Here is a 56527-nt window from a genome sequence, read left to right on the forward strand (position 1 = left end):
ACATGAATCCGGTGTAGACCAGCTTGCGCATCTGCGTCTCCTCGTCACGGGCTGAGCTTCTGACGTCAGACTAGGTGGCGGCGGGGAGGACGTCTTGGACGGAAACGACATGGGGGCAGCCTGACGGTAAGGCCAGTCACCTGCCAGGAGAGCGTGTCGATCGATGCGATGTCGAAGTAGCTCATTGATCCACTACCTCACGCGTTGATTCGGTAGGCAGGCTCTCGAGCATCTCAGCATCGCATCTGACCAGGGATTTTGGTTCCGACCGCGCCTGGCGAGGCTCAACGTGACGCTCGTAGGATGCCTGCATGCCCAAGCCGTTACGGATGAGCCGCCGGGTGTGGATTGCCGCGTGGGTGGTGCTGTGTGTGGCCGGTGGCTCTGCCACCGTCGCGCTGAACGCCTCTCCGGCGCCTGAGTCGCAGCCCGAGAAGCCCGTCAGCCCCGAGTGCGCCGAGTACATCGCGGATGTCGAGGCGCAGTTGGCCGAGGCCAAGAGGGAAGGCGTCGTCGACGGCGTGCTGGCCTTCTCGCGAAGCCCGGTCGGCGCGGAGGACTGCCATGATGCGCTGCTCGACCACTTCGGCGGCGACCGCTGACCGCGGTACAGGGCCTCCTGTGACTGAGGGCTGTCCTGTGTCACGCCGCCGCCATCTGCTCGGTCTCGAAGTGGCGGCGGCCTCGTCCGTCATGGGCCTGCGACGCATCCGTCGGGGGACAGCGTCCTCAACTCACCGCGGCCCCTCAACCGGGCCCGCCCAGCATGATCTTCCACACCCGGGTCGCCACCTGCAGATTGAGCCGGTCCTCCACGTCCGTGAGGTCATGGCCGCTGATCTCGCGGATGCGCTGGAGACGGTAGCGAAGCGTGCTGCGGTGGATCGCGAGGGAATCGGCGGTCTCGGCGTAGTTGCCGCCGCAGTCGAAGTACCGGGACAGAGTCTCCACGAGCGCCGCGCGGTGCAGACCGTCGTAGTCGATGAGCTCTCCCAGCCATTCCCGGACGAACCCCTCCAGCTCCTGGTAGTCGTTGCCGGGTCCGAGGATGCGGTAGAGGCCCAGATCCTCGAAGAACGTCATGCCCTGCCTGCTTCGGGACCGCCGGCGTACCTCCAGGGCGCGCAGTGCCTCCTGGTAGCTGCCGGGGATACCGTCCGGGGTGGTGCAGCGGGCGCTCACCCCGATCGTCCCGTCAGTCGTTCCGGTCTTCCGGGCGAGCGCCTCGTACAAGGCATCGTCATCGGGCCTGCCCGTGGTGACCAGGACCACGTGGTCGGAACGCCGAGTCACCAATGACGGCATGCCCACGGCCGAAGCCGACTGGCCCACGATCCGCGCGAAAGCCTCGTCGGAGACGTGGCTCCTCCACCGCACGACGACCACGTACTGGACGCGGCGCAGGTCGTGTCCGAACGCCTCGGCCCGGGCGTAGGCGCTGGCCTCGTCCGTGCCGGCCAGGAGATCGTCGACCAGCTCGCGGTGCAGCCGCAGCTCCACCTCCGCCAGATGACGCACATGCGACAGCTCCAGGGCGAGGGACGTGGCGGCGTGCTCCAGGGCGAACACGGTGTAGTCGTCGGCCTCGTTCCGGGGATCGATCAGGGCCAGTGTTCCGAGGACCTCACCGCGGGGGCGGATCACGGAGATGAGCCGATCCTTGATCCGCACCGGTCCACCTCTGCGGGCCGCCTGCTGGAGCATCTCCTCGTGGCGTGCGGGGTTCGGGTCGGGATAGGGGTCGGGGCGGCCGGGGCCGGTCCAGGACCGCAGCCGGCCGAAGGGGTCCTCCACCAGCACCGGGAATCCGGTCAGCGCGTGCAGTGCGCTGGTGATGGCTTCCTCGCCGCCGCCCGATGCCGCGCCTTCGGCGAGCGCCTCGTGTACCGCTCGCTGATATCCCGCCCCGACCACGAGGGAGATCAGCCGCTGCTGGAGCGTCGCCCGTTCCCGACGCAGCTGATACAGCTGCAGGACGTCCTCCTGGCCGCGGCGGCGCGCGTGGGCGACCGACAGGGCCGCGGCGGTGAGCCGTACCAGCATGGCCAGCAGGAAGTGCTGGGCGTGGGTGGGCCGGGAACGAGACGTCACCACGAGGTATCCGTGCAGGCCACCGGGCCCGTGCAGGGCCAGGGCCCGGCCCCATGACCGGCCGGGAACGTCGACGGGGCCGTCCTCCCCGGCCAGCTCCCGCACCGTCCGGTCGACGGCCGGCGCATGGTCCGGCTCGGCTTGCGGGCCGGGGACCAGCCGGCCGTGCACCCTGAGGTAACCGGCCTCGGCCCTGTACGGTCCGACGGACGGCACATGGTCCAGGGCCAGGCGCAGGATCTCGTCCTCGTCCCCCGCGTCGAACAGGGCTCGGGAGACTGCCAGCAGTGCGTCTGGAGGATCGGCCGGCATCGGAAGACGCGGGCGGGACCCCCTTGCCGAGGCGGTCGGCAGCCGCCCGGCACGGCCCCCTGGAAGGCCGCTTTCCGGGACGGGACGGCCTCGGCGCAGGTCACGGGCCCAGCGGTCGGCCATGGGATCACTCCCTTTCCGAGCCTTCATAAAGGTGAGCGGCTCTCGCGTACCCCTCCGCGGCCTGCTTCACCCGATTTCTCCGCATTCACTCGTGCTCGCGGGGCGACCGCTCTCGCCGTTCTCTGACCTGTGGGGGGCAGGCGCGGAGCCGCTCGGTTCGCGAGGCTGGGGCGTGCTGGGGGCGGCCGGCCCCCGACGCCGGCGGACGAGGCCGTCGCCGACAAGGCCGTACGGCTGCGCGGCGGGCCGGTGACCACCGACACCGGCACACGTCCCGCCCCCACCTGAACGATCGGACCGCAGCTGTGGCGCATGGCGCCGCACCGGGAGGAGTTCCTCATGGCCAAGGCAGTGGGCATCGACCTGGGCACCACGAACTCGGTGATCGCCGTGTGGGAGGGCGGCGAGCCTTCCGTCGTGCCCAACAGCGAGGGCAACCGAACGACACCGTCCGTAGTGGCCTTCACGGACACCGGGGAACGGCTGGTGGGCCAGTTGGCCCGGCGCCAGGCGATCCTCAACCCCAAGGGCACCATCTACTCGGCGAAGCGGTTCATCGGGCGGCACTTCGACGAGATCTCGGACGAGGCCAGGGCGGTGGCGTACGACGTCGTGGAGGGCCCGGGCGGTGTCGCCCGCTTCAAGGTGCGCGACAAGCTCTACGCGCCCGAGGAGATCAGCGCCCAGGTGCTGCGCAAACTCGCCGACGACGCCTCCAAGCAGCTCGGGGAACGGGTCACGGAGGCGGTCATCACCGTGCCCGCCTACTTCAACGACGCCCAGCGCACCGCCACCAAGGACGCCGGGCGGATCGCGGGACTGGAGGTCCTGCGGATCATCAACGAGCCGACCGCGGCCGCCCTCGCGTACGGCATGGACAAGAAGGAGCACGAGACCGTCCTCGTCTTCGACCTGGGCGGCGGCACCTTCGACGTGAGCATCCTCGACGTCGGCGACGGCGTGGTCGAGGTGCGTTCGACGGCGGGCGACAGCCACCTGGGCGGTGACGACTTCGACCGGCGCCTGGTGGACTACCTCGCGGACGACTTCCAGAAGGAGAACGGGATCGATCTGCGCCAGGACCCGCAGGCCCTGCAGCGCCTGTTCGAGGCGGCGGAGAAGGCCAAGACCGAGCTCAGTTCGGTGACGCAGACGCAGGTCAGCCTGCCGTTCATCACCGCCGATGCCTCGGGGCCCAAGCATCTGACCGACTCGGTCATGCGGTCCACGTTCGAGCAGATCACCAGCGACCTGGTGGAGCGGTGCCTGGAACCGGTCAAGCAGGCCATGGCCGACGCCAAGGTCGGCGAGAGCGACATCGACGAGGTCATCCTCGTCGGCGGTTCCACCCGCATCCCCGCCGTCCAGGCCCTCGTGCGCCGGCTGACCGGCGGCAAGGAACCCAACATGAGCGTCAACCCCGACGAGGTCGTGGCCCTGGGTGCCGCGATCCAGGCCGGGGTGCTCAAGGGCGAGGTCAAGGACGTCCTGCTGCTCGACGTCACGCCCCTGTCGCTGGGTGTCGAGACACGCGGCGGCGTGATGACGAAGATCATCGAGCGGAACACCACCATCCCCGTGCGCCGCACCGAGACCTTCTCCACCGCCGAGGACAACCAGCCCGCCGTCGACATCGTCGTCCTCCAGGGCGAGCGCGAACGGGCCGCCGACAACCGGGTCCTCGGCCGCTTCCAGCTCACCGACATCCGCCCGGCGCCACGCGGCGAACCCCAGATCGAGGTCACTTTCGACGTCGACGCCAACGGCATCCTCAACGTCAAGGCCCGGGACCAGGACACCGGCAAGGAACAGGGCATCACCATCACCGAGAGCTCCAACCTCGACCGCGGCGAAGTCGAACGCATGGTCCAGGAGGCCGAGCGCAACCAGGGCGAGGACAAGGCCCTGCGCGAGGCCGTCGACGCCCGCAACGAGCTCGACGCCGTCGCATACCAGGTCGAAAAGCGCCTCGCCGAGCTCGGCGACGCCGCACCCGCGCACGAGAAGTCACGCGCCGAGATGCTGGTGTCGGATGCCCGGGCGGCGGTCAAGGAGGAGGCAGGCGTGGAGCGGGTGCGGCCCCTGACCTCCGAACTCCAGCAGGTGCTGGCAGGGTTGACGGCGCATCAGGCCGGCGCCGCCACGGGCGGTCCCGACCAGGACACCACCGGGGACGGTGCGACCGGTGGCAGCCCGGGCGGTGGCGGTGACGACGACGTCATCGACGCCGAGTTCGACAAGGACTGAGGAACCGCCATGCCGATCCACCCCAGGGAATCCGACCCGGCCGTGCCGGACCCGCCCGACCCGGCTCCGGAGGGCGCCGTACGCGCTCCCCGAGAGGATCTTCCGCGCTCGGGCTCGCAGACCGGGCCGGGGTCCGACACGGACGAGGCACCCGGCCCCGACGCCGCCGGCGGCCCCGCCCCTTCCGAGGACGAGTACACGGCCGAGCTCAAGGAACTCGAGGACCGCTGGCGGCGCGCGCTCGCCGACCTCGACAATCTCCGCAAGCGCCACACCAGGGAACTGGAGCGGGAGCGGACGGCCGAGCGGTCCCGCACGGCCGCCGCCTTCCTGCCCGTCCTGGACAACCTCGAACTCGCCCTGACCCATGCCGGATCCGACCCCGGCGCGATCGTGGAGGGCGTCCGGGCGGTCCGCGACCAGGGAGTGAACGTCCTCGAACTGCTCGGCTACCCGCGGCACGCGGAGACCGGCGTCCCGTTCGACCCGGCCCGGCACGAGGTGGTCGGCGTCGTCCAGGACCCCGACGCCCCACCGGGCACGGTCGTCGAGGTGCTCCGCCCGGGCTACGGCGACGGCGAACGCCAGCTCAGGCCCGCCGCGGTGACTGTCGCGAAGCGGGAGTGACCGGTCATGGCACAGGACTTCTACGAGGTACTGGGCGTGTCACGGACCGCGAGCCAGGATGAGATCCAGCAGGCGTACCGCAAACTCGCCCGCAAGTACCACCCCGACGTCAACAAGGACCCGGGGGCGGAGGAACGCTTCAAGGACCTCAACGAGGCGTACAGCGTCCTGTCGGACCCCAAGACCCGGGCCCGTTACGACCGCTTCGGCGAGGACTACCGGAGGGTCCCCGAGGACTGGGAGGAGCGGGTCGGTGCAGGCGCCGGACCCGGCGGCGGCTTCCGCGCTCGGAGGACCGCGGGTGCGGGCGGCCCCCGTGTCCGGTACACCGGCTTCGGCGACGACTTCGCAGGGGAGGGCATCGACATCGAGGACCTGTTCGGCTCGTTCTTCGGAGCGGGTGGCGCCCCCGGCGGTGTACCGGGGGCCGACCAGGAGGCCGAACTGCCGCTCACCGTCGAGGAGGCGTACCGGGGCGGCCGCCGCACCGTCACGCTCGCCGGCCCCACCGGGCAGCCGCGACGGTACGAGGTCGACGTACCTCCCGGCGTCACCGACGGGCAGCGCATCCGCCTGGCGGGCGAGGGCGGCCGGGGCAGTGGCGACGCCGCCGCGGGGGATCTGTATCTGCGGGTGCGTATCCAACCGCACCCTCGATTCCGGCTGGACGGCCGGGACGTGTACGTGCAGCTTCCGGTCACCCCCTGGGAGGCCGCGCTGGGCGCGACGGTTCCGGTGCCCACCCCGGGCGGCGGCACGGCCAAGGTCACGGTGCCCGCGGGCTCCTCCAGCGGCCGACGGCTGCGGCTGCGCGGCGAGGGCATGCCGAACCCGCGCGGTGCCGACGGCAACCTCTACGCCGAACTCCGCGTCATGGTGCCGCCCAAGCTCAGCGACCGGGAGCGCGAGCTGTTCGAGGAGCTCGCTGCCACCTCTTCGTACGACCCCAGGAGGACGTGATGAGCGAACGACCCTCATGGGCAGCCACCGGCGGTCGGGCCGCCCGGTCCGACGCGGGCGGGCGTCCCGTACGGACGAGCGCCGGCTCCACGGCCGTGCGGTACGCGATCGTCCCCCTGCCCAGGCTTTCCCTGGACACCGTGGCCCGCCGCGCCGGAGTCCACCCCGACCTGGTCCGCCGGTTCGTCGCGCTGGGTCTGGTCGACGCCGAGCGCGACGCTGCCGGGCGCCTGGTGTTCGACTCCGCAGCCCCGGCCGTCCTCGCCCGCGTCCAGCGGCTGCGCTCAGGGCTCTGCCTCAACTACGCATCCATCGGTCTGGTGCTCGACCTGCTGGACCGCATCAGCCTGCTCGAAGCCGCACTGCGCCGCACCGGTACGAGGAGTGACATTCCGCCATGGACATGAACCGTCTCACGCAGAAGTCCCAGGAAGCCCTTCAGGCCGCGCAGAGCGCGGCTGTGGGGATGGGGCAGACCGAGGTCGATGGTGAGCATCTGCTGCTCGCGCTGCTGGATCAGGAGGACGGTCTGATCCCGCGGTTGCTGCAAGGGGCGGGGGCCGATCCGCAGGAGTTGGGTGCGGCGGTGCGGGAGGAGCTGTCCCGGCGTCCGAAGGTGACCGGTCCGGGTGCTTCGCCGGGTCAGGTGTTCGTCACGCAGCGTCTGTCGCGGTTGCTGGACGCGGCCGAGCGGGAGGCCAAACGCCTCAAGGACGAGTACGTGTCGGTGGAGCATCTCCTGCTGGCGCTGGCGGAGGAGGGCTCGTCCACCGCCGCCGGGCGGCTGCTGAAGGAGTACGGCATCACCCGGGATTCGTTCCTGAGCGCGCTCACCCGGATCCGCGGCAACCAGCGGGTCACCTCGGCCAACCCCGAAGTGGCGTACGAGGCGCTGGAGAAGTACGGCCGTGACCTGGTGGCCGAGGCCAGGGACGGCAAACTCGACCCGGTGATCGGCCGGGACGCCGAGATCCGCCGCGTCACCCAGATCCTCAGCCGCAAGACGAAGAACAATCCGGTCCTCATCGGTGACCCGGGCGTCGGCAAGACCGCCATCGTCGAGGGCCTCGCCCAGCGCATCGTCCGCGGCGACGTGCCCGAAGGGCTGCGCGACAAGACCGTCTTCGCACTCGACATGGGCTCGCTGGTGGCCGGGGCCAAGTACCGGGGCGAGTTCGAGGAACGCCTCAAGGCCGTGCTGTCCGAGGTGAAGGCAGCTCAGGGCCACATCCTGCTCTTCGTCGACGAACTCCACACCGTCGTCGGCGCGGGCGCCGCGGAGGGGGCCATGGACGCGGGCAACATGCTCAAGCCGATGCTCGCCCGCGGTGAACTCCACATGATCGGCGCCACCACCCTCGACGAGTACCGCAAGTACATCGAGAAGGACGCCGCCCTGGAACGCCGCTTCCAGCAGGTCCTGGTCGACGAGCCGAGTGTGGAGGACACCATCTCCATCCTGCGTGGGCTGCGTGAACGCCTGGAGATCTTCCACGGCGTGAAGATCCAGGACACCGCGCTGGTGTCCGCAGCCACCCTCTCCCACCGCTACATCACCGACCGGTTCCTGCCCGACAAGGCCATCGACCTCGTCGACGAAGCCTGCGCCCGGCTGCGGACCGAGATCGACTCGATGCCCGCCGAACTGGACGAGATCACCCGCCGGGTCACCCGCCTGGAGATCGAGGAAGCCGCCCTCTCCAAGGAGACCGACCCCGCGAGCAAGACCCGCCTGGAGGAACTGCGCAAGGAACTCGCCGACCTGCGCGGCGAGGCCGACGCCAAGCACGCCCAGTGGGAGGCCGAACGGCAGGCCATCCGCCGGGTGCAGGAGCTGCGCCAGGAACTGGAGCAGGTCCGCCACGAGGCGGAGGAGGCAGAACGCGCCTACGACCTCAACCGCGCCGCCGAACTCCGCTACGGCCGCCTCCAGGACCTTGAGCGCCGGCTGAAGGCCGAGGAGGAGCAACTGGCCGCCAAGCAGGGGGAGAAGCGGCTGCTGCGCGAGGTCGTCACCGAGGAGGAGATCGCCGAGATCGTCGCCGCCTGGACCGGCGTTCCCGTCGCCCGTCTGCAGGAGGGCGAACGCGAGAAGCTGCTGCGCCTGGACGAGATCCTGCGCGAGCGCGTCATCGGCCAGGACGAGGCCGTCAAGCTCGTCGCCGACGCCATCATCCGCGCCCGTTCCGGCATCCGCGATCCGCGCCGCCCCATCGGCTCGTTCATCTTCCTCGGTCCCACCGGCGTCGGGAAGACCGAGCTGGCCAAGACCCTCGCAGCGGCGCTGTTCGACTCCGAGGAGAACATGGTGCGCCTCGACATGAGCGAGTACCAGGAGCGGCACACCGTCAGCCGGCTCATGGGCGCCCCGCCCGGATACGTCGGCTACGAGGAGGGCGGCCAGCTCACCGAGGCCGTGCGCCGCAAGCCGTACTCGGTCGTGCTGTTCGACGAGATCGAGAAGGCCCACACCGATGTCTTCAACACGCTGCTGCAGATCCTCGACGACGGCCGTATCACCGACGCCCAGGGCCGCACCGTCGACTTCCGCAACACCGTGATCATCATGACGTCCAACATCGGCTCCGAGCACCTCCTGGACGGCGTCACCACCGACGGTGAGATCAAGCCGGACGCCCGCGCCCTGGTGATGGGCGACCTGCGCGGGCACTTCCGCCCGGAGTTCCTCAACCGCGTCGACGACATCGTCCTGTTCAAGCCGCTCGGCGAGCGCCAGATCGAGCAGATCGTGGAGCTGCAGTTCAACGAGCTGCGAAGCCGCCTCGCCGAACGCCGCATCACCGTCGAACTCACCGAAGCCGCACGTGAGCTGATTGCCCACCAGGGCTACGACCCGGTCTACGGGGCCCGGCCGCTACGCCGCTACATCTCCCACGAGGTCGAGACCCTCGTCGGGCGCGCCCTGCTGCGCGGCGACGTACAGGACGGCGCCACGGTCCGCGTCGACGCTCAGCACGCAGAGTTGGTCGTCACCTATGACCAGCCCGAGGATGGGAAGGGAGCGCAGGCGGCATGAGCACGATGCAGGCCATCACCGTGACGTGCCCCAACTGCGGGCGCACCAACCGGATCCCGGTGTCCGCCGAGGGCCGACCCAAGTGCGGCAACTGCAAACAACCCTTGCCGTGGATGGTGGATGCGGGCGACGACGACTTCGCCGAGGTCGCCGAACAGGCAGACGTGCCCGTCGTCGTCGACCTGTGGGCCACCTGGTGCGGCCCCTGCCGCATGGTCAGCCCCGCACTGGAGAAAGTCGCCACCGAACTCGCCGGCCGCATCAAACTCGTCAAGGTCGACATCGACCAGAACCCGCGCCTGGCGCAGCGGTTCGAGGTCCAGGCGGTTCCGACGCTGCTGGTCCTCGACAAAGGACAGACCATCGCCCGGCAGGCGGGTGCCGCACCCGCCCCTGCCCTGCGGCGGTGGGTGGAGCAGTCGATCGCGGGCCGCGAATCGGCCGGGAAAGGGTGATCAGCCATGACCGTACGAACCGACCCCCACCTCGCGCTCGTCCGGCCGGTCCAGCCACTGACCCCCGAAGGGTGTCAGGAGTGTCTGCAGCTCGGCTCCCCCTGGGTCCACCTCAGGCTCTGCCTGACCTGCGGCCACGTCGGCTGCTGCGACTCCTCGCCGAACAAGCACGCACGCCGTCACGCCGCCGCCGACGGCCATCCGATCGCGGCGTCGTTCGAGCCCGGTGAGAGCTGGCGCTGGTGCTTCGTCCACGAGGCGTTCGTGTGATGCCCGGCGACGAGACGCGGCCGAACGCAGCGCAGGTGCCGGACGAGACGGAGGAGAGCGTCCCCTTCGAGACCGCCGACATCTACGGCGCCTATCCCCGCCTGCCGGAGGACCAGATCGACCGCCTGGCGCAGCGTGGCCGGCGGCGCGAAGTCGACGCCGGCGATGTGCTGATCCGGGAGGGGGAGCGGTGCGAGACGTTCTACGTCGTCCTCAGCGGCTCGGTCTCCATCGTCGAGGGCTACGGCACGCCCGACGAACGTCTGCTGCGGGTGCACGGCCCCGGCCGCTTCATCGGCGAGCTCGGCCTCCTGAACGGGCAGGTGGCCTTCTACACCGCCGTGATCAGGGACCCCGGTGAGGTCCTCGCCGTGTCCATGGATCAGCTGCGCGACCTGGTGGCCCGGGACTCCGTCCTCGGCGATCTGGTGCTGCGCGCCTGCCTCGGCCGGCGTGCTTTGCTCGTCGGGCAGGGCGCCGGTTTCCGCATCGTCGGTTCGCGCTACTCACCCGACACCCGGCGGCTGCGTGAGTTCGCCGCGCGCAACCGGCTGCCGTACCGCTGGATCGATCTGGAGACGGACGAGGAGGCCGAGGAGCTGCTGCGCCGCTTCGGCGTGGGCCCGGAAGAGACACCGCTCGTCATCTGGCGGGACGCCACTCTGCTGCGCAACCCCAGCAACGCGGAACTGGCCCGCCTCATCGGCCTGCCCTCGCTGCCTGCGGGAAACCATCACGGCGATCTCCTGATCGTCGGCTCCGGACCCGCCGGTCTCGCCGCCGCGGTGAACGCCGCCTCGGAGGGTCTCGGTACGACCCTGGTCGAGGCGATGGCCACCGGCGGTCAGGCCGGGACGTCGTCCCGCATCGAGAATCTGCTCGGCTTCCCCTCCGGCATCTCCGGCGCCGAACTCACCGACCGCGCCGTGCTCCAGGCCGACAAGTTCGGCGCCCGGATCAGCGTTCCGGCGGAGGCGGCCCGCCTCGAACCGCGGGACGGCCATTACGCCGTCGGGTTCGCCGACGGCAGCGAGATCAGCGCCCGCTCCGTCGTCCTGGCCACCGGCGCCCGCTACCGACGCCTCCACGTGCCCGGCATCGAACGCCTGGAGGGAACGAGCGTCCACTACTCGGCGACCGTCTACGAGGCCCGGCAGTGCCGCACCGACCCGGTGGCCGTCGTCGGCGGCGGCAACTCCGCGGGCCAGGCCGTACTCTTCCTGGCCGGGTACTCACCGCAGGTGTATCTGCTCGTCCGTGGGCCGAGCCTCGAGGCACACATGTCCCGCTACCTGATCGATCAGGTCGAGCGCCACCCGCGGGTGCGCGTGCTGCTGCACACCGAGGTGACCGAGACACTCGGCGACAAGGTGCTGGAGGCGGTCACCGTTGTCGACCACCGTACGGGCGAGCATCAGCAGCTCGCGGTGCGGTCCCTGTTCGTCTTCACCGGCGCCGAGCCCCACACCGAGTGGCTGTCCGACGTGCTCGCCCTCGACGCGCGCGGCTTCGTGCTCACCGGGGCCGAGGCGCAGGCCTGTTCCGTCCCCGGACTGTGGCAGAGCCAGGGCCGCGACTGCCTGACGTTGGAGACCAGCCTGCCTGGTGTCTTCGCCGTCGGCGACGTCCGCAGTGGCTCGGTGAAACGCGTGGCCTCCGCGGTCGGTGAAGGCGCGATGAGCATCCACTTCGTGCACCGCTACCTGGGCCACACGGCCGCGCCCGGCGGCACCGACAGCTCCCCGCGTACCCGTCAGAAGGAGTCCGCTTGGCTCGGATGACCCCGAAAAGAGACGAGATCACGAGAAGGAGAAGGAGGCGATGGGAATGACTACGCCCGTCCGGCACCAACGGGGTGCGGCCATGCAGGCCAGGCCAGTTGGCTGGGCACGCAATCCGCTGACGGAGTTCGACCAACTGCTCAGCGAGATGAGCGGACTGATCGAATCCACGGTGGGAGCCGCGGCGCCCGCAGTCGCGTGGACACCCCTGGCGGACGTCACGGAGTCCGACGACAGTTTCCGCATCGAGATCGAACTCCCCGGTGTCAAGAGCAAGGACATCGACATAGAAGCGAACGGCCAGGAGCTGGTGGTCACCGGAGAAATCAAGGAGAAGGAACGCAAAGGTGTTCTGCGACGGAGCACCCGCCGCACCGGATCCTTCGAATACCGGCTGCGGCTGCCCGGAGAGGTCGACACGGACAAGATCAACGCGCAGATGTCGGACGGGGTGCTCTCCATCACCGTCCCCAAGGCCGACGTGGCGAAGCCCCGGCACGTCGAGATCCGCGAGGCGAGTGAAAGCACCGGGAGCGACGGCTGACGTGCGGGCCGCGGTCTCGGGCACCCGTCCGGCACCGCGGCCGGGCCGAGCCGCGGCATCCGGGGTGAGCCACGAGGGACGTCCCTCATGACGGTGGAGAGCCGCTCTATGGCGGTGGAGACCCGCCGTCGGCCCCCTTGCGGCGCCTCAGGCGCCAGGTGCGCAGCAGCCGGAGGGGGAGCAGGCCCAGCGGCGCCCGCCGGCCCAGGTCCGCCGAGTCCTCGCGGTCGAATGCCTGTGCGTAACGCTCGGCGTCCTGGGGTGTCGGATACCGCTTGCTCCCCTGGGCACCGCACCCACGGGCGCAGCGCCAGCGCATCGTGTCGCCCTCATGAAGAAAGCGGAAACGGTGTCCGAGGAGGTGGCAGCGCAGCACAGAAGACCACCCTAGGCGGACCGGCCCACTCCGGCCTGTTCTGTCCCTCTCCCGGCAAAGTCACGGCGCTGAACGAGGAGGCATGGCATGACCACTGCCCAGCACGGTGTCGTCACCACAAAGGTTCCCGCCCGGCTCGACCGGCTGCCGTGGTCCCGATTCCACTGGCGGATCGTCATCGGTCTCGGAACCGTCTGGATCCTGGACGGACTCGAGGTGACGATCGTCGGGGCGGTCGCCGCCCGTATGACGGAACCGGGCAGCGGCATCAACCTGACCAGCGCCGACATAGGAACCGCCGCCGCCATCTACGTGGCAGGCGCATGCGCGGGCGCTCTCCTCTTCGGAAGGCTCACCGACCGCTTCGGGCGCAAGAAGCTGTTCATGCTGACGCTCGGCATCTACATCCTCGCCACCGTCGCGACCGCGTTCGCGCACGACGCCTGGTTTCTCTACCTCGCCCGCTTCATCACCGGCATGGGCATCGGCGGCGAGTACGCCGCGATCAACTCGGCCATCGACGAGCTGATCCCGGCCCGCAACCGCGGCCAGGTGGACCTGGCCATCAACGGCAGCTACTGGGTCGGCGCGGCGCTGGGCAGCCTGGTCGCCGTCCTGCTGCTCAACGAGAACCTGCTGGCGGACAACCTCGGCTGGCGGCTCGCCTTCGGCCTGGGCGGCATCCTGGGCCTCGGCATCATGCTGGTACGCCGCCATGTGCCCGAGAGCCCACGCTGGCTGTTCATCCACGGACGCGAAGACGAGGCCGAACGCATCGTCGACCGCATCGAGGCCGAGGTGCGCCAGGAGATCGGCCGCGAGCTGCCGGAACCGGGCGAGGCGGTGACCGTACGGCAGCGGGACGTCATCCCGTTCAAGGAGATCGCCGGCGTGGCGGTACGGCGGTACCCACGCCGCGCCGTCCTCGGTCTGGCGCTCTTCGTCGGACAGGCGTTCCTGTACAACGCGATCGTCTTCGACCTGGGCACGATCCTGAACGGCTTCTTCGACATCGGCTCCGGCTCGATCCCGTACTTCATGGCGCTCTTCGCCATCGCCAACTTCCTCGGACCACTCCTGCTCGGCCGGCTGTTCGACACCGTCGGGAGGAAGCCGATGATCGCGGGCACCTACTTCGGCTCGGCGGTCGTGGCAGCCGTCCTCGCCGTCCTGCTGGTCAACGGCTCCCTGACGACCTGGTCGTTCTTCCTGCTGGTCTCGCTGACCTTCTTCGTGGCCTCGGCGGGAGCCAGCTCGGCCTACCTGACGGTGAGCGAGGTCTTCCCCATGGAGACCCGGGCCCTGTCGATCTCGCTGTTCTTCGCGATCGGCACGGCCGTGGGCGGAATCACCGGCCCGCTGCTGTTCGGCCATCTGATCCACAGTGGCGACGCCGACCTGGTGGCCATCGGCTTCCTGGTCGGAGCGGCGGCCATGGCGCTGGGCGGGCTGGCCGAGGTCTTCTTCGGTGTCCGGGCCGAACAGCAGTCCCTGGAGAACATCGCCCGGCCGCTCACCGCCGAGGAGGCCGAGGCGGCCTGGCGCGACGAGCCCGCGCCCCAGGAGGCACGAGACAGCAGCCGGCCCGAGCACGTCCGGCAGGCCGCGGACGAGCGGGAGCGGCGGGTCGCCGACCGCAACGCCCGCCGCCGGGAGCGCGAGCGGTCCGGCGCCCGCCGCTACCGTCCCGGCACCGGAGCGGGCAGCAGGATGTACTCGCCGGGGATGGCCGGCACCGCGGGAACGGCAAGCCGCACGTCCGCCATGGCCGAACGACGCCTCGACGAAGAGATCGAGCAGATCGCCCACGCGCTCCGGGAATCCGGCCCGACGAGCCGCGACCAGCTCGAACAGGCCGTCGGCGGCCCTTCCTGGGGCCCTGGACGCTTCCGCCGCGCCCTGCGTGAGTCCGAGCGCGAGTCCCGCGCCAAGAGCCTCGCGGACGGCGGCTACGCACCGGGGGACGAGCCCGACCGTCCCGAGCGCACACAAGGCGGACCCCAGGACCAGCGGTGACCAGGCACCAGGAGGCAGCGATGAAATACGACGGATTCCTCGCCCACGTACGCGAGCGAGGCGAATACAGGGACCAGAACGAAGCCGCGGACGTCACCAGCGCCGTGCTGGAAGTGCTGGCCCAACGGATCAGCCCGGGCGAGGTCAAGGACCTGGCATCCCAGATGCCGGGCCCGCTGGGCCAGGTCCTGCACCAGGCCATGCCGCCGCGGGCACAGAGCTTCGGGATCGAGGAGTTCTACCGCCGGGTCGCCGAACGCACCGACGCCCGGCCCCGCACGGCGCAGTGGGACGCCAGCGCGGTCCTGACGACGGTCGCCGACGCGGTCACCGGCGGAGAGCTGAACCAGATCATCAGCCAACTCCCCTCAAGCTACGCGGTCCTGTTCGGCAAGGCCGACCTCGCGGACTGACCCGTGACGCACCCGGAACGAAAGGCCCACGCACATGGTTGACACAGGCTTCTCCTCGTTCGACACCATGGTGGACAAGGCCAATCGGCTCCTCAAGGACATCGAAGAGGCCTTCGGATGGCCCAAGGAACGGCGCAAGCAGTCCTACGCGGCGCTGCGGGCAGTGCTGCACCCGCTCCGGGACCGGCTCCCGGTCGAGACGGCCGTACAGTTCGGTGCCCAGATGCCGACCCTCATCAGGGGCATCTACTACGACGGTTGGAAACCGGCCGACTCGCCGGTGAAGATGAGCAATGAGGAGTTCTTCGCACGGGTCCGGAGTGAATTCCCCTACGCGGTCCAGGGTGGCACCGACCAGCTCGTGCGCACCGTCCTGAAAACCCTGGCGCTGCACGTGAGCGCCGGCGAATGGGAACATCTGAAATCCCGGGTGCCGAACTCGTTCGCCGCGCTCCTGCCGTGACGCGGTCACGGATCAGTGGGCTGCCACTCGAACAGCAGAATGGTGGCGTCGTCGCTGAGCCGGTTCTGCCGGTGATCGAGGATGGAATGGATGAGCAGGCGCAGCACTTCCGGGGCGTTCTGCCCCGCCGCGGTGGACCGGATGATGTAGTCGGTGAAGCGCTCCAGCCCGAACTCCTCGCCCGCCTCGTTGCGTGACTCGACGACGCCGTCCGAGTAGAGCAGGATGCGGTCCCCGGGTTCGAGACGGACCTCGTGCACCTGACGGGCGGTCCCGGCGAGACGCGCCGGCAGCCCCAGAGGAGGCTCGGAGGGCCTGGCCAACGCCTTGTGGAGCAGACGGTGGCGACGGATGAGCAACGCCGTCGTTCGGCAGCGCCGCAGCCTGAGCCCGTCCAGGGTGCCCATGGTGAACTCCACGACACCCAGCCGCTCCGCTCCGTCGGCCAAGGGCAGCCATACGTCCAGCTCGCCGGACGGGGTTTCCCCCACGCGCAGAGAGTTGGTGCGGTAGGTCCACCCAGCCAGCGACGTGTCGAGGTCCACGTCCGGCTCACCCTCGACCTCGACAAAGGGCACCAGCAGCCTTTGCTGGATGTCGACCAGATAGATCGCCGCCGTACCCAGGCCCACGGCCTCGGTGTACCGGTTCAGGACGACAGGCAGTTCCGCGGGCGACGCCAGCTGGGCCGCCCTGACGAGTTCCTCCAGCAGCAGCTCCCCCTGACCCGACGGACGGGTTGCTGTCCATGCATCCGACGATCCCCGCGGGACCGAGCCGCCACAATCCGAGCGCTCGGGCAACTGGCCGTAACGCTGCGGCACGGACCCGGCACATCGCACAGCCTGTCGCCCCTGCCGGAAACCGCGACCGCGCCCCTACAGCAGCAGGTCGAAGACGGCTCGGGCTTCGTCCCAGTGCTGCGTCTGGGGGTTCTTCAGGTCGGGGTGGAGGATCTTGAAGCTCTGGGCCAGGGCGAGGCTGAGTCCGCCGATGATCTCCGGATAGGCCGCCTCGGTGTCCTCGTCGGGTGTGCGGTCGAGAGCGGGGTGGGTGGCGAGCTGCTCGAGGATGGGCTTGAGTTCCAGTTCCTCGTCGATCGCCCGGAAGCGATGAATGCTCTCCTGCAGGCCCTTTGTGATCGGCAGGTCGCAGGTCCGGATGATGTCGCGCCCGTTGGCCTTGGCCGTGGCCTGGGCGACGGTCAGCAGGTCGTAGAGCTTGGTGTCGACGAAGTCGCTGTAACGCTTGAGATCGTTCTTGTCGACGTCCAGCCCAGCGGCCGTACGGAAGAACCTCTCGAACCTGGCGATGGACATCACGGTCATGACGGCAACCTCCGCCTCCGGGCGCCGGGCGGCTCCCAGCCCCCTGTCTCCCAGCCAGCGTGGCCGATGGAGCGCGCGAAGGCTTGCGCCTGCCGGGCCCAACGAGCGACCCCCGATTGCCCTGCCAGGTCTATGAGCCCGACTGCCCGGGCACCGGGGCCGGTGAACAGGGGGTCTTCCATGAGGCACTGCCGGCGAGGGCGATGCCGGATGGGTGGTGCCGACAGGTCGGGGCCGAGGGGAGGCCGTCGACACCAGCCAGGGCCCGTCACTGCAGGGGGCGGACCTCCACAAGCCGATCCCGGCCGAGGAGGATGATCGGGTGTGAACATGCCGCGTCTACCACAGTGCAGCGTGGGCCGTGACTGGCGCGGAGATGGAGCCACTGGGGGGTAGGGGCAGGGGCGCGCGTCGTGACGCCCGCGTGCCGTTTCGGCGCCCGGCGCCGCGACGGCAGACCCGGTGCCACAGCGGCCAGGCGGGGACCGCGGCGGAGGTGAGGGACAGAAGGTGAGGGACATGGCGCACACCCGCGACATTGCGTTCGTGGTCTTCGACGGCGTGAAGATGCTCGACGTGGCAGGCCCGGCGGAGGTCTTCGCCGAGGCGAACCAGTTCGGCGCCGCGTACGCGATCCACTACGTCTCGCCCTCCGGCAAACCGGTCCGCGCGTCGACGGGAATGCAGGTACCCGTCGACGGCCGGGCCGAGGACGTCCCCGACCCCGACACGGCCGTTGTCGCCGGGGGAGACGTCCTGGTCAGCCGGGCCATCGAGGCCGACCTGGTCAACACCGTCAAGGATTTGCACGCGCGCAGTCGCCGTACGGCCTCCGTCTGCACGGGGTCGTTCATCCTGGCCGCGGCCGGCCTGCTGGCGGGCCGTAGGGCGACCACCCACTGGAGACACGCAGGGCTGCTGGCCCGTGCCTTCCCGGACGTCAGGGTGGAAAGCGACGCGCTGTTCGTCGAGGACGCGGCGGTGTACACCTCCGCCGGCGTCTCGGCCGGAATGGATCTCGCCCTCGCTCTGGTCGAAGAGGACCACGGCGCCGACCTCACCCGCGAGGTGGCTCGGCAACTTGTGATGTTCATGCAGCGGCCCGGTGGCCAGTCCCAGTTCTCGGCGCCCCTGGATCGCAGGCCACCGCGTACCTCGCCGCTGAGGGCCGTCGTCGACCTGATCTCCGCCCAGCCGGCGCTCGATCACAGTGCCGCGGGCCTGGCCGCGCGCGTCGGCGTCAGCACGCGCCAACTGGGCAGGCTCTTCGCGGCCGAACTCCGTACCACCCCCGCCAAGTACGTGGAACTCGTGCGCCTCGACCACGCCAAGGCCCTGCTCGACCGGGGCCACACCGTCGCGGAGACCGCCCGCGTCGCCGGATTCGGCAGCGCCGAGACCATGCGCCGCTCCTTCGTGGCCCGGCTCGGCGTCTCACCGAGCCAGTACCGCGACCGGTTCGCGACCACTGAACAGGGCAAGGACGCCCCGCGATAGCGAGCGGACGGCGATGTCCGGATCTGTGTGATGGCCGTCGTCATGCGCGGTGGAGGAGAGATTCCCGGCAGCGGATGCTGAAGTCCTGTTCCCTACGACCCAGGAGGACCGATGCCCGAGACCATCGCGGGGATCTCCATTCCCGACACCGATCTCGTTCGCCAGGCCACTTCGCTCGTCCGCGAGTCGGCCGACGAGACCCTCTTCCATCACTCGCGCAGGGTGTTCCTGTGGGGCATGCTGAAATCAGCCGCCCGGGGCATCGAAGTCGACCCCGAACTCGCCTACGTGGGCGGCCTCTTCCACGACCTCGGCCTCACCCCCGGATACGCCACCACCGACCGCCGCTTCGAACTGGACGGCGCCGAGGCCGCGCGCCGCTTCCTCCTCGACCACGGACGCTCCGAGGAGGAGGCCCGCAATGTCTGGCTGGCGATCGCCCTGCACACCACGCCGGAGGTCCCGCTGCACCTCGCTCCGGAAGTGGGCGTGGTGACGCTCGGAGTGGAGACGGACGTCCTCGGTCTCGACCTGCACGAGATCACCGAGACCCAGCGTGCCGAGGTTGTGGCGGCACACCCGCGCCCGGACTTCAAGAACCGGATCCTCAAGGCGTTCCACGAGGGCATGGTCCACCGCCCCGACACCACCTTCGGGACGATGAACGACGACGTCCTGGCGCACTTCGACCCCTCCTTCCGCAGGAGGGACTTCGTCGAGATCATCCGGAACAACCCCTGGCCCGAGTGAACCGCGGACGACTCCCGCGCCGCAACGAAGACGGTGGCTCGTGGAGAAGCCGGCCCATTCAACAGAGAGGTCAGTCCCGAGCGGCGCATGCACGCGAAGGGTTTCGGGCCCCACGGCCCGCTGCCGACAGGCGAGGGCCTCACGATCTCAGCGCATCTTTCCGATCTTCCATGCCCGCGCCCGCTCTCCACGGTTTTCCGGGTGGATACGGTCGGCCAGGCAGTGCCGGTGGGAGATGATGGTGTGACTTCCTGGGCCGTCGTTGCTCCGCGAGTCCAGGACGAGGGCGTCTCCACCTGGGCCCAGCGTGAGCGGTTCACCACAGAAGTCGCACCTCCAGACCAGCGACTCCAGGTCGGCAGGCCGGATGGTGAGCCGCACTGATACGGGCGGATGCCAGCGGCTGATTTGCTCGATCACCGCATCGATCCGCGAACCGACGGGTGGGAAGAGCGCGAGTAGTTCATCATGGCTGCTCGTCGTCCAGGAGAACTGCTGAATCATGTCGATAGAGGCCGACAGACCGGCGTTCTCGTAACCAACGATCTCAACGAGCACACCCCACGGGTGGTGGCTGAGGACCCTGGCCTGCACCTTCTGGCCAGGCATGAGCGCCAGACTCTCCGTCTCGAACCTTTCCATGGACCGCTCCCTCATCCCTTACTCCTTGGCAAGCCACCCCCAGTCCGCCGATGCGTACGTGTCGTCCATGTCGGCGCCGATCACCACGCCCAAGGCCTGCAGAACGTCATCGTATTGGTGACAGGCGAACCGGACCGAACCGGAAGAACTCCGGGATGAGACCCTCGTAGGCGTCTCCTGCGGTCGGTATCCCGGCGTCGCCACCCTCTGTCTGTGGACGGCGAAGCCGTTCCCATCACGACGAAGCAGTTGGCCGGCCTCCAAGGAGACGGCGGGACACCGGCCACGAAGCGCTTGAGCGAACGCACACGGCACCGAACCATGAGGAGCCGGTCGGTGCCGTGGGCGGTCACTTACGGGTACGAGGTGTCGTGGACGCAGACCCCTTCCCGGGGGAGCATCACGGTCGCCTGTGGACACGAGCTCAGGCGGCTGACCGGGCCGACGGCCTCCGGCCAAGAGGCGTCACGGCGACACGGCTGGTACGGCCACATCGAGGCCGCGGGCGGCGACGAGCCGGGCGCTGCCGTCGGCCAGGCGGTACGAAAGACCCACCACACCGAGACGGCCCTCAGCCACTCGCTCGGCGAGGACACGGGAGCGTTCCAGCAGAAGGTCCACCGTGTTCTCGATGTGCTCGGCCAGGATCTCGTCGGCGCTTTCACGTCCGGCCGCCCGGGCCGAGAGCACGCTGGGAGTCACCCGCTCGACGACGTCACGAACGAAGCCGCCCGGCGTCTGCCCGTCCTCCAGGGCCGAGCAGGCCGCGGCGACGGCGCCGCACGAGTCGTGGCCGAGGACGACGACCAGCGGCGCGTCGAGTACGGCAGCCCCGAACTCGATCGATCCGAGCACCTCGGTCCCGGCGACATGGCCGGCGGTACGGACCACGAACAGGTCGCCCAGGCCACGGTCGAAGATGATCTCGGCCGCGAGGCGGGAGTCCGAGCAACCGAACAGCACGGCGAACGGACTCTGCGACGGTGCGGTCTCGGCGCGGCGGAGTGCGTCCTGGTTGGGGTGCTCCGGCGTGCCGGCGACGAAGCGCTGGTTGCCGGCCATGAGGAGCTCGAAGGCGGCATGAGGATTCGGGGTCTGGATCTTCTCAGGCATACCCGCAGCTTACGAAGCCGCTTGGGCGGCTGCACAGCCTGGCTCCGTCGACCGGTTCTCCGCCGGAGTCCGCGGGCTCGCCGCAGCCCGCCTCCCGCGGCCGTTCTTCGCCGGCGTCGCCAGGGGAAGGGGTGGCGCGGAGCGCGCGGCCGAGCCACCCGCCCACGACTGAAGCCGGTCGTGGGAGCCGCTCCACGACCCGCCGCCCGAGCCGGCGGCAAAACGCCGTCCCTGGACGTGAACGAGACCAGTCGGGTCAGGCTCAGCCACCCTCTGGGGCAACGGTGTGATCCATTGCCTTCTGGACGGCGGGCATCAGATCTGCGATCCGTTCGAATTGGTCGCGCCGCCCCCGCCCGCCCCCGGTGTGGTGTCGCCGACGCGTTCGGCCCGCTCTTCCGGCGCCGCGCCTCGCTCGCAGTGATGCGCGACCCTCCGACACGCTCGCCGTCATGGTGACCCTGGGCGACCTCGCCGGCCGGTTGCCTGCGACCACCGGCGGCATGAATCGCCGGCCACAGTGCCCTGGCATCACCGGGGCGCCCGGCCCTCAGCAACTACAGTGCTGTAGAAGTCTCTTCTGGATCTTGCTCGCGCGACGAGCGGTCGCGCTCTCTGCAGCGGCGGCCCGTCGCACACACGGAGGAGAAGAAGCAGCAGAATGCCGCAGCACCAAGATCAAGAGGCCGAGGCCAATGCCCCGTCCGGACGGCGACGAGTCGCCCTGTACTGCCGCGGTGTCACCGAGGCACGCTGGTTCGCGCTCACCGTCTTGGCCGTGATCCTCGGCAACGCCGTCCTGCTGGGGCTGGAGACGTACTCCGGTCTCGCCCGGGAGTGGCACGGGTGGTTACGGCTGGCCGAGCACGCCTGCCTGGCCGCCTTCACGGTCGAGATCGTGCTGCGCATGGCCGCGTACGCGGACAGGCCCCGCGGCTTTTGGAAGGACCCCTGGAACATCTTCGACCTCGCGGTCGTCCTGTGTGCCTTCGCACCCGTCGTCCGTGAGAAGACCACCGTGCTGCGTCTGCTCAGGCTGGCCAGGGTCCTGCGGACTGCCCGCTTCCTGCCCCAGTTGCGCATCGTGCTCGTCGCCGTGGGCCGCAGCCTCCCCGGCACCTTGAGCTTCCTGCTCGTCGGCGCGCTGCTGCTGTACATGTACGCGATGGTCGGCTGGGTCTTCTTCGGCCGGCACGACCCCGAGCACTACGGCTCCGTCGGTCGCGCAGTGCTCACCCTTTTCCTGCTGATGACCCTGGACGGGATCGGGGACGCCGTGCGCGCAGGCCTGGAGATCTCCCGCTGGAGCCTCCTGTACTACGCCTCCTACGTCCTGCTCGCCTCGTTCGTCCTGGTCAACGTCCTCATCGGTGTCGTTCTCACCTCTCTCGAGGAGGCCAAGGGCATGGATGAGGAGGGCGAGCCGCCACGAGCACGACGCCCGACACCGCGACCGCAGGACGAAGAAATCCTGCTCCATCGCATCGAGGTGGCCCGCCGCGCACTTGACGATCTCGAGCGGGACATCGCTCGGCCCACCGACTCCGCGCCGCTCCGAGTCGGCCAAAGGGAAGGCCACTTGCCCAGCCTGGAGGGGCGGACGTGATGTCGACTGTGCTCCCTGGGTTCAGCAAAGCCAGGAAGGCGGCGTCCCACGGCCGGTTGGCCGATGCCGGGCCTGGGAATGGGCGTGCCGCTCGGCGGACCTCGGGGAGCCCGTATCAAGCGCAGCCGGCCCGGCGGGCGTAGCGCGGGCCTGGGGGAGGGGAGTCGGGGCTGTTCTCGAGATTCGCGAGAGCGACTCCCCTCGGGCGATGGCGCACCCGGCGGTCTCTTGCTTCCGCGTGCCTGACCTATTGACGTATCGCGCGACGGACCGAAGAATTCACGCCATTGTCTGACAACGTTGTCTGATCGAGAGGTGCCGCACGTGCTGCCGAGATCCCCGATGGACCGCCGCCGCTTCATCCAACTCCTCGGCGCCACAAGTGCGCTGGTCTCCCTGCCTCTCGCCATCGGCAGCGGCACGGCTCAGGCCCACGGACATCAGCGAGGCCACACGGCATCGGACCCGGTGGCGGACATCTATCACCGGGTCCTGCTGAACCATACGCGTTGGACGGAAACCCAGTGGGACGCGGCCCGCGGCTACTACACGGACAAGGACTTCGGCTTCGCCGTCGTGTTGGGTCATGCGGTTCTGCTCACCCGCGGCAGCTACGACGAGGTCCGAGCGGGGACGGAGAAGCGGGTCCTCAAGGCTCGGACAATAGCGACGATCAAGCACTTCGCCGCGTCGAACAGACTGACGGGCGGCACCCAATGGGGCCGGAGACTGTTCTTCGACACCACGTTCCAGCTGTACTTCGTTCTCGCCGCGCGGCTGCTGTGGGACGACCTCGACGAGACCACTCGCTCCCGTGTCGACACCATCGCCCGTGAACAGGCCGCGTACACCACCGCGTTGGGCACGGGAAACGACCCGGCCTCGGGCAGCTGGACCCCTCGGGGCCTGCTCGGTGGCCACGAAGGAGACACCAAACTCGAGGAGATGGGTGTCTACGCACAGTCCCTGGCCCCGGGGCTGGCCTGGGCCGCGGACGACCCACGGCACCGTGACTGGGCCACAGCCTTCGGTGCGTGGTCGCGCAACGAGGCCGGACTGCCCCAGGCGGACCTGGCGAACCCGGCGCTCGTGGACGGGGTTCCCGTCTCCGACAACACCGCCCGCAACCTGTACGACACCTTCATCGTCGAGAACCACGGCTCGTTCGGACCCCACTACCAGGAGGAACTGTGGCGCACATCGGGCCGTAATGCCGCCCACTTCATCGCCGCGGGCCGGCCGCTGCCCGAGGTGCTCACCAGCCAGCCGAACGCCGACCAGCTGTGGAGCACCCTCCTCGGCGTGATGAGCGACGCCGGTGAGCCGCTGATGCCCATGGTCAACGACCGGGAGCACCTCTACGGCCGTGACGTCATCCCGCTCGCCTTCCTCGCCCAGGTGGTGGGGGACAGTGCCGCCGCCCGGGCGGAAGTCGCCCTGGCGGAGCGACTGGAGGCGTACCAGAGCTACCCGCCGGAATTCCGGATCGCGAAGTTCTCGGGTGAACCGAAGTACGAGCCGGAGGCCCGCGCGGAAGTCGCCATCAGCTACCTCCTGCACCTGTGGGCGAAAGAACAGGGCCGTACGGTTCGCCCCCTCTCCGCGGACGAGCTGTTCGAACACGCCGCGGGCGTCGCCGACTTCGGCCCTGGACCCGGCCTGGTGTCGCACCAGACGCCCGCGGCATGGGCAGGTGCCGTGACCAAGCCCGGATTCGTGAAGTTCGCCTGGCAACCCGGCCACGACGACTGGCTCTTCAAGCTCAGCGGGTCCACGCCGATGTTCCTGCCGACGACTTCCCTCAAGGCCACGCGGCGCCAGGTGCGGACCTACCGCAGCAGCCGGGACGGATTCGACGGCAGCGCCACGATGCTCCAGGTCGGGTCCGGGTACGCCGGTTTCACCACGCTTCCCACCGGTGCCGTCGTGTACGCGACTTCAGGCGTCGCCGCGGGGGAGGGACGTCTGGAGATCCACAATCTGACCATGCCGGGCGTGCCCGGCCTGACCGGGGCGCGGACCTACCGCTTCGCCGAGGGAAGCGCCACCGTGGCCTCGGCCGACTCCCGTCCACCCACGTCGGCCGCCCGGGTCGACGAGGTGACGTTCGCGCGCACCGAGGTGCGGCATCTGCGCATGCTCGGTGTGCGGCCCGACCCCACCTACGGATATTCGCTCTTCGCGTTCGAAGTGCGTGACGGTGCGGACGGCGCCGATCTGGCCCGGACCGGCACGGCCACCGCCTCCTCCTACGACACCGGCAAGGAGCCGGCGCTGGCGGTGGACGGCAGCATGACGACCCGGTGGGCGGTGTCACGGGGCGACCGCCCCCGCGCGGACAGCTGGCTGGCTGTCGACCTCGGGGCTCCGCACGCGGTGGACCGGGTCACCCTGCGCTGGGAGGCCGCCGCAGGGCGCGCCTACACGCTGCAGGGGTCGGCGGACGGACTTCAGTGGGAGGACCTCGCCTCCTGGCCGGTGCCCGACGTCACCAGCCGGGGCGGATGGCTGGACGTCGACGGCCGCGCGGGCCTGGTGGTGCGAGGCGCCGCCTCCGCCCTGACGGTCCACCAGGACGAGATCATCCTGGCCGACGGCCCGGCCGCACCCCTCCTCGTCGAGGGACTCGCCGGCGCCTCGCCCCGTACCCTGCGCGAGCGCGCCACGGCGCCCACGCCACGAACGGACTCCGAAGCCGTCCGCGCGGCCCTCACCGACGATCACCTCAGCCTGTTCAACCTGTCGGACGAGCCCGTCACCACGCGCGTCGACGTACCGCAGACCGGGACCCCGAGGCTGCTGTTCGAGGGACACCAGACCCTCACCGAGGGCGGCACCGCCTACGACGCCGAGATCGACGCGGCCGAAGCCCGGCTGCTGCCACCACGACTGACCGTCCGCCCGCTCGACGGCCGCCCTCTGCCTGTGGGCCTGCGGGCGCGTGTCGTCGACGGCGCGACGGTCGAACTGACGGGGCCCGCCTGCCGTGTGCAGGTGACCGCCCAAGGGCGCAGCGAGGTGGCGGTGGTCCGCGCGGGCCGCACCACGACGGTCACGGTGAAGCGGGCCACCGCCTACCCTCTGCGCGATCTGGCACTGGGTCGCACGGTGTTCCCGACCAGCCCGTTGCCGCCAGACATGTCGGACCCGTCCGCCGCCGTCGACGGCGATCCGGCGACGGCATGGACGCCCGGCCCGAACGGCCGCCTGGTCGTCGACCTCGGCGCACCGCTCCGTGTCCGCGAAATGCGCACGGAATGGACCGGCGGCCGCGTACCCGGACTACGCGCCGAGTTCAGCAGTGACGGCCTCACCTACACCCCGGCCGGTCAGCTCACGGGCCGTGGTCGCGACCGACACCTCAGCACGGACATCACCGCACGCTACGTGGCCCTGGCGACCGACGCGGGACACGAGGGCGGGGCTCGCCTGATCCATCTGTCCCTGCAGTGACGCCAGGCGCGCTCCAGGCCGGACGGTTCACCCACGGCGCCGTGGCCCTCCATTCCCCGACACCCTGCTGCCGGCCGGGAGGGCCGGAGACGCCGACGGTCACGATGGGGCCACAATGCCCGTGGTCGGGCCTATGGCCGGCCCGACCACAACCCTCACCGCGGGCTCGCGGGGCTGCGCCGCGCCCTTCCTGTCGCACCCCGTTGAGCGCCGTCCGCGGGTGCGCAACAGGACACCAACAGGCACCGAGGGGGCTGCCGGACACCGAGGCCGTAGGCCGTACTTCGCACCACAGCACTCGACGCGACTGCGCGCACGTCTCTATCCGGTGCGCAGTCACGAACCGCCTGTCCCGCTAGGATCGTCATCCGCGTGGGGCCGGGGGGGAACATATGTCGCAGGTGGCAGCCGGCGGGCAGCCTATGGAGATCGCATCCAGGCGGGTGGGCAAGACAGTCTGCTGGGTGATCGTGCTGATCTTGTGGCTGGCCTTTTGTGCCGACTTGCTCAGTGGAGTCTGGCACTTGGAAGCCTGGCGCCGCGCCGCCTTCTGCACGCTCGCGGCGATGGGGGTCTACTGGGTATGGCGTTCCAGTCTGTGCGTCTATCTCAAGGCAAGCCCGACCGCGCTGACGGTGAGGAACCGCTTCTCAAGGTGGCACGTCCCATTCAGCGACATCGCCGATGTGACGTGGCTTGCTGGTGAGGGGCCTCGACTCAGGCTGCACAGCGGTCCTACGGTCCGACTGGACGCCTACGCCGGCTGGCCCGCCGGACACCTCGGTCGGCAGATGCTGACGGACCTGACCGACGCACGACGCAGCAGCCCGAGCGGCACCACAGAGGTCAGTAGCAAGCGACGAGCCAGCGGACTGGCCGAGTTGCTCCTCCTATCCGTCTGGGTGTGGTTCCAGGTCGTCGTTCAGATGGCTTCGTGAGGCAGGCAGGGCGCACCTCCTCCCTTTGCGCGGCGGCGAGGCCGCCCAGGAAACCCGAGAGGACCGTCACCGGCAGCCACGTGGGCGCGGGCTCAGCCATCGGGGCGCAGCAGGCCGCGCTCGTACGCCTTGGCCAGACGTCGAGGGACCAGGTGGGCCACGCCGTCGACGGTGACGGGGACCAGCTGGGGCGTCGCCGCCTTCCATCGGGCGCGGCGGTGGCGGGTGTTGGAACGGGACGTCTTCCGCTTGGGAACAGCCATGGGAGCTGACCTCCTCGGTGAGGGCGTGGGTGCGACCAGGACTCTACATGAAAATGGTAACCATGAGCAGAAGGGGTCTCCGTGGCTGTCCCGTGTGCATCCCTGGGGGCTGGTGTGCCGCGCGGGGGTGGCGGGTGTCGTGGTCGGGTGTGGTGAGGTCGTGGAAACGCCCGGTCGTGGCTCTGTCGAGCCGCGACCGGGCGCCTGCCTTCTGGGGTTGCTAGGCGGTCACCAGGACGACTTGGTGACTCCGGGAAGGAATCCGGCGTGCGCCTGCTCACGCATCCGGACGCGGGAGAGGCCGAACCTGCGCAGGTGGCCGCGGGGTCGGCCGTCCACGCTGTCGCGGTTGCGGACCCGGGTCGCGCTGGCGTCGCGCGGCTGACGGCGCAACTCCGCGACAGCCGCCGCGCGTTCGTCGTCCGGGGTGCTGGAGCGGCGGATGACCTCCTTGAGTTCGGCGCGTCGGGCGGCGTACCGCTCGACGATCTCCTTGCGCTTCTCGTTCTGTGCGATCTTGCTCTTCTTCGCCATCAGACCTTCCCTCCCCGGGCGCGGATGCGGGCGACCGCCGCCTCGACGCCGATGCTGTCGACGGTCTTGATCGCCTTGGCGCTCAGCGTCAGCCGGACGTACCTGCCCTCGCTCGCAAGCCAGTAGCGCTTGCTCTGGATGTTCGGGTCGAAGCGGCGCGAGGTGCGCCGGTGCGAGTGGGAGATCTTGTTGCCGAAGCCCGGCTTGGCACCGGTCAGTTGGCAGTGGGCGGACATTGGGTTACCTGCCTCTTCGTAGTCGGTCACGGATCCTGGTTTTAGAAATGAAAACCGTTGTCATATAATACCGGCATGGCACGCAGCGAACTCCGCCCCGTCATCAAGCTCCGCTCCACCGCCGGCACCGGCTTCACCTACGTCACCCGCAGGAACCGCCGCAACGACCCGGACCGGATGGTGCTGCGCAAGTACGACCCGATCGCCCGCAAGCACGTCGACTTCCGCGAGGAACGCTGACCACGTCCGGGGCCTCCACCCGATCTCCATGACCTCGAAGGACACCTCATGAAGTCCACAATCCACCCCGCCTACAACCCCGTCGTCTTCCGCGACCGGGCGGCGAACTACGCCTTCCTCACCCGCTCCACCATGACCAGTGACAAGACGATCGAGTGGGAGGACGGCAACACCTACCCGGTCGTCGACGTCGAGATCTCGAACATGAGCCACCCCTTCTACACGGGCACGGCGCGCGTCCTGGACACCGCAGGACGGGTCGAGCGGTTCGAGCGCCGTTACGGCCGGATCGGGGAGAAGTGATGGAGAGGCAGGCCCGGCTGCCCGTCGTGATCGTCGGCGGGCTGCACTCCGCGGCGCGAAAGGAGGCCGTGGATGGTCTGCTGCGCACCGTGCCCGGCAGCGCCGCACTCCACCACGACCTGTCCGCCGCGGCCGACGGCACCGTGCTCCGCCTGGTGCGGGACGCCTCGGGAGAGCTGTCCCGCGGCGTCACCCCGCTCATCAACGACTGCGCCTGCTGCGCTCTGCGCGAGGACCTGGTGCCCGAGCTGGAGCGGCTCGCCGACAGCGGCCTCACCCGGCTCGCCGTCGTCGAACTGTGGGACTCCGTCGAACCGAAGGCGATGGCCGAAGTCATCGCCGCACATGGCGCCGGCGCACTCGAACTCACCAACGTGATCACGGCCGTCGACCCGGCGCTCGTCCTGCCCTGCATCGGCAACGGCGACGACCTCGCCGAGGCGGGCCTCGCCGCAGCGGCCACCGACCAGCGCACGGTCGGCGACACCTGGGCCCGGCAGCTGGAATACGCCCCCGTCCTCGCCGTCGTCGACAGCGACCAGGCCGACGACGAGGACCGGGCACTGCTCACCCAGCTCCACCCGACTGCCCGTCAGGCGCCGGCTGGATCGGCAGAGCTCGCCCAACTGGCCTTCGCCGGCTTCGATGTCGAAGCCGCGGCCGCCGCACAGCACCCCGCCTGCGCCCTCCTCCCGCAGGACGCCGACGAGGCCGGCGTCGCCACCTTCGTCTGGCACCGCGCCCGGCCCTTCCACCCCGAACGTCTCTACCAGGCGCTCGAGGACCTGTGCTGCGCCGCCGCCCGCAGTCGCGGCCGGTTCTGGCTCGCCGACCGCCCCGACACCCTGCTCGCCTGGGACTGCGCCGGTGGCGCCCTGTGCGTGGAGAGCACCGGACCGTGGCTCGCCGCACTGCCGGACGCCGCCTGGGAGATGGTCCCGCCCGTGCGCCGAGCGGCCGCCGCGCTGGACTGGCACGACGAGCACGGCGATCGCTGCCAGCACCTGGTCTTCACCTCACCCGGCCTCGACCGGGACAACATCGAGCAGCTCCTGGACTCCTGCCTGCTCACCGACACGGAGTACGCCGCAGGCCGGGAGGTGTGGAAGCGCCTGCCACGCCCCTTCGACGCCCTTCTCGACGCTGTCTGACCGCCTCGGCACAGGCATTCACCCGCAAAGAACCGACCCGAAGTACCAAAGGAACCCTGATGGCCCGCCGTCACGACCCCCGCAAGCCGCTCAAGTCGTCTCCGAACCCCCTCGACGCGGCAGGAATCACCTACATCGACTACAAGGACACCGATCTGCTGCGGAAGTTCATCTCCGACCGCGGCAAGATCCGCAGCCGCCGCGTCACCCGTGTGACCGCCCAGCAGCAGCGGCAGATCGCCGCCGCCGTCAAGAACGCACGTGAGATGGCGCTGCTGCCCTACTCCAGCAGGTGACGCCGGGTGAGCGGAGCACGGCAGTGGCTCCGACGTCGACAGCGAGCATGGCCCGGGCGGTTCGTGTACGGCCCTTCCCGGCGACCGCTCGTAGCCCTTTCCGTAACGCGGTGATCCCTGCACGCCTTCGGGTCTCTCGCCCTGGACGAGGGCCTCCCCGCGCCCCCGGCCCCACCGTCGGGCCACCTGCCGGTTCCTCTTCCTCCCTAGGCCCAGGGGATCGCATCCCTCGGTGCGTGCCGTCGGTTTCGGCGCTGACACCGGCCGGCCGAGCTGTAACGCCGAGCGACGCGCGTCGTGACCGGGTGCCGCTCAGACGTTCGCCCCCTCCGCGGGCGAGCCGGAGCGGTGGAAGCGGGTCAGAGTCCGGCGGCCGAGGAACACCGCGCCCAGCCCCAGCGGAACGGCGACGACGGCGCCGACGATTCCGTTGCCGGTACCGGGGCCGCCACTGGCGGTGGCCAGGTGCAGCACCGCGAGGACCGTACCCACCGTGCCCACCGCGACGGCCGCCCACCCGCCGGTGCGTGCGCTGCTGGTACGGAACCGGCGGCCGACTCGCCCCAGAACCAGCCAGCCGATGGCCAGCCCCAGCGCCCCCGCCCCGAGGGCCAGGTTCGCCCCCGTCCGCCCGTCGCCGATGATCCCGCCCTCGGCGGCCGCGATCAGTACTGCTGAAGCGTTCATGACGCCCTCCTTCGTTCTTGTTCCTCACCGATGCGGCTCGATGTCCTGTCCCTGAGAGCGTGCTCGCCGTTTCCCCGTGGGTCGTCCGGCAGGTGCAGGCACTTTCCGCTGCCGCCGCCGCGGCATACGGCTACCGCAGCGGCGGCAGGCAGCGGTCGGCTACCGCACATGCAGTAGCCGATTGCTCCTTCACGAGCCGGACTCGCCCACGGCCACATCCCGTTACGGTGCACCCATGAACAAAGGACGGTTCGCTGTCCGGGCCGGCCTCACCGACTGGGCGACCGCCCTGGGCGTGGCGGCACTGCTGCTCGGTACCGGGCTGTCCGGGCCACACCCGTCCGGGGCACCTGAGCTGCTCGGCTCCGCGCTGCTGGCGGCCGGAGGTCTGGCGCTGGCGGGACGCCGCCGGGCGCCGCTGGCGGTCCTGGTCATCACCGGGCTGTGCGCGGTGGGCTACCTCGGGGCCGGGTTCGAGGCGCTCGCCGTCCCCTACCTGGTCGCTGTCTACGGCTCCGTACGCGCCGGGCACCGGGCCGTCACGCTGGCTGTCTCCGTAGGCCTGCTGGTCGCGCTCAACCTCACGGCCTGGGTCTTCCATGACGAGGGCCCGCGCGAGGCCGTGACACAGGCCCGGCACACCCTTGAGCTCGCCTGGCTCATCGCCGCCTTCGCCGCCGGAGAGGCGGTGCGACAGGCCGAACGGCGAGCGGACGAAGCCGAGCGCTCCCGCGAGGAGACCGCGCTGCGCCGGGCCGACGAGGAGCGGTTGCGCATTGCGCGGGAGCTCCACGACTCGCTCACTCACCAGATCTCGGTGATCAAGGTGCAGTCCGAGGTGGCCGTCCACGTGGCCCGGCGCCGGGGGGAGCAGGTGTCGGAGGCCCTGCTCGCGATACAGCAAGCAGGCCGGGAGGCGAGCCGGGAACTGCGAGCGACCCTCGAGGCACTTCGCGACGACGACACCACCCCGCCTCCCGGACTCGACCACCTCCCGGAGCTGGTGAAGAGGTTTCAGGGGACCGGGCTGGAGACGACGCTGACCGTCGAAGGGCACCCACGGGCGGTGCCGGACGCCGTGAGCCGCACCGCTTACCGGATCGTCCAGGAGTCGCTCACCAATGTCACCCGGCACGCCTCCGCCACCACGGCCTCGGTGCTCATCGACTACCGGCCGGACGGCCTCCGCGTCCACATCGACGACGACGGGAAGGACACCGTGCACTCGGCACCGACTCCCGGACTGGGGTTGCTCGGCATGCGCGAACGCGTCTCGGCCCTGGGCGGTCGCCTGCGCGCCGAGCCGCGCACCGCGGGCGGCTTCACCGTCCAGGCCGAACTCCCGACGGACGGAGCCTCGTGATCCGAGTCCTGCTGATTGATGATCAGCCGCTCATCCGCACCGGCTTCCGCGCGCTGCTCGACCTCGAGGACGACATCGAGGTGGTGGGCGAAGCGGCCGACGGAGACGAGGGCCTCGCGCTCCTCAGGGAACTACTGCCTGATGTCGCGCTCATCGACATCCAGATGCCCGTCATGGACGGCATCGAAGCGACTCGGCGCATTGCCGCGGACTCTGCCCTGGCCGGCGTACATGTCGTCATGCTGACCAACTACGGCATGGATGAGTACGTCTTCGAGGCGCTGCGGGCGGGTGCCGCCGGCTTCCTGGTCAAGGACATCCTGCCGGAGGACTTCCTGCACGCCGTACGCGTCGCGGCCCGCGGTGACGCGCTGCTCGCGCCTGCCCTCACCCGTAAGCTCATCGGCCGGTACCTCACCCAGCCGTCGCCCGTTCGCATCGGTGGAAGGCTGGAGGTTCTGACCGGTCGCGAACGCGAGGCGGTCGCCCTGGCCGCGCAGGGTCTGTCGAACAGCGAGATCGCCGACCACCTGGTCATCAGTCCGGCGACCGCCAAGACCCACATCAACCGGGCCATGACCAAGCTCCACGCCCGCGACCGTGCTCAACTCGTGGTCTTCGCCTATGAATCCGGCCTGGTGACTCCACGCGGCTCGTAACCGGTCCCCCGGGCTTACTGCGGCTTGGGCGGCCCAGGGGCATTCCTTGTCGATCAGCCCGTTGACGAACTCGACTGCGAACCGGTGCGACTCGGGTGATACGTCTGCGGGTTCGCCGGCATACCAGCGGAAGGTACCCAGCTCTCGTTCGGCGTGGTTCAGCCAGCGGGTCAAAAAGGATGCGCGGCACTGTCGATCCCCGCACGTCCCGTTCGACGTAGTGATGTGCGGCGACCGGCCGCACGAGGAGCCGACGGAAGGTGATGAGCAACCCGTGGACCAACTACTGAGAGTAATGAACTTCAACGTCTCGAGTGACGGCATCGGCGCTGGCGAGGGCCAGACTCTTGAACGGCCCTTCGGTCATGTCCGCCCCGACCAGCTGTTCGCCTGGGCCGGAGCCACGGCGAGCTGGCCCATGCGCACGGATCCCGGAGGGAGCCGGGGCCTCGACGACTACTTCACGCGCGACTTCGCGCGCAACATCGGTGCCGAGATCATGGGGCGCAACAAGTTCGGGCCCCAGCGGGGGCCCTGGCAGGACCATGACTGGACCGGCTGGTGGGGCGAGGAGCCTCCGTTCCGCACACCGGTCTTCGTCTTGACCCACCACACGCGTCCGTCGTTCACGCTCTCCGACACCACGTTCCACTTCGTCGACGGCAGCCCGGCCGAGGTCCTCGAACGCGCACGAGAAGCCGCTCAGGGCCAGGACGTCCGACTCGGTGGTGGGGTCACCACCATCCGGCAGTTCCTCGACGCCGACCTCGTCGACACCCTGCACGTCGCGGTCTCGCCGGTGAAGCTCGGATCCGGGCTACGGCTCTGGCAGTCCCCTGACGAATTGCTCGACCGGTTTCACCTTGAGGTCGTGCCCAGCCCCAGTGGTGTGACCCACCACCTGTTCTGGCGGAGGTGAGGCGGCGACTCACGCGAGAGGTCGGTGGACACCCGGTCCTGGGCGTCGCCCCGCTCCGCGGTCAGTCCGGCCCCACGTCCAAGTCTCGAGTTGTGGCCGTGTCGGGGTGCTTCCCCGGCCCCTCGGCGCCGGGGAACAGAGGTGTGGGTGACAGATCGGTGGCCTCCTCTCCGGCCTCCAGCAGAGTGTCCGCGGCGCCGACGATGAGGGGATCGGGTGTGCCGACCGCGTCGACGTCCTTGCTGGCGTAGTCGATGCGGGCCAGCAGGCTCCGCATGGTCTCCAGCCGTGCGCGCCGCTTGTCGTTGCTCTTCACCACCGTCCAGGGGGCGTGTTCGGTGTCCGTCGCGCGGAACATGTCGATCTTCGCCTCCGTGTAGTCGTCCCACAGGTCCAGCGAGGCCAGGTCGGTGGGGGAGAGCTTCCACTGGCGCACCGGGTCGACCTGCCGGATCGCGAAGCGGGTGCGCTGCTCGGAGCGGGATACGGAGAACCAGAACTTGACCAGCAGGACGCCGTCGGCGACCAGCATCCGCTCGAACGTCGGGCACTGGTCGAGGAACAGTTCGTACTCGTCCTTGGAGCAGAAACCCATCACCCGCTCGACGCCGGCCCGGTTGTACCAGGAGCGGTCGAAGAAGACGATCTCGCCGGCGGTCGGCAGTTGTGCCACGTACCGCTGGAAGTACCACTGTCCCGCTTCGTGCTCCGTGGGCTTGTCCAGGGCGACCACGCGCGCGCCGCGTGGGTTGAGCCGCTCTGTGAGCCGCTGGATCGTGCCGCCCTTGCCGGCCGCGTCGCGCCCCTCGCACACGACGACGAGTCGTGTGCCGGTGTCCTTGACCCACCGCTGGAGCTTGAGCATCTCGATCTGCAGAATGCGCTTGGTCCGCTCGTAGTCCTCGCGGCTCACCTTGCGCTCGTAGGGATAGTTCTCCCGCCAGGTGCGGAGGGGACGTCCGTCCGCGTCCAGCACGATCGGCTGCTCTCGCAGACTGGCGTCCACGGTCAGCCCGTCCAGCAGCCTTGCCTCGTCCTCGGTGTTCGTCATCCGGCTCCCCGCTCGTGCGCTGATCCACTCGTCCGCGCGGCCGGTCAGAAGGGCGTGCGGCCGCGGAACCGGCGACCGGCCGAACCGCTGCGGCCCACGGCGCGCGAGCTGCTGTGGAACGGCTTGCTGAAGAGCCGCCCCAGCGGGCCGGGCGCCGTCCCGCCGGCCCGCGCTCCGGCGCCGAGCGTCCGCTGCGTGCCGCGTTCCGGGTGCCGGGACAGGCGGGGGATGACGAACGCGAGAACGGCCAGGACGACACAGACGGCGATCACGCCGACAACCACCATGGTGGGCTCCTTTCGCAGGTAGGACCCGAATGCCCCGGATGACCCGGCCTATGTGAAGGAGCTGCGCGGCGCAGCGCGCGGGAGTCGCGACGGGCTGCTCCTAGCCGGCTCCGCGTGTGTCCGCGGCCTGTCCCAGGCGCGGCGGGAGGTGCGCGGCGAGATGGTCGACGAGGGCGCTGACGCGTCGCGGGACGTGACCGTCCTCCCCCAGGAGGGCGTAGACGTCCGCGGCCGGTGTCGACAGGTGCGGCAGGACGCGGACGAGTTCGCCGCGATCCAGGTACGGCCTGACGTGCCACTCCGAGCGCATGATGACACCACGGCCCTCCAGGGCCCAGCCGGTCACCACGTCGCCGTCGTTGCTGGACAGGGTGCCGTGCACGCGCACTTGCCGGGGGCCGTCCGCGTCCCCGAAGCGCCAGAGTGCGAAGTCGCTCTCGTTCTCCCGCAGCACGATGCAGTTGTGCCGGGCGAGATCCTCGATGCCGGCTGGCGTGCCGTGCCGGGCGAGGTACGACGGTGCCGCGCAGGGAACGCGCCGGTTCCTGGCCAGACGGCGCATGCGCAGCGACGAGTCGGGCGGTATGCCCACGTGGACCGCCACGTCGAACTCGCGCTGGTGGGGGCGTAGAGGCAGCGCGGAGGTCTGCATCCGGACGTGCAGTCCCGGGTGCGCGGCGGCGAACTCGCCCAGCAGCGGGGCCACATGGGCACGACCGAGACCGAGAGTGGCCTCGACGACCACGGACCCGCGCAGTGCCCCTGCCGTGTCGGTGACCGTGTCCTCGAGTTCGCGTACCTGGTCCAGGATCGCCGTGACGCGCGCCGCGTACAGCTCGCCCTCCGACGTCAGCACCAGGCGGCGGGCCCCGCGCTGAACGAGCCGGACGCCCAGGCGGCGCTCCAGCGCGCTGAGGCGTTTGCTGACGACGGGGAGCGAGCAGCCGAGTTCGCGCGACGCGGCCGTCAGCGTCTCGCTCGACGCGACGACGTGGAAGAACTGCAGGTCGTCGACGGCTGAACGGCTCTTGGACCATGACCGGCCGGATCGCCCGTGGCTTTCCATGGGGGAAAACGTACCTTGCCGGTCAAGGCCTTGTACGGGGTGTCACCGCTGGCCAAGGTAGGAACCGAGACACCGCGCCGCGACCGGAACGCCTCGGGACCGAAGGCTCAGCACCGGATGTGCGCATCGATCCGAACACCGGGAGCGCATCCGTGCCGCAGAGTTATCGCATCGCAGCCATTCCGGGCGACGGGATCGGCCGGGAGGTCGTCCCGGAGGGCCTGCGGTGCCTCCGGGCCGCCGCCGAGGCCCACGGCTTCGAACTCGACGTCACCCAGTACGACTTCGCCAGCGCCGACTACTGGCTCGAACACGGCACGATGCTGCCCGACGACTGGAGGGACGTACTCGGCGGGTTCGACGCCCTGTACTTCGGGGCGGTGGGATGGCCGGAGGTGGTCCCGGACCACGTCTCGTTGTGGGGGAGCCTGCTCCAGCTGCGGCGGGGCTTCGACCAGTACGTCAACCTGCGCCCCGTCCGGCTGCTGCGCGGCGTGCGCAGCCCGCTGCGGGATCACCGGCCGGGCGACATCGACTTCTACGTCGTGCGGGAGAACACCGAGGGAGAGTACTCCAGCATCGGCGGACGCATCTTCGAGGGCACCGACCGCGAGACGGTGGTGCAGGAGACGGTCATGACCCGGACCGGCGTCGACCGTGTCCTGCGCTATGCCTTCGAACTCGCCTCGTCCCGCCCGGACAGGCACCTGACCTGGGCGACGAAGAGCAACGGCATCTCGATCTCCATGCCCTACTGGGACGAGCGGGCGACCGAGATGGCTGCCCGGTACCCCGACGTGACGGCCGACAAGGACCACATCGACATCCTGACCGCGAAGTTCGTCCTCCAGCCCGACCGGTACGACGTGGTCGTCGCCAGTAACCTCTTCGGCGACATCCTCTCCGACCTCGGACCGGCCTGCACTGGAACCATCGGCATCGCCCCCAGCGCCAACATCAACCCCGAGCGCGCCTTCCCCAGCCTGTTCGAACCGGTGCACGGATCGGCGCCGGACATAGCCGGTCTCGGTGTCGCCAACCCGGTGGGCCAGATCTGGAGCGGCGCCATGATGCTCACCCACCTCGGGGAGCACGAGGCCGCCGCACACGTCGTGGCCGCGATCGAGAGCGTCCTGGACGAACAACCCGGCGTGGTCACCCCCGACCTCGGGGGCACGGGAACCACGGAGGGACTCGGCAGGGCCATCGCGGCCCGGATCGCCGCCGCCACCGACGACCTGACGCTCGTGACCGAGGGGGATCGGGCCTGAACCCGTCCCGGCCGTGCGGCGGGAGAACGCCCACGCCCACACCGACAACCTATCCAGCAGCCGCCCTCCACGGTGGCGGCGCGAAGGGACGACCCTCATGACGACGGTGTCAGCAGGGCAGCGCACACGGATACGCCGCATCACGTTCCTGGTCGCGCTCGCGGTCTTCGCACAGGAGTCGACCTGGAACTTCTACGAGTCCCAGGTCCCGCCGCTCCTGCGGGAGCACCTCGGCAGCGCGGCCGTCGTGGGACTGCTGATGGGCATGGACAACCTGCTCGGCATCTTCATCCAGCCGTGGATCGGCAACCGGTCCGACCGGACGAGGACCTCCTGGGGCCGGCGGATGCCCTACCTGGTGGCCGGAATGCCGATCGCCGCGGGGCTGTTCGTCCTCATCCCGCACAGTGCGGCGTCCTTGCCACTGCTGATCGCGGTGCTGTTCTCGTACGCGCTGGTCGCCAACACGTTCAAGCCGATCGCCGAAGCGCTGGTACCGGACTTCATCGCGCCCGAGCGACGAAGCCGGGCCAACGCCGCGGTCAAGATCGCCTCGAGCATCACAGCCATCGTGGCGGCGCTCATCAGCATCTTCCTGGTCGACGACCACCTGAGCCTGGCGTTCGCCATCCCCGCGATCATCATGCTGATCTCGATCGGCGTGCTCGGTGCCACCGTGCGCGACAACCGGTCCCCGGCCTACCGGGCGGCGGTGGCCGAGAGCGAAGGGGAGCACGATGCCGAGCGCACTGGTCCGCGCGTCCGGGACGCCTTCCTCGACATCCTCAGGGCCACCGACCGCAGCCGCCTCCTGCTGCTGCTCGCGATCCTCCTCTTCGGCAGCGCGTGGGCCGCGTCCCGGTCGCTGATCACACCGTACGGAATGGAGGCCCTCGACCTGTCGCGCGGAGCCGCGGGCGGCCTCACCCTGCCCAGCGGGATCGCGTTCATCCTGGCGGCGTACCCGGCGGCCCTGTTCGCCGAGCGATACGGACGGCTCCGGGTCATGGCCGTGGGCATGTCGGTCTTCGCCGCCGCCATGGTCCTGGGGACGCTGATCCAGACTCCGACGGGGACCATCGCGGCGCTGTGCCTCGGGGCGACCGGCGCGACCTGTTTCCTGGTCAACGCGGTGGTCGTGCTGTGGAACCTCGCGCCCTCGCCACGGGTCTTCGGCACCTATGCCGGGATGTACACCGTCGGCTGGGCCGGTGGAGGCTTCCTGGGCCCGGCGCTGGTCGGCGGGATGGTCGACCTCACGGGCTGGCCCCTGATGCTCGTCGACATCGCCGCGGTCGCCTCACTGTCCATCGTCGTCGTGTCGAGGATCGGTGTCCTCCGGCGTCGCACCACTCCGGCCCTCGCCAAGTGACCGGCCCACCCCCGGCGGCGCGGAGAGAGCCCGGCCCCGGACGCACCAAGAGACGAGGAACCGTGCCCCGCATCCTGATCACCACGGACTACCTACGGCCCGGCGACGAGGTCGATCACTATCTCCGAGCGCACGGCCACACGGCGGTGCACGCACCGCTCGTCGGCCGACGCGGTCCCGAACAACTCGTCGCGGCCCTCGACGGGATCGACGCGGCGCTCGTCGCCCACGATCCCCTGACCGCCCAGGTCCTCCACGCGGCGCCCCGTCTGCGCGCCGTCGTGCGCACCGGCGTCGGCTACGACTCGATCGACGTCGTCGCCGCCGCCGAGCGGGGCATCACGGTGAGCAACCTGCCGGGCGTCAACGCGAACGCCGTGGCCGAGTACGCCTTCGGCCTGCTGCTGGCGGCCGCGCGGCGACTGGTGCAGAGCGCGACGGGCGTCGCCGCCGGCCGGTGGCCGAGGGAGGAAGGGCACGAGCTGCGCGGTTCGACGCTCGGCCTCATCGGATACGGGGCGGCAGCGCGCGCCGTCGTGCCGCTGGCGCGGGCCTTCGGCATGCGGGTGCTCTGCACGACCGGTGTGCCGGACGCCGAACGGGCCGACCCCTCCGTGCGTTTCGTCGCACTCACCAAGCTGCTCGCGCGGTCCGACTACGTGTCGGTGCACACCGCGCTGACGGACCGCACCCGCGGTCTCCTGGACGCCTCCGCCTTCCGGCGGATGAAGCCGACGGCGGTGCTGGTCAACACCGCGCGGGGAGCCGTCGTCGACGAGCGGGCCCTGGCCGACGCCGTGCGCTCCGGCGAGATCGCCGCGGCGGCCCTGGACGTGGTGAGCGAGGAGCCGCTCCCGGACGACAGCCCGCTGCGGGGCGTCGACGGAATCGTCGTCTTCTCCCACCTCGCGGGCCAGACCGCCGAAGCCCGCGCGGCCGCCGGCCTCGAGGGAGCGGCCGAGGTGGTGGCCGCGCTCGCGGGCCGCCCCCGGTTCGCCGTCAACGCCCACCTGCTGCCCCACACCCACACGGCCCGGGGGGACAGATGACACCCGCCCACCCCGCGCCCGGCCAGACAAGGAAGAGGAACATGGACAACGAACGGGCCCATCGGGTCAAGGTCCTGGCGCCGACCGGCATGCTCGGGGCCGGTTTTCCCGAGGCCACCGTCGAGCGGGGCCTGGCGCTCGGCGCCGACGTCATCTCCGTCGACGGCGGCAGCACCGACTCCGGTCCCCACTATCTCGGCGCCTCACAGCCCAAGACCACCCGTGCCGCGGTCGCCCGTGACCTGCGGATCCTGCTCAAGGCGGCGGCGGGCGCGGATATCCCGCTGATCGTGGGCTCGTGCGGGACGAGCGGAACCGACTCCGGTGTCGACTGGGTCGCCGGCATCGTCGCCGACATCCTGGCGGCCGAGGGACTCCGGCTGAGAGTGGCGCGCATCTACAGCGAGCAGGCGACCGACACGCTCCTGACGTGCCTGGACGAGGGCCGGATCCACCCTTTGCCGCCGCTGGGCGAGCTGGAACCGCAGGCCCTGCGGAGCTGTACGCACATCGTCGGTGCGATGGGGCACGAGCCGATCGTCGCGGCGCTGGAGGCCGGAGCCCAGGTCGTGCTCGCCGGCCGTGCCACGGACACGGCCATCGCCGCCGCCTATCCGCTGATGAAGGGCATGCCCGCCGGTCCGGCCTGGCACGCCGCCAAGATCATCGAATGCGGTGGGCAGTGCACCAGCGACCCGCGCGCGGGAGGGGTGCTCGCCACGATCGACGGTGACGGCTTCACCATCGAGCCGCTCGATCCGACCGTCGCCTGCACGCCGATCCTGGTCGCCGCCCACATGCTCTACGAGACCGTGAACCCGTTCGAGATGCGCGAGCCGGACGGCACCCTGGACGTCCGCGACGCCGTGTACACCGCCGTCGACGACCGCGTCGTGCGAGTCGAGGGATCGCGGTTCCATGTCGCCGACCAGCACACCGTCAAGCTCGAGGGCGCCCGGATCACCGGCTACGAGACGATGTCGTTCAGCGCGATCAGGGACCCGCGCATCCTTGCCGACATCGACGGCTGGGCCGACCTCATGCGAACGATGATCCGGCAGCGGGTCGAGCAGACGATCGGCCTCGGCGACGACAAGTACGCCTTCGATCTGCGCCTCTACGGACACAACGCCGTCCTCGCCGAACTGGAACCGGCACCTGGCCCGCCGCGCGAGGTGGGCGTCATGCTCCTCGTCAACGCACCGGACCAGCAGACCGCCACCGCCGTCGCGAAGGTCGCCAACCCCCTGATGCTGCATCTGCCGACGGCCGGCATGGACTATCTGCCGAGCCTCGCGTTCGCCACCTCACCGGCCGAGATCGAGCGCGGTCCCGCCTACGAGTTCGTCCTCAACCACGTCGTCGACACCCGCACGCCCACCGACATGTTCCGCACCGAGCTCGAGGAGACCGCCCACCATGGCTGAGACCGCCCCCACCACCCTGGGCGACCTGGCGCACGAGGTCCGCTCCAAGAACGCCGGGCCGTTCTGGGTCACCATGGAGCTCTTCATGCGCGACGAGGACGGCTACCGCATCGCCGCCGACGAGACCTTCCTGAACGAGGGCACGGTCGCCCGCCTCTACCAACTGGACGAGGCTGACGTGCAGTTGTTCCGCATCCCCTCGCTGAACGTCGTCAAGATCTCCTTCCCGCGTCCCGTCGGCCAGGCGTCGCTGCGTGACCGTGACGTCCATTCCGGACAGCACCATGTGCCGCTGGCGCTGCTGCCGGTGCCCGCCACCTGACATTCCCGTGTGAGCAAGTCCCCCGCGCGCGACGACGGTCACCGCCGGCCCTGGTGGTGACCGTTGCCTGTGCCCTCTCCCGACAGGTAGGGAGGCAGCCCTGCCGCAGGGTGTCACGTCGACCAGATCACCCCGCCGTTCTGCACGATCACCACCTTGGCGTCGGCACGCAGGACCAGTTGGGCACCTTCATGGCCCCAGGTCTGCGAGGCCCAGATGGGGCGGTCCTCGCCATTGTGGATGACGAGGTTGCCGTCCGGTTGGAAGATGGCCCGGTGGTTCGGGCCGAAGGTCATGGACGCCCAGATCGGCTTGCGCTGCTCGTTGTAGACGACCAGGTTGCCGTCGGTCTGCATGACCATTCGGATGCGGTTGGTGGTCCAGGCCTGGTTGACCTCCAGGACACTGGGCGCGTAGACGGTCTCGGTGCTCCAGTTCGGCTTCGGGCTCGTCTTGGGCTTGGGTTTCGGCTTCGCCTCGGGCTTCGAGTCCGTTTCGCCGCTCGGGCTGGACTTCGTCGCGGGCTCGGCGGGCTGCGGTGGGGCGACCTTCGAGGGCGCGCTCTTCGTCGCCTTCGCTTTCTTCGGGGAGGGGCTGGGCTTCTCGGCCACGTAGTCGTCGAGGGCGGCGGGGGCCGACGTCGGGTTCAGGACCGTGTCGGAGCCTCCCGCGGCCGGCCCCTTGGCGGAGTCGGGAGGCCCGTCGTCCCTCGCGCTGCCGGTGAGCAGCAGCGGTATGGCGATCAGGGCGGCACCGGCCACCGCCGCTCCCGCGAGGATCGGCTTGCGGGGCCGTCCGGCGCCTACGCCGGTACCTGTCCTGGCGTTGGGCGGCATGGTCCCGACGGCAGCGGCCGTGGCAACGGCGACCCGTGCCTCGGGTGACTCGGACGGCTCGGTGGAAGTGCCGGCCGCCGCGGGCGATGCCGGGGTGGTGGTGCTCTCGGTCTGTGCCGTTCCGACGGCGGTGCTTCGGGTCTCTGCCCTTCCGGCGTCGGTGTTCTCGGTCTCTGCGGTTCGCGCGGCGGCGCTCTCGGCCTCTGCCGTTCCGGCGACGGGGGCCGCGGCCTCCTCGGTCCCGGTGGCAGTGGACTCACCTTCTCGCGCGGCGCCGGACGTCGCCGTCCCGGCGGCGGCCTCCTCGTCCGCGCCTGCGCGCTTCCGCCCGCCCGCCTCCGGCCCGGCGGGCCCGTTCGTCCCGTCGGCGCCGGGCTCCTGCCCGGTGTCCCGGGACTCGGCCTCGGGACCGGAGCCCCGGCTGGGGGCCGGCTCGTCAGGCGCGGAGGGCGCGGAGGGGCTGGACGGCGAACCGGTGCCCCCTGCGCGGGTGGCGGCCGCCTCCGCGTTCGCGTCGGGGGTGGGGTGCTGGGGGGACATGCGGTACTCCTCCTCGGTGGCGGAGCTGTCGGATGTGGCCGGGGCCCGTGCAGTGGTCGGCTGAACGAACGCCGGGAAGTCCGGCGGGCGTTGGTCGAGTCCGTCGCGCCGGGGGCGGACCGGTGCGAAGCCCGGTCCAAGTCGCCGAGGGGCGCCGTCCCGCCGCGGTGGCGGCCCGCAAGCCCGTCGGGCGCGTCCCGAGTCGAAAGGTCTTCCCGTGCGGCCCAACTTAGCCCGTACGGAAGGCGATCGGACGACCACCTCTCCCAACTCTCCCGTCGCTTTGTCCGCTCACGCCTCGCTGCTCCCGGAAAGTTCCCGACCCGGGCAGCAAACGGGCACGTGGGCGGCTGATTCGGACCGTGCCCTCCCCGCAACGGGCGATACTCGTGTGGCATCCTGAGGCTCCCGATCTGATCCACGTCGGTGCACCAGCAGGCCGACGGCATCCAAGTGTTCGTACCGACCGAAGAGTTCAGGTGGAGATGCGGCCCGGACAACGGCTGGAGGGCGAGCCCGACAGGCCCCCCGGTCCCGGGCCGGGCACCGCGGAGCCGTCCGGCTCCGACGGGGCCGGGGCCACCGGCACCCCCGAGATACCCCAGGCGGTGCGGGACGCCGCCCGCCGGGCGCCCGGCCACTGGATCGGAGTGGTGGACCCGGAATGGACCCAGGACGGTACGCCGCCCGCGTGGGCCGTGGTGGGGGAGTGGCAGTCCGACGAGGACGGCGGCGTAGGAGACTACCGCCCCAACCCGGACTACCGGCCCTCGGCCCGAGTGCTCGGCTGGCCGGAGCCCACCGACCCGGTGGACGCGGCCGCCCAGCGGGCAGCCACCGGATACGGCTCGGTGGACGAGGCGATCGCGGCACTCGCCCGGGCGGAGATCACGGTGGTGCGCGGACCGGACGGCGGGCCGCTGACAGCGGCCGGTCTCGACGGTGCACCGGTGATCCTCTCGTTCACCTCCCCGGCACACGCGTTCATGTCCGCGGCACTTCGGCATGACAGGATCCCGGCGACGGAACTCGCCCGGTCACTGCGCGGCTCCGGCACACAGATGATGGTCAACGCCGGTGCCGCGGCACCCCTGCTCGTCCCGGTGGACAAGCTCCTGGACGCGCGGCCCGAACCCGGACCGGAGGCCGAGCGGGCGCGCCGGGCCCCCCACGTGACCGAGCCCCACCGTTCCTCTGAACCCTGGCCCCACACCACAGGGAGGACCCCGTGACGCGTCCCGCCCAGCACACCTCCGCCTCCCCGCAGGTGGCGTCCGGTTCCGCCGGCGAGGAGACGGCCTCGACCCCCACGACCGTCCAGCCCGGGCCCGAGGCGAAGTCCCCCCAGGCTCCGAACGAGGGTGGCCGGGTCAAATCCGAGACACCAAGGGCGAGTTCCGAGGCCGAGGACGCGGCAGCCGAGGGCCCGGGCGCGACAGCCGTGAGCGTTGCCGAGACCACTTCCGGCGGCCGGCCCGGGTCCGAGGCCGAGCCGGACTCCGACTCGGAGGCCGATCCCGGCGCCGCCGCGGAGGCCAAGAGCCGGCTCCCCGCGCTCGTGCGGACGATGACCGCGACCGCCATCGACCGGCCGCGGCAGGAGGCCGCCCAGGTGGGGCGGCCGGGCAAGGCGGCGCTGGCCGGCGCCGCGGTCGCCGGGGCACTGCTCGTGTCGGTGCCGTTCCTCGTGCTCACCGGAGGCGACGACAAGGGCGCCGAGGCCGCACCGGCCGGCGGCACCGTCCTCGGCGGTGGCGCGCAGGAGGCACCGGGCGACTTCGTGGTGACCAAGCCCGACACCGCCGCTCCGGACGATCACGAGAAGAGTTCCGGCAAGCCCGGCAAGCCGGTGGAACGAGTGCCCGGCGGGGCTGCGAAGCAGAACCCGGGCAAGGAGACGCCGAAGCGGGACGGCGGCGGGGAGAACCGGCCCAAGAGCGGCACGGGCGAGAAGGACGGATCCGCCAAGTCGGGTGGCGGGAAGGCATCCGGAGGCGGCGGCGCCGACCGGCCCTCGGATTCCGGCTCGGGCGTCACGTTCAGCGCCCCGGTCTCGATACGCAGCCACCTCTCCGGCCGCTGCCTCGACGTACCGAACGCCGACTTCGGCGACGGCAAGAAGCTCTTCGTGTGGGACTGCAACAACGGGGTCGCGCAGAAGTGGCAGTTCGCCTCCGACGGCACCCTGCGCATCCAGGGTCTCTGCCTGGACGTGGCCAACGCGAACTACAGCGACGGCACTCCGATCCAGATCGCCCGGTGCAGTGGCAACGCGGCCCAGAAGTTCGTCCTGAACGAGCGCCACGACCTGGTGAACACCGTCGTCGGCAAGTGCGTCGACATCAAGGACAACAACCGGGGCAACGGCGCCTGGCTGCAACTGTGGACCTGCGCGGGCACCGACAACCAGAAGTGGAGCTGACCGCGCCCCCGGCACCTTCCGGCCGAGAGCATCGCTCCCACGCCCTGGCCACCCCGGCAACGGGGCATGATGGCCCCGTCGGCTCGCCGACACCGCCCCCGACGATCGGGGGCACCCGCTGAGTACGTTGTCCCACAAGGAGGTTGGTGCGTGTCGCGCCAGGTACTGACGGTCGGTCCCGGGGAGCGGGACCGCTACCGGACGATCGGTGAGGCACTCGCGGCTGCCCGTACCGGCGCGCTGATCAGCGTCCGGCCCGGGACGTACGCGGAGAACCTGGTGATCCACACCCGGGTCACCCTCACCGCCGCCGAGGGCCGGGGCACGGTCGAGATCCGGCCACGTTCTGGCAGCGTCCTCTCCCTGCGAGCCGACGCCGTGATGCTCTCCGAGCTGTCCCTGCGCGGCGGTGACGCCGAGCTGCCCGCCGTGGACGTACGGCGCGGGCAGGCCGCGCTCGACGGCTGCGAGATCGTCGGCGCCGCCTGGACCGCGGTGCTGGCCGGGGGCACCGGCTCCCTCGCGCTGCGGGACTGCCGGGTGAGCAACCCGCAAGGTGCCGGCATCGTCATCACCTCGACCACACCCACCACAGTGGAGTCCTGCACGTTCGAGCACCTGGGCACCAGCGGACTCGTCCTCGCCGAACAGGGCGAGGCGCGGCTGCGCGCCTGCACGGTACGGGCCGCACGCGGCAACGGCCTGCTCGCCAACGGCGACTCCACCGGCAGCGTCGAGGACTGCGACATCTCCTCCACGGACAAGCCGTCCATCGCCCTGGAGCAGAACTGCTCCCTCACGGTGGTGCGGACCGTCGTGCACGACACCAGCACCGGAGTGCACCTGAGCAGCGCGGGCCGCACGACGCTGGAGGACGTCCGGGTCACCGGGGCCTCCGGGAACGGGATCGCGCTGGCCGGCGGAACCGACCCGGTGCTGCGCCGCTGCCGTGTCTCGCGGACCCGTGGCCACGGCGTCGTGGTCACCGACCGGGCGCGCGGCACCTTCGAGGACTGCTGGGTGGACGGCGCGCAGGGCGCGGCGCTCCGGGTGGCGGGAGCCGCCTCCCCGGCGCTGACCGGACTCACGGTCCGTGACTGCGAGCAGACGGGACTGCTGCTGGAGGAGGACTCGGCGCCGGAGCTGGACCGCGTGGAGGTGATCGGCGGCTCACCCGCGATCTCCGTGCGCGGCGGTGCCAACCCGCTGCTGCGCCGGGCGCGTCTCGTGGAGCCCGCCGGGGACGGCATCGCGGCGGGCAAGGACGCCCGCGGCCGGGCCGAGGACTGCGAGATCGTCCGGCCGAAGGGCGCCGGCGTGCGCGTGGCTGCCGGCAGCACCCTCTACCTGGCCGGTGGCGGGGTCTCCGACACCGCCACCAGCGGCCTGGTCGTGGAGGACGGTGGCAACGTCACCGTCCGGGACTTCCGCGTCGAGATATCCGGTGCGGAAGGGGTCGTGGTCGCGGCGGGCGGCGAGCTGACCGCCAACCGCACCACGGTGCACGCCCCGCAGGGCCACGGCTTCCTGCTCCAGGAGGGCGCGCTGGCCTCGCTCAGCGGCTGCGAGGTCTCCGGCGGTGCCCAGGACGGCTTCCGGGTGGAGTCCACCGCGCCGGTCTCGCTCGTGAACTGCCTGGCCCGGGAGAACGAGGGCGGCGGGCTCGTCCAGACGACACCGGGCGAACGGCTCGCCGTGGACGGCCTGAAGAGCACCGGGAACGGCAAGCGGGACGCGTGGGGCAGCGGCAGCGCCGAGAACACCGACCCGGCCGGATCCGGCGCCGCGGACGGACCTCGGCCGGACCGCGTGGACGGCCCGCTCGGCGCCCTGAACGCGCTGATCGGCCTGGAGAACGTCAAGCAGCAGGTCGGCACCCTGGTCAACCTCACCCAACTCGCCCAGCGACGCGAGCAGCTCGGCATGTCCGCCCCGCCGATGAGCAGACACCTGATCTTCGCGGGCCCGCCGGGCACCGGCAAGACCACCGTCGCCCGGCTCTACGGGGCGATCCTGGCCGAACTGGGCTCCCTGCGCAGCGGCCACCTCGTCGAGGTCTCCCGCGCCGACCTCGTCGCACAGGTCGTCGGCGGTACCGCGATCAAGACCACCGAGACCTTCCAGCGGGCGCTCGGCGGCGTGCTGTTCATCGACGAGGCGTACACCCTCACCGCGGACAGCGGCAACGGCGGCGCGGACTTCGGCCGCGAGGCGGTCGACACGCTGCTGAAGCTCATGGAGGACCACCGCGACGACGTGGTCGTGGTCGCGGCCGGATACTCCCGCGAGATGGAGGCGTTCCTCGGCTCCAACCCGGGCCTGGCCTCCCGCTTCTCCCGGACCGTCGAGTTCGAGAACTACTCCGTGCCCGAACTGGTCGCCATCATGGAGAACATGTGCGCCCAGCACCAGTACGAGCTGGGCGAGGGCACCGCGGAGGCGCTCGCGGCGCACTTCGAGGCGATGCCCAGGGACGCCGGATTCGGCAACGGCCGTGCGGCGCGCGGGGTGTTCGAGGAGATGGTGGACCGGCAGGCGGTCCGGCTCGCCGCACAGGCCCAGGTCGGCGAGCACGACCTCAGGCTGCTGCTGCCGGAGGACGTCTCCGCCACCGCCGCCGCGAAGGCCGCCGAGAGCGGCGCGCCGAAGGACGACCCGCTGACCCGCCTCGGCGACATGATCGGACTGGCCGAGGTCAAGCGGGACGTGGCGGACCTGGTCAACCTCATCACGACGGCCCGCCACCGCGCCGCCGCCGGGCTGCCGGTGCCCTCCCTCAGCCACCATCTGGTCTTCACGGGTCCGCCCGGTACGGGCAAGACCACGGTCGCCCGCCTCTACGGCGAGATCCTGACCCAGCTCGGCATCCTGCAACGGGGCCAGCTGGTGGAGGCGGCCCGCGCCGACCTCGTCGGGCGCTACATCGGGCACACCGCCCAGCTCACCCGCGAGGTCTTCGAACGGGCCCGCGGCGGTGTGCTGTTCATCGACGAGGCGTACACCCTCACCCCGCAGGGCGGCGGCGCCGACTTCGGTCAGGAGGCGGTGGACACCCTGCTGAAACTGATGGAGGACCACCGCGACGAGGTCGTCGTCATCGTCGCCGGCTACACCGACGAGATGGAACGCTTCCTGGCCTCCAACCCGGGTCTGTCCTCACGTTTCCCGCGCCGGATCACCTTCGCGGACTACTCCTCCGAGGAACTGGTCACCATCGTGCGCGCCCAGGCCGCGAGCATGGGCTACGAGTGCGGACCCGGCACCGGCCCGGTGCTCAAGTCGTACTTCGACGCCCTGCCCCGGGACCGCTCGTTCGGCAATGCCCGGCAGGCCCGGCAGGTGCTGGAGTCGATGGTCACCCGCCAGGCGGGGCGGCTCAGTTCGCTGGCCGCGCCCACCCTGGACGACCTGCGCATCCTTCTTCCCGAGGACGTCGCCGCCGCTCCGAAGGCGGCCGGACTGTGAAGCCCGCCGCCCGTGAGGCCGCCCGTCTGCTGTCCGGCGCCGGCCTGGCCGCCGCCCTGCTGCTGCCCACCGCCGTCACGGCCCACACGGCACCCCGGGCGACGCTGCCGGCGGCCGACGGGAAGAAGGGCCAGGAACTGCCGGCGATGCCCTCCGCGCTCGACGCGGACGCCGCCTGCACCGCTCCCTCGCGGGAGCGGGCGAAGAAGCAGGACTGGTCGCGTCAGCGCCTCGACCTGGACCGGACGCACGGGCACGGCGTCGGTGCGGGCGTGACGGTCGCCCTGGTCGACACCGGCGTCGCCCCCGACGCCGACGGCCTCGAGGGCCGTGTCACCGCCGACGGCACGGCCGCCGAGGACTGCGTCGGGCACGGCACCTTCCTGGCGGGGCTGATCGCGGGTACGGACGGCCGTCTCAGCGGAGTCGCCCCGGGTGCGCGGATCCTCGCCCTGCGCGGCACGGACACCCGCGGCCGGGCCGACTCGGCGCTCGTCGCGGCGGCGGTACGCGAGGCCACCGAGGCAGGTGCCGACGTCATCGCGGTCACGGTGGCCCTGCCGCGCCGGGACAAGGACCTGAGCCGCGCCGTCGCGGAGGCCCGCCGCGCGGGCGCCGTCGTCGTCGCCGCGGCGACCCCCGACCCGCCGGCGCGGGGCGGCACCGACACGATCCCGCCCCGCGTGTACTGGCCGGCCGGCGAACCCGGGGTCCTCTCGGTCGCCGACATGCTGCCCGGCGGCCTCCGCCCCGAGCGGGCCCTGCCCACCACGGGCATCGACCTGGCCGCCCCCGGGGCCGGGGTGGTGTCCGGTGGCCCGCGCGGTGACGGTCACTATCTGGGGGCCGGCGCCTCGGTCGCCGCCGCCTACGCCGCCGGGGCCGCCGCGGTGGTCCGCGCGGCTCACCCGGACGACTCGCCGGAGGCCGTCGCGCACCGGCTGACCGCGACCGCGTACCCGGCCGACATCCCGCAACTGGACGCGTACGCCGCCGTCACCACGGTTCTGGGCGGCCCGGACGCACCCCGGGCAGGCGAACGGGCCGCGGAACGTGTCGCCGTCCGTGACACCTCGGACGCCGACGCCGCCACCGAACGGGCCACGCTCCTCACCCTGCTCGGCTCCGCACTCGTCCTGGCCGTCCTGTGGGCCGCCTTCACCCTGCCACGGGCCCGTGCCCGCGGCTGGCGTCCCGCGCGGGCCGGGGACGGGGCAACGACGAAGGACTGACGGTCCGGACGCGCACCACGACGGCGGGGGTCACCGGATGGCCCCCGCCGTCACCGTCGCGCCTCAGCCCTCCTGCCCGGCCGCCGGCTCGACCAGCGCCGTCTGCATCAGCCGCGCCTTGCGGCGGGCGATGTGCAGGGCCCGGCCCGGCGGGAGGTTCACGGGCTTGGCGTTGCCGAAGAGACGGCCCTCCGTGGGCGGGCAGGAGAGCAGGATCGCGGGGTTGTTCGCCTCGTCCATCCGGCGGATGAGCGCGTCACTCAGACCCCGGCCCGCACCCATGGCGCTCCGGGCGACGACGAGGTGCAGGCCCATCTCGAAACCGAGCGTGAGATGCTCGAAGAGCGGCTCGAAGGGGCTCTGGAACGAATTGCTCGCGACCATGTCGTAGTCGTCGACCAGGATGAACAGCCGCGGACCCGACCACCAGTCGCACGCGCGCATCCGGGCGGGGGCGATGTCCGCTCCGGGGACGCGGGTCTTCATCGCGCGGGCGGCGCCGTCGACGGTCTCCTTGAGGTTGTCCAGGGAGATGACGTGCCCGATGCGGTACTCCTCCGGGATGCCGTCCACCAGGGTCCGCCGGTAGTCCACCGCGATGATCTTCGCCTCGTGCGGGGCGTAGCGGGCGGTGATGCCCGCGGTGATCCGGCGCAGCAGATTGGTCTTTCCGCTCTCCGTGTCACCGACCACGATCAGGTGCGGGGTACGGCTGAAGTCGTGCCACACCGGCTCCAGGGCGTCCTGGTCGATGCCGAGGGGGAGCCGCATACCGCCGCCCTCGGTGGGCTCGGGCGCGGGGAGTTCGGTGAGCGGAAGCCGGTGCGGCAGCATCCGGACCTGCGGGGCGGCCGGGCCCGGCCAGTGCCTGGCGACCTCGCCGACCAGGTGGGCGACGCCGTCTCCGAGGTCGTCGAGGGAGCCGCTGCCGTCCAGCCGGGGCAGCCCGGCCAGGAAGTGCATCTTGCTGTCGGCGGTGATGCCCCGGCCTCCGGTGCGGGGCACCGAGCGCGCCTTGCGGGTGTCGATCTCCGAGTCCATCGGATCGCCCATCCGCAGCTCCAGACGGGTCGCCGCCTGGTCGCGGACCTGCGCGGACAGCTCCACCCAGCGGGTGGTGGTGATGAGCAGATGGATGCCGTAGTTGAGGCCGCGGGCGGCCAGTTCGTTGAACTTCGGCACCAGGTCGTCGTAGTCCTGGCGGACCGTGGACCAGCCGTCGACCACCATGAACACGTCGCCGAACGGCTCGTCGGGGAACTCACCGGCGGCGCGGCGCCGCCGGTAGGACTGCATGGAGTCGATGGTGTGGTCGACGAAGAACTGCTCACGGCGGGCGAGCAGCGTCATGACCTCGGCGACGGCCCGGTGCACCCGTTCCGGGTTGAGCCGCGCCGCGACGCCGCCGACGTGGGGGAGCGCGGCGAACTGGGAGAGGCCGCCGCCACCGAAGTCGAGGCAGTAGAACTGGATCTCGGCCGGCGTGTGGGTGAGGGCGAGCGCCGCGATCAGGGTGCGGGCGAGCGTGGACTTGCCGCTCTGCGACCCGCCCGCGATGGCGACGTGGCCGCCCGCTCCGGACAGGTCCACGACCAGCGGGTCGCGACGCTGCTCGAAGGGCTTGTCGACCAGTCCGACGGGGACCCGCAGCCTGCCGGTGCCGGGCCAGCCCGCGGCGCTGAGGCCGCGCTCGGGGTCGGGGGCGATGCCGGGCAGCAGAGCGTCCAGCGGGGACGGCTCGTCCAGCGGCGGCAGCCACACCTGGTGGGCGGCGGGACCCGAGTCGCGCAGCCGGTCCAGGGCGACGTCGAGCAGGGTCTCCTCGTCCCCGCTCTCCTCGGCCTCCGGCTCCGGAACGGGCGTGGGGTCGAGCGTGCGGGGCACCACCCAGCCACTGGTCCACGGCACCACCTGGCTGGCCACCCGGGCCTGCACGACGGCGCCGGTCCGGCGCCGGTAGGTGCCGGAGGAGTAGGCGGCACGGAAGCGCGTCAGAGCCTCCACACCCGACTTGAGATAGCCGCTGCCCGGCTGCGCGGGCAGTTCGTAGGCGTCCGGCACCCCGAGCACGCCCCGGCTCTCCATGGCGGAGAACGTGCGCAGGCCGATCCGGTACGACAGATGGCTCTCCAGCTGGTGCATCCGGCCCTCGTCCAGGCGCTGCGAGGCCAGCAGCAGATGCACACCGAGCGAGCGGCCGAGGCGGCCGATCATCACGAACAGGTCCATGAACTCGCGGTGCGCCGACAGCAGTTCGCTGAACTCGTCGACCACCACGAACAGACTGGGCAGCGGGGTGAGGTCGGCGCCGCCGGCCCGCGCCCGTTCGTACTCCAGGGCGGAGGTGTAGTTGCCGGCGGCGCGCAACAGCTCCTGACGGCGGATGAGTTCGCCGTGCAGGGCGTCCTGCATACGCTCCACCAGGGCGACCTCGTCGGCCAGGTTCGTGATGACGGCGGAGGTGTGCGGCAGCTCCTCAAGGCCGAGGAAGGTGGCGCCGCCCTTGAAGTCGACCAGGACGAAGTTCAGGGTCTCCGAGGAGTTCGTCAGGGCGAGGCCCAGGACGAGGGTGCGCAGGAGTTCGCTCTTGCCGGACCCGGTGGCGCCGATGAGCATGCCGTGCGGGCCCATGCCGCCCTGCGCCGACTCCTTGATGTCCAGTTCCACCGGGCGGCCGTCGACGCCGACGGCGATCGGCACCCGCAGCCGTGCCGAGCCGGTGTGCCGGGCGAACAGGGCCTTGGTGTCGTGCCGGTGCAGATCGGGGATGCCGAGCAGCGTGGTCAGCTCCACGTCGCTGTCCAGCGGCTGCGCGATGTCGGTGCCCAGGCTGATGCGGCGGGAGGCGAGCAGACGCGCCAGTGACTCCGCGCCGAGCGGGCCGAGCCGGTCCGGCCTGCCGAGGGGCACCGAGCGCTCCTTGCGGCTGCGGTCGGTGCGCACCAGGTTCACCTGGTCCGGCCCGACGGTCAGCCGCAGCGTGTTGCGGCCGGGCCGCCAGCGCAGCGCGCCGGAGACGTCCAGCACGACCGCGTTGCGGTAGCCGTGGCCCTCCCAGCGGTGCCCCTCGGGGACGGTGACGCCGTCCAGGACGACCACGGTGTACGGCTCGTCCCGGCCCGGCCGGGCGTCCGGGTCGAAACCGGGGCGCTCGGCGAACTCGGCGCCGAGCAGGTCGTCCAGCTCGGTGAGGTCGGCCGTGATCCGGCGGACCTGCCCGGCGCCGTCCTCCTCGTGCGGATGCAGGGCGTGCGGCAGCCACTTGACCCACTCCCAGTCGGCCCGCCGCTCGTCGCTCACGCACAGAGCGATCCACAGCTCCTCCGGCGCGTGGAACACGGCGAGCTGGCCGAGAGCGGCACGCACCAGAGCGCGTACGGCCTCGCCGTCGGCGCCCTCGGAGTGCGCGGCCGAGGCCGTGGGCTCCTCGCCCGGTACCGCCTCGGGACGCAGCAGGACGCGCGCCGACGACCGCAGGTACAGGCCGAGGGGCTGTTCGGGAATCGTGGAGTAGGCGCGGATGAACCGGCGCAGGGCGTGCGCGCAGAGCGGTTCGAGGTCCTCCACGGGGCGGGTGGACACCGGGTTGAGCGTGAGGGCGAGCTGCTGTTCGCCGACCGCGAGACGGACCTCTCCGAAGTCCTCGTCGGCCGGGCGGCGTTCCCACAGCCGTGACGTACGGGCCAGCGAACGCAGGGACGAGGGCTCCGGATGGCGCCAGGCCAGCGCCCGCTGCTGCTCCACGATGGTCGACCGGACCCGCTTGCGCATCTGCGCCAGATAGCGGAGGTAGTCGCGGCGTTCGCCCTTCAGACGGTGCTTGCGCTCGCTGGAGCGGCGCATCAGCTGACCCAGGAGCATCGCCCCGGCGGACAGCGCCATGACCCCCATCGCCAGGTAGATGAAGACGCCGTTGCCGCCGCCGGGGCGCAGGAACATCAGCATCATCGACACCGACATCAGCGCCATCGGCAGATAGGTCCATATCGCCGAGGTGTCGGGCACCGTCTCGGCGAGGACCGGCGGCTCCTGGAGGGTCAATTGCCCGTCGGGCATCTCGGGACCGCGCCTGCGCGCCGGCCGGCGGAACAGCACCACACTCAAGGAACAGAACCTCCGGTTTCACTGGCTTTCCGGCCCGCGCCGAATACCGGGACCACCGGTAGCCGCAAAGACCGCACCGCTCATTTCCGGGGACCCGGGTATGCGGTGAACGCCGGATGAATGAGGGGAACGGGAAAGCAGGGAACGGTCCACTCTCCCACCATTCGACTGCATACCGGACAAGCGTCCCGGTCCCCGGCACGTTCCGGCGAGCGTAGGCAGTAGTGTGCATTCACGAAACGCGACCTGTCCACGCGGGAGCGGTGGTTGCCGGTCCCACGGACCCAATTACCCTGTCAGACCTCCCTGTTCGGGGCTGTGCGGACCATCCGTACTCTTCGCACTGTCCCGTTCGCGGGGAAGCCCTCCTGTCAAAGCCCCCACGGAAGACGAGAGTTCAGCTGATGACCGACAGCGCGGTGGCCGAACTGTGCCGCCTCACCGTACGTGCGCCGAGCGTCTCCGTCGATCTGGCCGTCCCCGCCGACGTGCCGGTCGCCGATCTGCTGCCCACGCTGCTGCGTTATGTCGGCGAGGAGGCCGAGGAGGCCGGACTCGACCACGCGGGCTGGGCGCTCCAGCGGCTGGGCGACGCACCCCTCGACGAGGAGACGACCCTCGCCAGGGCCGGCCTCGCCGACGGGGAGGTGCTCTATCTGCGCCCCCACACCGAGGCCCTGCCCGAGGCCCGGCTCGACGACCTCGTGGACGGGATAGCCGACACCGCCGGCCGCAAGCTGCACACCTGGCACCCGGAGGCGGCCCGCGGACTGCTGGTGGGCGCCACGGTGGCGACCGTCATGGCGGCCCTGCTGATGGTGTTCTGGCCGGGAGCGGCGGGCTCCGGCTCGATCAGGGCCGCCTGCTCCGCCGTGGCGGGCCTCCTGCTGCTCGCGGGCGCGGGCACCGCCAGCCGCGCGGTCGGGGACCGGCTGTCCGCGACCGCGCTCGGCCTGCTGGTCGCGCCCTGCCTGGCAATGGCCGGCTGGGTCCTGCCCGGCGGTGACCTGACCGGCCCGGACGCGGCGCAGGTCGCGGGCGCGCGGCTCCTCGCGGCGGGCGCGGCCGGCGCGGGCGGCGCCGTCCTCGCGCTGGCCGCCACCGCCGTCGGCGCCCCGGCCCTGCTGGGCACCGCCGTCGTGTCGGTGGCCCTCGCGACCTCCGGTGCCCTGATCGGCTACACGGACCTGCGCGTGCCGGCCGCGGTGGCCCTGGTCGCCACGGTGTTCGTGCTCGCGGCCGGGGCGGTGGCACCGTTCGCCTTCAAGCTGGCCGGGATGCGGATGCCCGCCCTGCCCTCCTCCGCCAGCCAGCTGCAGGAAGGCATCGAGCCTTACGCGGGCGGCGACGTCGCCGAACGCACCGAGCTGGCGGGACGCTGGGTCACCGCGCTGTTCGCCGTCACCGGCGTCATCGCGGCGGCAGCCCTGGTCGTCCTCGCCGAGCGCCCGAACCTGCCCGAGGTCCTGACGGCGCTCGCGCTGAGCCTGCTGCTGCTCCTGCACTCCCGGGGCCTGGTGCACATCGGCCAGCGGCTGACCCTCGCCGTGCCCGGCATCTGGGGTCTGCTGCTGCTCGCCCGCAGCTGGGCGGTGGACAGCGAGGGCGACGGGCGCCTGGTGGTCTTCGCGGTCCTGCTCGGCGCGGCCGCCGCGCTGGTGATCGCCGCCTGGACGGTGCCCGGCCGCCGGATGCTGCCCTACTGGGGCCGGGCCGCGGAGGTGGCGCACACCGGGATCGCGGTGGCGCTACTGCCGCTCAGCCTGTGGGTCGCGGGCCTCTTCGGCTGGCTGCGCGGCCTGTTCGGCTGAGGCCCACCGCACTCCGGCACGCGAACGACAAGGAGAGGCCGTGCAGTCCAAACGCGACCAGGTACACGCCCACACCTTCATGATGGGCAGGCTCAGTTCGGGCCTGCTGATGGCCGACCCCGACGCTCCGGAGAGCCCGCTGGGACGCACCACGCGCGGCGTGGTCTTCGGCGTGCTCGTCACCGTCCTGGTCGGGGCCGGCGCCACCGTCTACGGCCTGCTGCGTCCCGGCGGCAACGACGCCTGGCGCGACGACGCGCACCTCGTGGTCAACCGGGACACCGGCGCGCGCTACCTGTGGACCAACACCGACGGCGTCCTGCACCCGGTCCGCAACTACGCCTCCGCCCGGCTCATCGGAGGCGCCGACCTGGAGTCCGTCGACGTCTCGTCGGCGTCGCTGAGCGACGTCCCGGTGGGCGCCCCCGCGGGCATCCCGGGCGCCCCCGACGCCGTGCCCGAGCCCGGCCGGCTCGACGACGGTGCCTGGCACATGTGCGTCACGGGCCCGGACGGCGCGCTGCCGGACACCTCCGGCGCCGTAGTGAGCACGGGCGTGGAGGAGGCGGGCGCGACCAC

51 protein-coding genes (2 of these 51 running past the window's edge) are annotated in these 56527 nt (G+C 71.0%); 36 read left to right on the forward strand and 15 right to left on the reverse strand.

Annotation, left to right across the window (positions count from 1 at the left end; genetic code table 11):
* Positions 1-31, reverse strand: partial view of a dihydrofolate reductase family protein gene (locus tag KBY32_RS11725; protein ID WP_210979887.1) — the beginning only. It extends 545 nt beyond the left edge of the window; the window shows 31 of its 576 coding nt (coding positions 1-31); its start codon is at positions 29-31; its stop codon lies beyond the left edge, outside the window.
* A gap of 280 nt (positions 32-311) precedes the next feature.
* On the opposite strand from KBY32_RS11725, the gene KBY32_RS11730 reads away from it, so the two are divergent.
* Positions 312-602 carry a hypothetical protein gene (locus KBY32_RS11730; protein WP_210979888.1) on the forward strand — a complete coding sequence of 97 codons (291 nt, stop codon included), beginning with the start codon at positions 312-314 and terminating at the stop codon, positions 600-602.
* 145 nt (positions 603-747) lie between these two features.
* Here KBY32_RS11730 and KBY32_RS11735 read toward each other — a convergent pair whose 3' ends face one another.
* A complete protein-coding gene (locus tag KBY32_RS11735) occupies positions 748-2526 on the reverse strand; it encodes a helix-turn-helix domain-containing protein (RefSeq protein ID WP_210979889.1) in 1779 nt (592 codons plus the stop codon).
* 339 nt (positions 2527-2865) lie between these two features.
* Between KBY32_RS11735 and dnaK the strand changes: the two genes are divergently transcribed.
* The 12 genes from dnaK to KBY32_RS11795 all read left to right on the forward strand — a co-directional run bounded on the left by dnaK (position 2866) and on the right by KBY32_RS11795 (position 15715).
* Positions 2866-4773: a molecular chaperone DnaK gene (gene dnaK, locus KBY32_RS11740; protein WP_210979890.1), complete on the forward strand. Its 1908-nt coding sequence runs from the start codon at positions 2866-2868 to the stop codon at positions 4771-4773.
* 9 nt (positions 4774-4782) lie between these two features.
* Positions 4783-5400: a nucleotide exchange factor GrpE gene (locus tag KBY32_RS11745; RefSeq protein WP_210979891.1), complete on the forward strand. Its 618-nt coding sequence runs from the start codon at positions 4783-4785 to the stop codon at positions 5398-5400.
* A gap of 6 nt (positions 5401-5406) precedes the next feature.
* The gene (locus tag KBY32_RS11750; protein WP_210979892.1) at positions 5407-6360 is read left to right on the forward strand and encodes a DnaJ C-terminal domain-containing protein; all 954 of its coding nucleotides are present in this window, start codon (positions 5407-5409) and stop codon (positions 6358-6360) included.
* Complete coding sequence (locus tag KBY32_RS11755; protein ID WP_210979893.1) at positions 6360-6767, forward strand: chaperone modulator CbpM; 408 nt, start codon at positions 6360-6362, stop codon at positions 6765-6767. Before KBY32_RS11750 ends, KBY32_RS11755 begins: the two co-directional genes overlap by 1 nt.
* Entirely contained in the window at positions 6758-9397 is a 2640-nt protein-coding gene (clpB, locus tag KBY32_RS11760; RefSeq protein WP_210979894.1) for an ATP-dependent chaperone ClpB, read from the forward strand. Before KBY32_RS11755 ends, clpB begins: the two co-directional genes overlap by 10 nt.
* On the forward strand, positions 9394-9852 hold the full coding sequence (trxA, locus tag KBY32_RS11765; RefSeq protein WP_210979895.1) for a thioredoxin: 459 nt from the start codon (positions 9394-9396) through the stop codon (positions 9850-9852). The genes clpB and trxA overlap by 4 nt, the downstream gene beginning before the upstream one ends.
* Before the next feature lie 6 nt (positions 9853-9858).
* Entirely contained in the window at positions 9859-10122 is a 264-nt protein-coding gene (locus KBY32_RS11770; RefSeq protein ID WP_115505107.1) for a UBP-type zinc finger domain-containing protein, read from the forward strand.
* Positions 10122-11903 carry an FAD-dependent oxidoreductase gene (locus tag KBY32_RS11775; protein ID WP_210979896.1) on the forward strand — a complete coding sequence of 594 codons (1782 nt, stop codon included), beginning with the start codon at positions 10122-10124 and terminating at the stop codon, positions 11901-11903. Before KBY32_RS11770 ends, KBY32_RS11775 begins: the two co-directional genes overlap by 1 nt.
* A gap of 46 nt (positions 11904-11949) precedes the next feature.
* A complete protein-coding gene (locus KBY32_RS11780) occupies positions 11950-12447 on the forward strand; it encodes an Hsp20/alpha crystallin family protein (RefSeq protein ID WP_247689328.1) in 498 nt (165 codons plus the stop codon).
* Positions 12448-12910: 463 nt separating this feature from the next.
* Positions 12911-14839 (forward strand): MFS transporter, encoded by a 1929-nt coding sequence (locus KBY32_RS11785; protein ID WP_210979898.1) that lies wholly within the window; start codon positions 12911-12913, stop codon positions 14837-14839.
* A 20-nt stretch (positions 14840-14859) separates the two neighbouring features.
* Positions 14860-15252: a DUF2267 domain-containing protein gene (locus KBY32_RS11790; RefSeq protein ID WP_210979899.1), complete on the forward strand. Its 393-nt coding sequence runs from the start codon at positions 14860-14862 to the stop codon at positions 15250-15252.
* 34 nt (positions 15253-15286) lie between these two features.
* Positions 15287-15715 carry a DUF2267 domain-containing protein gene (locus KBY32_RS11795; protein ID WP_210979900.1) on the forward strand — a complete coding sequence of 143 codons (429 nt, stop codon included), beginning with the start codon at positions 15287-15289 and terminating at the stop codon, positions 15713-15715.
* Positions 15716-15720: 5 nt separating this feature from the next.
* Here KBY32_RS11795 and KBY32_RS11800 read toward each other — a convergent pair whose 3' ends face one another.
* On the reverse strand, positions 15721-16431 hold the full coding sequence (locus KBY32_RS11800) for a PP2C family protein-serine/threonine phosphatase (protein ID WP_210980045.1): 711 nt from the start codon (positions 16429-16431) through the stop codon (positions 15721-15723).
* Positions 16432-16593: 162 nt separating this feature from the next.
* Positions 16594-17043 carry a DUF1931 family protein gene (locus KBY32_RS11805; protein ID WP_115505102.1) on the reverse strand — a complete coding sequence of 150 codons (450 nt, stop codon included), beginning with the start codon at positions 17041-17043 and terminating at the stop codon, positions 16594-16596.
* 519 nt (positions 17044-17562) lie between these two features.
* Here KBY32_RS11805 and KBY32_RS11810 point away from each other — a divergent pair.
* Both KBY32_RS11810 and KBY32_RS11815 read left to right on the forward strand, forming a co-directional pair.
* Positions 17563-18540: a GlxA family transcriptional regulator gene (locus tag KBY32_RS11810; protein ID WP_210979901.1), complete on the forward strand. Its 978-nt coding sequence runs from the start codon at positions 17563-17565 to the stop codon at positions 18538-18540.
* Between the two features lie 111 nt (positions 18541-18651).
* On the forward strand, positions 18652-19290 hold the full coding sequence (locus tag KBY32_RS11815; protein WP_210979902.1) for an HD domain-containing protein: 639 nt from the start codon (positions 18652-18654) through the stop codon (positions 19288-19290).
* A 147-nt stretch (positions 19291-19437) separates the two neighbouring features.
* Here the strand turns inward: KBY32_RS11815 and KBY32_RS11820 are convergent, their stop codons facing one another.
* Positions 19438-19932 carry a hypothetical protein gene (locus KBY32_RS11820; RefSeq protein WP_210979903.1) on the reverse strand — a complete coding sequence of 165 codons (495 nt, stop codon included), beginning with the start codon at positions 19930-19932 and terminating at the stop codon, positions 19438-19440.
* A gap of 465 nt (positions 19933-20397) precedes the next feature.
* On the reverse strand, positions 20398-21045 hold the full coding sequence (locus tag KBY32_RS11825; RefSeq protein ID WP_115505098.1) for a carbonic anhydrase: 648 nt from the start codon (positions 21043-21045) through the stop codon (positions 20398-20400).
* A gap of 661 nt (positions 21046-21706) precedes the next feature.
* On the opposite strand from KBY32_RS11825, the gene KBY32_RS11830 reads away from it, so the two are divergent.
* The 3 genes from KBY32_RS11830 (at position 21707) to KBY32_RS11840 (ending at position 27042) form a co-directional block, all read left to right on the forward strand.
* Entirely contained in the window at positions 21707-22651 is a 945-nt protein-coding gene (locus tag KBY32_RS11830) for an ion transporter (protein ID WP_210979904.1), read from the forward strand.
* A gap of 342 nt (positions 22652-22993) precedes the next feature.
* Positions 22994-26104 (forward strand): discoidin domain-containing protein, encoded by a 3111-nt coding sequence (locus tag KBY32_RS11835; RefSeq protein WP_210980046.1) that lies wholly within the window; start codon positions 22994-22996, stop codon positions 26102-26104.
* A gap of 464 nt (positions 26105-26568) precedes the next feature.
* Entirely contained in the window at positions 26569-27042 is a 474-nt protein-coding gene (locus KBY32_RS11840; protein ID WP_210979905.1) for a hypothetical protein, read from the forward strand.
* Between the two features lie 92 nt (positions 27043-27134).
* On the opposite strand, the gene rpmF is transcribed toward KBY32_RS11840, so the two are convergent.
* From rpmF to rpmB, 3 genes are all read right to left on the reverse strand, one after another.
* Positions 27135-27305 (reverse strand): 50S ribosomal protein L32, encoded by a 171-nt coding sequence (gene rpmF, locus KBY32_RS11845; RefSeq protein WP_055620446.1) that lies wholly within the window; start codon positions 27303-27305, stop codon positions 27135-27137.
* 228 nt (positions 27306-27533) lie between these two features.
* Complete coding sequence (gene rpsN / locus KBY32_RS11850) at positions 27534-27839, reverse strand: 30S ribosomal protein S14 (protein ID WP_055620447.1); 306 nt, start codon at positions 27837-27839, stop codon at positions 27534-27536.
* A complete protein-coding gene (rpmB, locus tag KBY32_RS11855; RefSeq protein ID WP_055620448.1) occupies positions 27839-28075 on the reverse strand; it encodes a 50S ribosomal protein L28 in 237 nt (78 codons plus the stop codon). Before rpmB ends, rpsN begins: the two co-directional genes overlap by 1 nt.
* Positions 28076-28150: 75 nt before the next feature.
* Here rpmB and rpmG point away from each other — a divergent pair, with 75 nt between their 5' ends.
* From rpmG to rpsR, 4 genes are read left to right on the forward strand one after another with little or no spacing between them, the layout of a single operon-like run.
* The gene (gene rpmG / locus KBY32_RS11860; RefSeq protein ID WP_055620449.1) at positions 28151-28315 is read left to right on the forward strand and encodes a 50S ribosomal protein L33; all 165 of its coding nucleotides are present in this window, start codon (positions 28151-28153) and stop codon (positions 28313-28315) included.
* 48 nt (positions 28316-28363) lie between these two features.
* Positions 28364-28618: a type B 50S ribosomal protein L31 gene (locus KBY32_RS11865; protein WP_210979906.1), complete on the forward strand. Its 255-nt coding sequence runs from the start codon at positions 28364-28366 to the stop codon at positions 28616-28618.
* On the forward strand, positions 28618-29769 hold the full coding sequence (locus KBY32_RS11870) for a GTP-binding protein (protein WP_210979907.1): 1152 nt from the start codon (positions 28618-28620) through the stop codon (positions 29767-29769). The genes KBY32_RS11865 and KBY32_RS11870 overlap by 1 nt, the downstream gene beginning before the upstream one ends.
* A gap of 59 nt (positions 29770-29828) precedes the next feature.
* Positions 29829-30065: a 30S ribosomal protein S18 gene (gene rpsR, locus KBY32_RS11875; RefSeq protein ID WP_055620452.1), complete on the forward strand. Its 237-nt coding sequence runs from the start codon at positions 29829-29831 to the stop codon at positions 30063-30065.
* Positions 30066-30377: 312 nt separating this feature from the next.
* Here the strand turns inward: rpsR and KBY32_RS11880 are convergent, their stop codons facing one another.
* Positions 30378-30752 carry a DUF6223 family protein gene (locus KBY32_RS11880; RefSeq protein ID WP_210979908.1) on the reverse strand — a complete coding sequence of 125 codons (375 nt, stop codon included), beginning with the start codon at positions 30750-30752 and terminating at the stop codon, positions 30378-30380.
* A 235-nt stretch (positions 30753-30987) separates the two neighbouring features.
* Between KBY32_RS11880 and KBY32_RS11885 the strand changes: the two genes are divergently transcribed.
* The 3 genes from KBY32_RS11885 to KBY32_RS11895 all read left to right on the forward strand — a co-directional run bounded on the left by KBY32_RS11885 (position 30988) and on the right by KBY32_RS11895 (position 33693).
* Positions 30988-32115 carry a sensor histidine kinase gene (locus KBY32_RS11885; RefSeq protein WP_210979909.1) on the forward strand — a complete coding sequence of 376 codons (1128 nt, stop codon included), beginning with the start codon at positions 30988-30990 and terminating at the stop codon, positions 32113-32115.
* Positions 32112-32774 (forward strand): response regulator transcription factor, encoded by a 663-nt coding sequence (locus KBY32_RS11890; protein ID WP_210979910.1) that lies wholly within the window; start codon positions 32112-32114, stop codon positions 32772-32774. The genes KBY32_RS11885 and KBY32_RS11890 overlap by 4 nt, the downstream gene beginning before the upstream one ends.
* A 274-nt stretch (positions 32775-33048) precedes the next feature.
* Positions 33049-33693 carry a dihydrofolate reductase family protein gene (locus KBY32_RS11895; protein ID WP_055620456.1) on the forward strand — a complete coding sequence of 215 codons (645 nt, stop codon included), beginning with the start codon at positions 33049-33051 and terminating at the stop codon, positions 33691-33693.
* A gap of 61 nt (positions 33694-33754) precedes the next feature.
* Here KBY32_RS11895 and ppk2 read toward each other — a convergent pair whose 3' ends face one another.
* From ppk2 to KBY32_RS11910, 3 genes are all read right to left on the reverse strand, one after another.
* Positions 33755-34744 (reverse strand): polyphosphate kinase 2, encoded by a 990-nt coding sequence (ppk2, locus tag KBY32_RS11900; protein WP_210979911.1) that lies wholly within the window; start codon positions 34742-34744, stop codon positions 33755-33757.
* A gap of 44 nt (positions 34745-34788) precedes the next feature.
* Complete coding sequence (locus tag KBY32_RS11905) at positions 34789-35031, reverse strand: DUF6411 family protein (protein WP_210979912.1); 243 nt, start codon at positions 35029-35031, stop codon at positions 34789-34791.
* A 100-nt stretch (positions 35032-35131) separates the two neighbouring features.
* Entirely contained in the window at positions 35132-36097 is a 966-nt protein-coding gene (locus tag KBY32_RS11910) for a LysR family transcriptional regulator (RefSeq protein WP_055620460.1), read from the reverse strand.
* A 152-nt stretch (positions 36098-36249) separates the two neighbouring features.
* Between KBY32_RS11910 and KBY32_RS11915 the strand changes: the two genes are divergently transcribed.
* From KBY32_RS11915 to KBY32_RS11935, 5 genes are all read left to right on the forward strand, one after another.
* The gene (locus KBY32_RS11915; protein WP_210979913.1) at positions 36250-37368 is read left to right on the forward strand and encodes a tartrate dehydrogenase; all 1119 of its coding nucleotides are present in this window, start codon (positions 36250-36252) and stop codon (positions 37366-37368) included.
* A 97-nt stretch (positions 37369-37465) separates the two neighbouring features.
* Entirely contained in the window at positions 37466-38740 is a 1275-nt protein-coding gene (locus KBY32_RS11920; protein WP_210979914.1) for an MFS transporter, read from the forward strand.
* Between the two features lie 62 nt (positions 38741-38802).
* The gene (locus KBY32_RS11925) at positions 38803-39789 is read left to right on the forward strand and encodes a phosphoglycerate dehydrogenase (protein ID WP_210979915.1); all 987 of its coding nucleotides are present in this window, start codon (positions 38803-38805) and stop codon (positions 39787-39789) included.
* A 41-nt stretch (positions 39790-39830) separates the two neighbouring features.
* Positions 39831-41216 carry an acyclic terpene utilization AtuA family protein gene (locus KBY32_RS11930; protein ID WP_210979916.1) on the forward strand — a complete coding sequence of 462 codons (1386 nt, stop codon included), beginning with the start codon at positions 39831-39833 and terminating at the stop codon, positions 41214-41216.
* Positions 41209-41538, forward strand: coding sequence for a DUF4387 domain-containing protein (locus KBY32_RS11935; protein WP_210979917.1), 330 nt, complete (start codon positions 41209-41211; stop codon positions 41536-41538). The genes KBY32_RS11930 and KBY32_RS11935 overlap by 8 nt, the downstream gene beginning before the upstream one ends.
* 113 nt (positions 41539-41651) lie before the next feature.
* Here KBY32_RS11935 and KBY32_RS11940 read toward each other — a convergent pair whose 3' ends face one another.
* Entirely contained in the window at positions 41652-42914 is a 1263-nt protein-coding gene (locus KBY32_RS11940; protein WP_210979918.1) for a mannose-binding protein, read from the reverse strand.
* Between the two features lie 485 nt (positions 42915-43399).
* On the opposite strand from KBY32_RS11940, the gene KBY32_RS11945 reads away from it, so the two are divergent.
* The 4 genes from KBY32_RS11945 to KBY32_RS11960 all read left to right on the forward strand — a co-directional run bounded on the left by KBY32_RS11945 (position 43400) and on the right by KBY32_RS11960 (position 50033).
* Positions 43400-44146, forward strand: a complete 747-nt coding sequence (locus KBY32_RS11945; protein ID WP_210979919.1) for a type VII secretion system-associated protein — start codon at positions 43400-43402, stop codon at positions 44144-44146.
* Entirely contained in the window at positions 44143-45336 is a 1194-nt protein-coding gene (locus KBY32_RS11950; protein ID WP_210979920.1) for a ricin-type beta-trefoil lectin domain protein, read from the forward strand. The genes KBY32_RS11945 and KBY32_RS11950 overlap by 4 nt, the downstream gene beginning before the upstream one ends.
* Before the next feature lie 150 nt (positions 45337-45486).
* The gene (locus tag KBY32_RS11955; protein WP_210979921.1) at positions 45487-48801 is read left to right on the forward strand and encodes a right-handed parallel beta-helix repeat-containing protein; all 3315 of its coding nucleotides are present in this window, start codon (positions 45487-45489) and stop codon (positions 48799-48801) included.
* Positions 48798-50033 carry a S8 family serine peptidase gene (locus tag KBY32_RS11960; RefSeq protein ID WP_210979922.1) on the forward strand — a complete coding sequence of 412 codons (1236 nt, stop codon included), beginning with the start codon at positions 48798-48800 and terminating at the stop codon, positions 50031-50033. The genes KBY32_RS11955 and KBY32_RS11960 overlap by 4 nt, the downstream gene beginning before the upstream one ends.
* Positions 50034-50096: 63 nt before the next feature.
* On the opposite strand, the gene eccCa is transcribed toward KBY32_RS11960, so the two are convergent.
* Positions 50097-54137: a type VII secretion protein EccCa gene (eccCa, locus tag KBY32_RS11965; protein WP_247689329.1), complete on the reverse strand. Its 4041-nt coding sequence runs from the start codon at positions 54135-54137 to the stop codon at positions 50097-50099.
* A 404-nt stretch (positions 54138-54541) separates the two neighbouring features.
* Between eccCa and eccD the strand changes: the two genes are divergently transcribed.
* A complete protein-coding gene (gene eccD, locus KBY32_RS11970; RefSeq protein WP_210979923.1) occupies positions 54542-55948 on the forward strand; it encodes a type VII secretion integral membrane protein EccD in 1407 nt (468 codons plus the stop codon).
* 40 nt (positions 55949-55988) lie between these two features.
* Positions 55989-56527, forward strand: the beginning of a protein-coding gene (gene eccB, locus KBY32_RS11975) for a type VII secretion protein EccB (protein WP_210979924.1). Its footprint extends 1024 nt past the window's final position; only the first 539 of its 1563 coding nucleotides appear in the window; its start codon is at positions 55989-55991; its stop codon lies off the right edge, out of view.

Origin of the sequence: Streptomyces sp. RK62, assembly GCF_018070255.1 — a bacterium.
GTDB lineage: Bacteria > Actinomycetota > Actinomycetes > Streptomycetales > Streptomycetaceae > Streptomyces > Streptomyces nigra.

What these genes read in the sequence shown, in the direction of transcription:
- KBY32_RS11820 (WP_210979903.1), bottom strand. Translation starts at nt 19,932, where the DNA reads ATGGAAAGGTTCGAGACGGAGAGTCTGGCGCTCATGCCTGGCCAGAAG.
- eccD (WP_210979923.1), top strand. Translation starts at nt 54,542, where the DNA reads ATGACCGACAGCGCGGTGGCCGAACTGTGCCGCCTCACCGTACGTGCG.
- rpsN (WP_055620447.1), bottom strand. Translation starts at nt 27,839, where the DNA reads ATGGCGAAGAAGAGCAAGATCGCACAGAACGAGAAGCGCAAGGAGATC.
- KBY32_RS11920 (WP_210979914.1), top strand. Translation starts at nt 37,466, where the DNA reads ATGACGACGGTGTCAGCAGGGCAGCGCACACGGATACGCCGCATCACG.
- KBY32_RS11755 (WP_210979893.1), top strand. Translation starts at nt 6,360, where the DNA reads ATGAGCGAACGACCCTCATGGGCAGCCACCGGCGGTCGGGCCGCCCGG.
- rpsR (WP_055620452.1), top strand. Translation starts at nt 29,829, where the DNA reads ATGGCCCGCCGTCACGACCCCCGCAAGCCGCTCAAGTCGTCTCCGAAC.
- KBY32_RS11795 (WP_210979900.1), top strand. Translation starts at nt 15,287, where the DNA reads ATGGTTGACACAGGCTTCTCCTCGTTCGACACCATGGTGGACAAGGCC.
- KBY32_RS11775 (WP_210979896.1), top strand. Translation starts at nt 10,122, where the DNA reads ATGCCCGGCGACGAGACGCGGCCGAACGCAGCGCAGGTGCCGGACGAG.
- rpmB (WP_055620448.1), bottom strand. Translation starts at nt 28,075, where the DNA reads ATGTCCGCCCACTGCCAACTGACCGGTGCCAAGCCGGGCTTCGGCAAC.
- KBY32_RS11785 (WP_210979898.1), top strand. Translation starts at nt 12,911, where the DNA reads ATGACCACTGCCCAGCACGGTGTCGTCACCACAAAGGTTCCCGCCCGG.
- KBY32_RS11805 (WP_115505102.1), bottom strand. Translation starts at nt 17,043, where the DNA reads ATGACCGTGATGTCCATCGCCAGGTTCGAGAGGTTCTTCCGTACGGCC.
- KBY32_RS11730 (WP_210979888.1), top strand. Translation starts at nt 312, where the DNA reads ATGCCCAAGCCGTTACGGATGAGCCGCCGGGTGTGGATTGCCGCGTGG.
- KBY32_RS11825 (WP_115505098.1), bottom strand. Translation starts at nt 21,045, where the DNA reads ATGCCTGAGAAGATCCAGACCCCGAATCCTCATGCCGCCTTCGAGCTC.
- KBY32_RS11870 (WP_210979907.1), top strand. Translation starts at nt 28,618, where the DNA reads ATGGAGAGGCAGGCCCGGCTGCCCGTCGTGATCGTCGGCGGGCTGCAC.
- rpmG (WP_055620449.1), top strand. Translation starts at nt 28,151, where the DNA reads ATGGCACGCAGCGAACTCCGCCCCGTCATCAAGCTCCGCTCCACCGCC.
- KBY32_RS11815 (WP_210979902.1), top strand. Translation starts at nt 18,652, where the DNA reads ATGCCCGAGACCATCGCGGGGATCTCCATTCCCGACACCGATCTCGTT.
- KBY32_RS11930 (WP_210979916.1), top strand. Translation starts at nt 39,831, where the DNA reads ATGGACAACGAACGGGCCCATCGGGTCAAGGTCCTGGCGCCGACCGGC.
- KBY32_RS11940 (WP_210979918.1), bottom strand. Translation starts at nt 42,914, where the DNA reads ATGTCCCCCCAGCACCCCACCCCCGACGCGAACGCGGAGGCGGCCGCC.
- dnaK (WP_210979890.1), top strand. Translation starts at nt 2,866, where the DNA reads ATGGCCAAGGCAGTGGGCATCGACCTGGGCACCACGAACTCGGTGATC.
- clpB (WP_210979894.1), top strand. Translation starts at nt 6,758, where the DNA reads ATGGACATGAACCGTCTCACGCAGAAGTCCCAGGAAGCCCTTCAGGCC.
- KBY32_RS11865 (WP_210979906.1), top strand. Translation starts at nt 28,364, where the DNA reads ATGAAGTCCACAATCCACCCCGCCTACAACCCCGTCGTCTTCCGCGAC.
- KBY32_RS11735 (WP_210979889.1), bottom strand. Translation starts at nt 2,526, where the DNA reads ATGGCCGACCGCTGGGCCCGTGACCTGCGCCGAGGCCGTCCCGTCCCG.
- trxA (WP_210979895.1), top strand. Translation starts at nt 9,394, where the DNA reads ATGAGCACGATGCAGGCCATCACCGTGACGTGCCCCAACTGCGGGCGC.
- rpmF (WP_055620446.1), bottom strand. Translation starts at nt 27,305, where the DNA reads ATGGCTGTTCCCAAGCGGAAGACGTCCCGTTCCAACACCCGCCACCGC.
- KBY32_RS11905 (WP_210979912.1), bottom strand. Translation starts at nt 35,031, where the DNA reads ATGGTGGTTGTCGGCGTGATCGCCGTCTGTGTCGTCCTGGCCGTTCTC.
- KBY32_RS11835 (WP_210980046.1), top strand. Translation starts at nt 22,994, where the DNA reads ATGGACCGCCGCCGCTTCATCCAACTCCTCGGCGCCACAAGTGCGCTG.
- KBY32_RS11945 (WP_210979919.1), top strand. Translation starts at nt 43,400, where the DNA reads ATGCGGCCCGGACAACGGCTGGAGGGCGAGCCCGACAGGCCCCCCGGT.
- KBY32_RS11780 (WP_247689328.1), top strand. Translation starts at nt 11,950, where the DNA reads ATGACTACGCCCGTCCGGCACCAACGGGGTGCGGCCATGCAGGCCAGG.
- ppk2 (WP_210979911.1), bottom strand. Translation starts at nt 34,744, where the DNA reads ATGACGAACACCGAGGACGAGGCAAGGCTGCTGGACGGGCTGACCGTG.
- KBY32_RS11745 (WP_210979891.1), top strand. Translation starts at nt 4,783, where the DNA reads ATGCCGATCCACCCCAGGGAATCCGACCCGGCCGTGCCGGACCCGCCC.
- KBY32_RS11885 (WP_210979909.1), top strand. Translation starts at nt 30,988, where the DNA reads ATGAACAAAGGACGGTTCGCTGTCCGGGCCGGCCTCACCGACTGGGCG.
- KBY32_RS11830 (WP_210979904.1), top strand. Translation starts at nt 21,707, where the DNA reads ATGCCGCAGCACCAAGATCAAGAGGCCGAGGCCAATGCCCCGTCCGGA.
- KBY32_RS11910 (WP_055620460.1), bottom strand. Translation starts at nt 36,097, where the DNA reads ATGGAAAGCCACGGGCGATCCGGCCGGTCATGGTCCAAGAGCCGTTCA.
- KBY32_RS11935 (WP_210979917.1), top strand. Translation starts at nt 41,209, where the DNA reads ATGGCTGAGACCGCCCCCACCACCCTGGGCGACCTGGCGCACGAGGTC.
- KBY32_RS11750 (WP_210979892.1), top strand. Translation starts at nt 5,407, where the DNA reads ATGGCACAGGACTTCTACGAGGTACTGGGCGTGTCACGGACCGCGAGC.
- KBY32_RS11790 (WP_210979899.1), top strand. Translation starts at nt 14,860, where the DNA reads ATGAAATACGACGGATTCCTCGCCCACGTACGCGAGCGAGGCGAATAC.
- KBY32_RS11810 (WP_210979901.1), top strand. Translation starts at nt 17,563, where the DNA reads ATGGCGCACACCCGCGACATTGCGTTCGTGGTCTTCGACGGCGTGAAG.
- KBY32_RS11770 (WP_115505107.1), top strand. Translation starts at nt 9,859, where the DNA reads ATGACCGTACGAACCGACCCCCACCTCGCGCTCGTCCGGCCGGTCCAG.
- KBY32_RS11880 (WP_210979908.1), bottom strand. Translation starts at nt 30,752, where the DNA reads ATGAACGCTTCAGCAGTACTGATCGCGGCCGCCGAGGGCGGGATCATC.